Annotated in this window: 46 protein-coding genes and 2 tRNA genes (2 of these 48 only partly in view); 25 read left to right on the top strand and 23 right to left on the bottom strand. The window is 66.1% G+C overall.

Annotated features, from left to right (window positions below; all coding sequences use genetic code 11):
* Nucleotides 1–478: the end of a dihydroorotase gene (locus FCE95_RS01425; protein ID WP_137265217.1), read on the top strand. The gene continues 869 nt to the left of window position 1, outside the view; the window shows 478 of its 1347 coding nt (coding positions 870–1347); its start codon lies beyond the left edge, outside the window; it ends in the stop codon at nt 476–478.
* Complete coding sequence (locus tag FCE95_RS01420; RefSeq protein ID WP_137265216.1) at nt 475–1305, top strand: M23 family metallopeptidase; 831 nt, start codon at nt 475–477, stop codon at nt 1303–1305. The genes FCE95_RS01425 and FCE95_RS01420 overlap by 4 nt, the downstream gene beginning before the upstream one ends.
* A gap of 144 nt (nt 1306–1449) precedes the next feature.
* Here FCE95_RS01420 and folE2 read toward each other — a convergent pair whose 3' ends face one another.
* From folE2 to efp, 6 genes are all read right to left on the bottom strand, one after another.
* Nucleotides 1450–2373 carry a GTP cyclohydrolase FolE2 gene (folE2, locus tag FCE95_RS01415; RefSeq protein WP_223266734.1) on the bottom strand — a complete coding sequence of 308 codons (924 nt, stop codon included), beginning with the start codon at nt 2371–2373 and terminating at the stop codon, nt 1450–1452.
* Between the two features lie 75 nt (nt 2374–2448).
* Nucleotides 2449–3096, bottom strand: a complete 648-nt coding sequence (locus tag FCE95_RS01410) for an isoprenoid biosynthesis enzyme family protein (RefSeq protein WP_223266733.1) — start codon at nt 3094–3096, stop codon at nt 2449–2451.
* Nucleotides 3084–3755, bottom strand: a complete 672-nt coding sequence (locus tag FCE95_RS01405; RefSeq protein ID WP_137265215.1) for a phosphoglycolate phosphatase — start codon at nt 3753–3755, stop codon at nt 3084–3086. The genes FCE95_RS01410 and FCE95_RS01405 overlap by 13 nt, the downstream gene beginning before the upstream one ends.
* Nucleotides 3756–3795: 40 nt before the next feature.
* Entirely contained in the window at nt 3796–4518 is a 723-nt protein-coding gene (gene ubiG / locus FCE95_RS01400) for a bifunctional 2-polyprenyl-6-hydroxyphenol methylase/3-demethylubiquinol 3-O-methyltransferase UbiG (protein WP_137265214.1), read from the bottom strand.
* A 98-nt stretch (nt 4519–4616) separates the two neighbouring features.
* Nucleotides 4617–5957 carry a TRZ/ATZ family hydrolase gene (locus tag FCE95_RS01395; protein WP_137265213.1) on the bottom strand — a complete coding sequence of 447 codons (1341 nt, stop codon included), beginning with the start codon at nt 5955–5957 and terminating at the stop codon, nt 4617–4619.
* Between the two features lie 136 nt (nt 5958–6093).
* Nucleotides 6094–6660 carry an elongation factor P gene (gene efp, locus FCE95_RS01390; RefSeq protein WP_137265212.1) on the bottom strand — a complete coding sequence of 189 codons (567 nt, stop codon included), beginning with the start codon at nt 6658–6660 and terminating at the stop codon, nt 6094–6096.
* 125 nt (nt 6661–6785) lie between these two features.
* Between efp and epmB the strand changes: the two genes are divergently transcribed.
* Nucleotides 6786–7799 (top strand): EF-P beta-lysylation protein EpmB, encoded by a 1014-nt coding sequence (epmB, locus tag FCE95_RS01385; protein WP_137265211.1) that lies wholly within the window; start codon nt 6786–6788, stop codon nt 7797–7799.
* 88 nt (nt 7800–7887) lie between these two features.
* A complete protein-coding gene (locus FCE95_RS01380) occupies nt 7888–9966 on the top strand; it encodes an EAL domain-containing response regulator (RefSeq protein WP_137265210.1) in 2079 nt (692 codons plus the stop codon).
* Nucleotides 9967–10011: 45 nt separating this feature from the next.
* Here the strand turns inward: FCE95_RS01380 and htpX are convergent, their stop codons facing one another.
* On the bottom strand, nt 10012–10908 hold the full coding sequence (htpX, locus tag FCE95_RS01375; RefSeq protein ID WP_137265209.1) for a protease HtpX: 897 nt from the start codon (nt 10906–10908) through the stop codon (nt 10012–10014).
* A 98-nt stretch (nt 10909–11006) separates the two neighbouring features.
* Here htpX and gluQRS point away from each other — a divergent pair, with 98 nt between their 5' ends.
* The 5 genes from gluQRS to phbB (FCE95_RS01350) all read left to right on the top strand — a co-directional run bounded on the left by gluQRS (nt 11007) and on the right by phbB (FCE95_RS01350) (nt 14893).
* Nucleotides 11007–11918, top strand: coding sequence for a tRNA glutamyl-Q(34) synthetase GluQRS (gluQRS, locus tag FCE95_RS01370; protein WP_137265208.1), 912 nt, complete (start codon nt 11007–11009; stop codon nt 11916–11918).
* Nucleotides 11919–11963: 45 nt separating this feature from the next.
* A complete protein-coding gene (gene phbB, locus FCE95_RS01365) occupies nt 11964–12704 on the top strand; it encodes a beta-ketoacyl-ACP reductase (RefSeq protein WP_137265207.1) in 741 nt (246 codons plus the stop codon).
* Nucleotides 12679–13383, top strand: a complete 705-nt coding sequence (locus FCE95_RS01360) for an SH3 domain-containing protein (protein ID WP_137265206.1) — start codon at nt 12679–12681, stop codon at nt 13381–13383. The genes phbB (FCE95_RS01365) and FCE95_RS01360 overlap by 26 nt, the downstream gene beginning before the upstream one ends.
* A gap of 127 nt (nt 13384–13510) precedes the next feature.
* Nucleotides 13511–13999: a polyhydroxyalkanoate synthesis repressor PhaR gene (gene phaR / locus FCE95_RS01355; protein WP_137265205.1), complete on the top strand. Its 489-nt coding sequence runs from the start codon at nt 13511–13513 to the stop codon at nt 13997–13999.
* A 153-nt stretch (nt 14000–14152) separates the two neighbouring features.
* Nucleotides 14153–14893, top strand: coding sequence for an acetoacetyl-CoA reductase (gene phbB / locus FCE95_RS01350; protein ID WP_137265204.1), 741 nt, complete (start codon nt 14153–14155; stop codon nt 14891–14893).
* A 232-nt stretch (nt 14894–15125) separates the two neighbouring features.
* On the opposite strand, the gene FCE95_RS01345 is transcribed toward phbB (FCE95_RS01350), so the two are convergent.
* From FCE95_RS01345 to FCE95_RS01335, 3 genes are read right to left on the bottom strand one after another with little or no spacing between them, the layout of a single operon-like run.
* Nucleotides 15126–15308 (bottom strand): hypothetical protein, encoded by a 183-nt coding sequence (locus FCE95_RS01345; protein WP_137265203.1) that lies wholly within the window; start codon nt 15306–15308, stop codon nt 15126–15128.
* Nucleotides 15305–16189, bottom strand: coding sequence for a M48 family metallopeptidase (locus tag FCE95_RS01340; protein ID WP_137265202.1), 885 nt, complete (start codon nt 16187–16189; stop codon nt 15305–15307). Before FCE95_RS01340 ends, FCE95_RS01345 begins: the two co-directional genes overlap by 4 nt.
* Before the next feature lie 20 nt (nt 16190–16209).
* Nucleotides 16210–18099: a formylglycine-generating enzyme family protein gene (locus tag FCE95_RS01335; protein ID WP_137265201.1), complete on the bottom strand. Its 1890-nt coding sequence runs from the start codon at nt 18097–18099 to the stop codon at nt 16210–16212.
* A gap of 115 nt (nt 18100–18214) precedes the next feature.
* Between FCE95_RS01335 and rnd the strand changes: the two genes are divergently transcribed.
* Nucleotides 18215–19294, top strand: a complete 1080-nt coding sequence (gene rnd / locus FCE95_RS01330) for a ribonuclease D (RefSeq protein ID WP_137265200.1) — start codon at nt 18215–18217, stop codon at nt 19292–19294.
* Between the two features lie 47 nt (nt 19295–19341).
* Here the strand turns inward: rnd and FCE95_RS01325 are convergent, their stop codons facing one another.
* The 4 genes from FCE95_RS01325 to FCE95_RS01310 all read right to left on the bottom strand — a co-directional run bounded on the left by FCE95_RS01325 (nt 19342) and on the right by FCE95_RS01310 (nt 26264).
* On the bottom strand, nt 19342–20079 hold the full coding sequence (locus FCE95_RS01325) for a M15 family metallopeptidase (RefSeq protein WP_137265199.1): 738 nt from the start codon (nt 20077–20079) through the stop codon (nt 19342–19344).
* A complete protein-coding gene (locus FCE95_RS01320) occupies nt 20039–21610 on the bottom strand; it encodes a serine hydrolase domain-containing protein (protein ID WP_137265198.1) in 1572 nt (523 codons plus the stop codon). Before FCE95_RS01320 ends, FCE95_RS01325 begins: the two co-directional genes overlap by 41 nt.
* Before the next feature lie 131 nt (nt 21611–21741).
* The gene (locus tag FCE95_RS01315; protein ID WP_425481274.1) at nt 21742–24627 is read right to left on the bottom strand and encodes a TonB-dependent receptor; all 2886 of its coding nucleotides are present in this window, start codon (nt 24625–24627) and stop codon (nt 21742–21744) included.
* A 149-nt stretch (nt 24628–24776) separates the two neighbouring features.
* Nucleotides 24777–26264, bottom strand: a complete 1488-nt coding sequence (locus FCE95_RS01310) for a transglutaminase-like domain-containing protein (RefSeq protein ID WP_137265196.1) — start codon at nt 26262–26264, stop codon at nt 24777–24779.
* 250 nt (nt 26265–26514) lie between these two features.
* Between FCE95_RS01310 and FCE95_RS01305 the strand changes: the two genes are divergently transcribed.
* From FCE95_RS01305 to FCE95_RS01285, 5 genes are all read left to right on the top strand, one after another.
* Entirely contained in the window at nt 26515–27921 is a 1407-nt protein-coding gene (locus FCE95_RS01305) for a C40 family peptidase (RefSeq protein ID WP_137265195.1), read from the top strand.
* Between the two features lie 16 nt (nt 27922–27937).
* Nucleotides 27938–29035 carry a dipeptide epimerase gene (locus FCE95_RS01300; RefSeq protein WP_137265194.1) on the top strand — a complete coding sequence of 366 codons (1098 nt, stop codon included), beginning with the start codon at nt 27938–27940 and terminating at the stop codon, nt 29033–29035.
* 10 nt (nt 29036–29045) lie between these two features.
* Nucleotides 29046–29891 carry a MurR/RpiR family transcriptional regulator gene (locus tag FCE95_RS01295; protein WP_137265193.1) on the top strand — a complete coding sequence of 282 codons (846 nt, stop codon included), beginning with the start codon at nt 29046–29048 and terminating at the stop codon, nt 29889–29891.
* 272 nt (nt 29892–30163) lie between these two features.
* Complete coding sequence (locus tag FCE95_RS01290; RefSeq protein WP_223266732.1) at nt 30164–30856, top strand: L,D-transpeptidase family protein; 693 nt, start codon at nt 30164–30166, stop codon at nt 30854–30856.
* 42 nt (nt 30857–30898) lie between these two features.
* Entirely contained in the window at nt 30899–32146 is a 1248-nt protein-coding gene (locus FCE95_RS01285; RefSeq protein WP_137265191.1) for a dicarboxylate/amino acid:cation symporter, read from the top strand.
* Between the two features lie 266 nt (nt 32147–32412).
* Here the strand turns inward: FCE95_RS01285 and FCE95_RS01280 are convergent, their stop codons facing one another.
* Nucleotides 32413–33321 (bottom strand): hypothetical protein, encoded by a 909-nt coding sequence (locus FCE95_RS01280; protein WP_137265190.1) that lies wholly within the window; start codon nt 33319–33321, stop codon nt 32413–32415.
* Nucleotides 33318–33662, bottom strand: coding sequence for a PadR family transcriptional regulator (locus FCE95_RS01275; protein ID WP_223266731.1), 345 nt, complete (start codon nt 33660–33662; stop codon nt 33318–33320). The genes FCE95_RS01280 and FCE95_RS01275 overlap by 4 nt, the downstream gene beginning before the upstream one ends.
* Before the next feature lie 361 nt (nt 33663–34023).
* Here FCE95_RS01275 and FCE95_RS01270 point away from each other — a divergent pair.
* Nucleotides 34024–34099: transfer RNA gene (locus FCE95_RS01270), tRNA-Ala, on the top strand.
* Between the two features lie 250 nt (nt 34100–34349).
* On the opposite strand, the gene FCE95_RS01265 is transcribed toward FCE95_RS01270, so the two are convergent.
* The 3 genes from FCE95_RS01265 to FCE95_RS01255 all read right to left on the bottom strand — a co-directional run bounded on the left by FCE95_RS01265 (nt 34350) and on the right by FCE95_RS01255 (nt 38940).
* Nucleotides 34350–34988: a response regulator gene (locus FCE95_RS01265; protein ID WP_137265188.1), complete on the bottom strand. Its 639-nt coding sequence runs from the start codon at nt 34986–34988 to the stop codon at nt 34350–34352.
* Nucleotides 34989–34998: 10 nt separating this feature from the next.
* On the bottom strand, nt 34999–36684 hold the full coding sequence (locus tag FCE95_RS01260) for a GAF domain-containing protein (protein WP_137265187.1): 1686 nt from the start codon (nt 36682–36684) through the stop codon (nt 34999–35001).
* Between the two features lie 132 nt (nt 36685–36816).
* Complete coding sequence (locus FCE95_RS01255) at nt 36817–38940, bottom strand: TonB-dependent receptor family protein (protein WP_137265186.1); 2124 nt, start codon at nt 38938–38940, stop codon at nt 36817–36819.
* 53 nt (nt 38941–38993) lie between these two features.
* Between FCE95_RS01255 and FCE95_RS01250 the strand changes: the two genes are divergently transcribed.
* The 7 genes from FCE95_RS01250 to FCE95_RS01220 all read left to right on the top strand — a co-directional run bounded on the left by FCE95_RS01250 (nt 38994) and on the right by FCE95_RS01220 (nt 44921).
* Nucleotides 38994–39067: transfer RNA gene (locus tag FCE95_RS01250), tRNA-Arg, on the top strand.
* Between the two features lie 106 nt (nt 39068–39173).
* Nucleotides 39174–40709 (top strand): L-piperidine-6-carboxylate dehydrogenase, encoded by a 1536-nt coding sequence (gene amaB, locus FCE95_RS01245; protein WP_137265185.1) that lies wholly within the window; start codon nt 39174–39176, stop codon nt 40707–40709.
* A 45-nt stretch (nt 40710–40754) separates the two neighbouring features.
* Entirely contained in the window at nt 40755–41036 is a 282-nt protein-coding gene (locus FCE95_RS01240; RefSeq protein ID WP_137265184.1) for a DUF4190 domain-containing protein, read from the top strand.
* Between the two features lies 1 nt (nt 41037).
* A complete protein-coding gene (locus FCE95_RS01235; RefSeq protein ID WP_137265183.1) occupies nt 41038–42093 on the top strand; it encodes a quinone-dependent dihydroorotate dehydrogenase in 1056 nt (351 codons plus the stop codon).
* The gene (gene murB / locus FCE95_RS01230; RefSeq protein ID WP_137265182.1) at nt 42090–43124 is read left to right on the top strand and encodes a UDP-N-acetylmuramate dehydrogenase; all 1035 of its coding nucleotides are present in this window, start codon (nt 42090–42092) and stop codon (nt 43122–43124) included. The genes FCE95_RS01235 and murB overlap by 4 nt, the downstream gene beginning before the upstream one ends.
* A 190-nt stretch (nt 43125–43314) precedes the next feature.
* Nucleotides 43315–44229, top strand: coding sequence for a DMT family transporter (locus FCE95_RS01225; RefSeq protein ID WP_223266730.1), 915 nt, complete (start codon nt 43315–43317; stop codon nt 44227–44229).
* Between the two features lie 134 nt (nt 44230–44363).
* Nucleotides 44364–44921, top strand: a complete 558-nt coding sequence (locus FCE95_RS01220) for a hypothetical protein (RefSeq protein ID WP_137265181.1) — start codon at nt 44364–44366, stop codon at nt 44919–44921.
* Nucleotides 44922–45003: 82 nt separating this feature from the next.
* On the opposite strand, the gene FCE95_RS01215 is transcribed toward FCE95_RS01220, so the two are convergent.
* Both FCE95_RS01215 and ispG read right to left on the bottom strand, forming a co-directional pair.
* The gene (locus FCE95_RS01215; RefSeq protein ID WP_137265180.1) at nt 45004–45681 is read right to left on the bottom strand and encodes a phosphatase PAP2 family protein; all 678 of its coding nucleotides are present in this window, start codon (nt 45679–45681) and stop codon (nt 45004–45006) included.
* A gap of 10 nt (nt 45682–45691) precedes the next feature.
* Nucleotides 45692–46951 (bottom strand): flavodoxin-dependent (E)-4-hydroxy-3-methylbut-2-enyl-diphosphate synthase, encoded by a 1260-nt coding sequence (gene ispG / locus FCE95_RS01210; protein ID WP_137266399.1) that lies wholly within the window; start codon nt 46949–46951, stop codon nt 45692–45694.
* Between the two features lie 192 nt (nt 46952–47143).
* Here ispG and xseA point away from each other — a divergent pair, with 192 nt between their 5' ends.
* Both xseA and FCE95_RS01200 read left to right on the top strand, forming a co-directional pair.
* The gene (gene xseA, locus FCE95_RS01205) at nt 47144–48493 is read left to right on the top strand and encodes an exodeoxyribonuclease VII large subunit (protein WP_137265179.1); all 1350 of its coding nucleotides are present in this window, start codon (nt 47144–47146) and stop codon (nt 48491–48493) included.
* Nucleotides 48494–48613: 120 nt separating this feature from the next.
* Nucleotides 48614–50041, top strand: coding sequence for an aldehyde dehydrogenase family protein (locus FCE95_RS01200; protein WP_137265178.1), 1428 nt, complete (start codon nt 48614–48616; stop codon nt 50039–50041).
* A 118-nt stretch (nt 50042–50159) separates the two neighbouring features.
* Here the strand turns inward: FCE95_RS01200 and FCE95_RS01195 are convergent, their stop codons facing one another.
* Entirely contained in the window at nt 50160–50720 is a 561-nt protein-coding gene (locus tag FCE95_RS01195; protein WP_137265177.1) for a toxin-activating lysine-acyltransferase, read from the bottom strand.
* Nucleotides 50717–57671, bottom strand: the 3' portion of a protein-coding gene (locus FCE95_RS01190; protein WP_137265176.1) for a cadherin domain-containing protein. It continues 6383 nt past the right edge of the window; 6955 of the gene's 13338 nt are visible here — the last part of the coding sequence; the start codon falls outside the window, past its right edge; it ends in the stop codon at nt 50717–50719. Before FCE95_RS01190 ends, FCE95_RS01195 begins: the two co-directional genes overlap by 4 nt.

Raw genomic sequence — 57671 nt, 5'->3', positions numbered from 1 at the left:
CAAGGACGCCAGCGACCGCGAAGCGCTGCTGCGCGCGCTGGCAGACGACACCATCGACGTACTGGCCACCGACCACGCGCCGCACACGCTGGAAGAGAAAGCCCGCCCCTACACGTCCGCGCCGAGCGGCCTGCCGCTGGTGCAGTACGCGCTGAACGCCGCGCTGGAATGCGTGCGCGAAGGTTCGCTGACGACCGCGCAGATGGTGCGCAAATTCGCGCACGCGCCGGCGCAGCTATTCGACGTGAAGGAACGCGGGTTCCTGCGCGAAGGCTATTGGGCCGACCTGGTGATGGTCGCCGACGAGCCTTTCACGGTGCGCCGCGAAGACGTGCTGTCCAAATGCGGCTGGTCGCCGTTCGAAGGCGCCACTTTCCACACCCGCATCGCTTCGACCTGGGTCAACGGTCAACTGGCGTGGGACGGACGCATGCTGGTCGGCACGCCGAACGGCAAGCGCTTGGAATTCGATCGGTGAGGCCTTCCATCGCGGGCTGCGCCCTGCTCGCGCTCGCGGCGTGCGCGGGCTCGGCTTCGCAGGCTTCCGACCGCATCACCGACCTGCCCGCCGCCGCCAGCCAAGGCGCGTTGGTCGTCGGCCGCACCGAGCCCGGAAACACCGTCACGATAGCCGGACGGCGATTGCGGTTGTCCGCCGACGGCCTGTTCGTTTTGGGGATCGGTCGCGACCAGACCGGCGTGGCGCGCGTGGACATCGTCTGGCCCGACGGCGCGCGCGAATCCGGCAACATCAAGATCGTGCCGCGCGACTGGCCGATCGAAAACATCGTCGGCGTGCCGCCGAAGACCGTCAACCCGCCGCCCGACATCGCGGCGCGGATCGAGCGCGAACAAGCCCTGGTGGTCGCGGCACGGCGACGCGACGACGACCGCGCCGATTTCGCGCAAGCCTTCGCGTGGCCGGTGCAGGGGCGGATCAGCGGCCGCTTCGGCAACCAGCGGGTCTACAACGGCACGCCCAAAACGCCGCATTCGGGCATGGACATCGCCGCGCCGACCGGCACGCCGGTGAAGGCGCCGGCAGGCGGCATCGTCACCTTCGCCGCACCCGATCTGTACTTGACCGGCGGCACGCTGCTGATCGACCACGGCCACGGCGTGAGTTCGAATTTCCTGCACTTGTCGCGGATCGAAGTGAAGGTCGGCGACCGCGTCGAACAAGGCCAGGTCGTGGCCGCGGTCGGCGCCACCGGGCGCGTCACCGGACCGCACCTGCATTGGGGCATGAATTGGTTCGAGGTGCGGATCGATCCGCTGCTGGTGCTGGAACGGAGCGGGAAGTAACTTTCCGTCCGTGCGGCCTGCTTTTCGTAGAGTCGAGCTTGCTCGACTGCTCTTTGGGACTTAGCGGCGATCCGACCGAAAAGCAGTCGAGCAAGCTCGACTCTACAAGAGCGGTTGGCGTCGCAACGACGAGCGCATCGCTTATTACGAACGCGAACCCGACACCCGCGCCACCGCATCGTGCGCGTGCAAGCTCTCGAAGTGCGACACGGTCACGTCGTAACGCTCGACCCGCGCATCGCCGGCCAGCGCGGCGGCGACGCGGCGCGCGGCGTCTTCGCAGAACATCAGGTTCTCGGCGTTGAGTTTGGCGAAAGCCTGTTCGTCCTCGCGCTTGACCGCGGTCTGCACCGGCGTGCCCAGCGCCGCTTCCACCGCATCGATCAGCGCCGCGAACGGCAGCTCGTCGAACGAAGCACGCAATTCCACGACGGCGTCGGCGCGGCTGCGCTGCGCATGCGGCGTCGCCGCCAGGCCGCGCTCGGACGCCAGCCACTCTCCGACCACCCCGGGCGACAGCGGCCGCGCATCGGCGAAATCCGTGGCGAAACGCTCGGCGTTGAGCTGCCGCGACAGCGCCGCGGAAGCCGGACAAGTGCTGGAATATTCGGCGGAGAACGCGAGCGCCAACTTCAGATGGCCGTCGCGCAAAGAAGCTTCGATGCGCACCGGATAGTTCTTCCAACCGGCATGATCGCTGGCCAAAGCCTGGCGCTTGAGCAGATGGTCGTAGCGGATCGTCAGGCGCGCGGCGCCGGACAAGCCGCGTTGCGATTCGACCATGTCCTGCAGCACCCGGCGCAGCCCGGCCGGCGTGAGCGCTTCGCCCGCGAAAGCTTCCTGCAAACGCAGATACAGGCGCGACATATGGATGCCGCGCGCGCCGGCCCGCTGCAGGTCCACGGCGGCGTCGACCGACGCGGCGACCTGCACGACTTCGCCGTCCGTGCCGTGCACGCGCAGCGGCAGCGCGATGCGGTCCATGCCGACCCAGTCCAGCGGGCGGGCCAGTGCGGCGGCATCGTCGGCGACATCGGGCAGTCGCGAGGGATTCACGGAGGAAGACACGGCGGATTCCAGCGGGGGCGGAGCTACGTCAATGCGGGCATTGTACCGGCCCGCAAGGGCACGCTCGCGCAACGCTCAGTGCCGGGCGGCGCGCCAGGCCAGCCACAACGCGCGCCAGAGCGGCAAGGGCGCGCCCTTGCGCAACCTCGCGCGGGCCAGCGCGGCGGCGATCCGGCGCGGCCGCGAGCCCTGTACGGGCGGCCAACGCGCGATCAAATCCTCGCGATGGCCCGTTTCGGCGGGCCAATGCGGATGGCCGGCCAGCAAGCAGGCGGCGATCGCGTCGGCGCCGTCCGAAGAAGAGAACAGCGATTGCTCCACCGCTCCCGCGGCGGCGGCGAAGGCGCGCAACCCCGCCAACGCCGATTTCGCGTCCGCCGGCGGGGCGCGGCTGGTGCGCAGCGCCGGCAGCGCCGCTTCTAGCGTCGGCCAGGGCGCGGCTTGGCGTTGCAACGCGATGCCCAGGGGATGACGGCGCAAGCCGCGCGACCATCCGCGCAGTTCTTCCTGCCACCAGGCGAGTTTGGCGATGCCTGGCGTCGGGTCTTCGCCGCCCCAGGCCGCATCGGTCAGCTCTTGCAGCAGCGCGAACCAGGCCGCGGCGATCTCGCGCTGCGACACGGACACGAACGTTTCCGCCACCGTCCATTCCGGCCAGCGCGCGCGCCATTTGGCGATGAAGCTGTCGAGGGCGGCGGGATCGGTCATCGTTACGCGGGCCATGCCGCCGGGTCGAGCAGATCGCGCGGCGATCCGACCATGACATCGCCGCCCCAGCGTTCCGGCGCGTCTTCCGGCAAGCGATAGCCCCACAGCGCGACCACCGAAGGCATGCCGGCGGCGCGCGCGGCGAGGATGTCGCGCTCGTCGTCGCCGACGTAGACGCAATCTTCCGGCGCCACGTACAGCGATTGCGCGGCGTGCAGCAGCGGCAGAGGATGCGGCTTGCGTTGCGGCAGGCTGTCGCCGCCGATCAGCACCGCGCAACGCGTCTGCCAGCCGAGCAGCGGCAGCAGCAACCTGGCCAGGTATTCGGGTTTGTTGGTGACGATGCCCCAACGCCCGCCGTCGGCTTCGATCGCGCCCAGTAAGGCCTCGACGCCATCGAAAGGCGGGCCGTGCTTGGCCAACTCGTTTTCGTAGCGCGACAGGAAAATCGGCACCATTTCTTCGCGCTGCGCCTGATCGAGCTGCGGGAACGCGGCGGCGATCATCGCGCGCGAGCCTTTCGACACGTGCGGACGCAGCTCGTCCAGGCGCATGTCCGGCTCGCCGCGTTCGGCGCGCAGCGTGTTGACGGTCGCCAGCATGTCCGGAGCGCTGTCGAGCAGCGTGCCGTCCAGGTCGAAAAGCACCAGTTGCGGGAATTTCGCGAGGCTCATCGGCGGTTTTTCCCCCTTTGAAAAAGAGGGGCAGGGGCGCTCATTCGCGCTTCTCCGGCTTGCGCGCGCAAGCCAGGTAGTTGACGTCCGTGCGCCGGATCACCCGCGCGGCGTTGCGCCAAGGCTCGTACATCAGGCCGCTGACGTCCTCCAAATCCAGGCCTGCCTCGCGCAGCCAGGACGCCAGTTCGGAAGGCTTGATGAAATCGCGGTACTGGTGCGTCCCTTTCGGCAATACGCGGGCCACGTATTCGGCGCCGACGATCGCCAAAGCGAACGCGGCCGGGGTGCGGTTGAGCGTGGAGACGAACAGGCGGCCGCCCGGCTTCAGCAACGCGGCGCAAGCCGACAGCACCGAGGCCGGATCGGGCACATGCTCGAGCATCTCCATGCAGGTGATCGCGTCGAAACTCCCCGGCTGCTCGTCGGCGAGCGCTTCGACCGCGCTCAACCGGTAATCGACTTCGACTCCGGATTCCAGGCGGTGCAGTTTGGCGATCTTGATCAGTTCCGGCGCCAGATCGATCGCCGTCACGCGCGCGCCCTCCCCCGCCAACGCCTCGCTCAGCAGGCCGCCGCCGCAGCCGACGTCGAGCACCGCGGCGCCGCGCAGCGGCGTGCGCTCGGCGACGTAGCCCAGACGCGCCGGATTCAAGGCATGCAGCGCTTTCTGCGGGCCTTGCGGATCCCACCAGCGATTGGCCAGCGCGCCGAATTTGTCGAGTTCGGCTTGGCTGAAGTTTTCTTTGGCTGCGTTGCTCATCGACTCGTCTCTGTGGGAGCGGCTTCAGCCGCGAGCTCTTTTCTTCGGACCGCAGCGACCTGCAGGGAAAAGCTCTCGGCTGAAGCCGCTCCCACAAGTCACCGCCCGACGGCCGCGATCCGATCCCGCCACTGCCTCGCGTTGGCGACGATGCCGGCGACATCCATGCCGACCAGCTCGCGACCGCGCAATTTGGGCTTGCCGGCGATCCACACATCGCTCACCTGATGCCGGCCGGTCGCGTAAATCAATTGCGACACCGCATGATGCAGCGGCTGGGTTTCCAACGCCGACAAATCCACGCAAACCAGATCGGCTTGCTTGCCGTCTTCGATCGATCCGATCAAATGATCGAACCCCATCGCTTTGGCGCCGCCCAGCGTCGCGGCGCGCAAGGCGCTGAACGCATCGAAACCGGCCGCATCGTCGGCCACCGCCTTGGCCAGGATCGCCGCGGTGCGGGTTTCCCCGAACATGTCCAGGTCGTTGTTGCTGGCCGCGCCGTCGGTGCCGATCGCCAGATTCACGCCGGCGCGCTGCAAGGCGCAGGCCGGGCAGAAACCGGACGCGAGCTTGAGGTTGGACTCCGGGCAATGCACCACCGACACGCCGCGTTCGGCGCACAGCGCGATTTCGGCCGGCGTCAGCTGGGTCATGTGCACGGCAATTAAGCGGTCGTTGACCAAACCCAGCCGGTCCATCCGCGCGAACGGGCGCTGACCGTGCTTTTCCTGCGACTGCGCGACTTCCTGCGCGGTTTCGTGCAAATGCAGATGCACGGGCACGTCGAGCTGGTCGGCGAGCATGCGGACCCGTTCGAAATTCTCGTCGGACACGGTGTACGGCGCGTGCGGCGCGAACGCGGTGGCGATCAGCGCATCGTGGCGCCATTGGTCGTGCACTTCGCCGGCGCGGTCGAAGTATTCGTCGTCGGACTTGGCCCAGGCGGTGGGGAAATCGATCACCGGCAGGCCGACCCGGGCGCGAAAGCCGTGTTTCTTGTACGTGGCGGCCTGCACGTCGGGGAAGAAGTAGTTCTCGTTGACGCAGGTGGTGCCGCCGCGCAGCATCTCGGCGATCGCCAGGGTCACGCCGTCGGCGACGAAATCCGGCCCGATCACCGCGCCTTCCACCGGCCAGATATGTTCCTGCAGCCACACTTTCAGCGGCAGGTCGTCGGCGACGCCGCGCAGCAAGGTCATCGGGTTATGGGCATGGGCGTTGACCAGGCCCGGGATCAGCGCCGCTTCCGGACGCGACACCGTTTCTTTCGCTTCGAAACGAGCGCGGGCTTCGTTCGTCGGCAGGATCGCGACGATGACCCCGTCCTTCACGGCGACCGCATGGTTTTCCAGGACGACCGCATGCGGTTCGACCGGAACGACGTAGCCGGCTTCGATCAACAGGTCGCAGGATTGGCGCGCTTGGGTTTCGGTCATGCGTTTTCTTTTGGCCGTCATTCCCGCGAAGGCGGAAATCCAGTGACTTTCGCACCAGAAAGTGACGACGCGACCATGCGAATCCGCGCGCCCTCACCCAACCCTCTCCCGCTTCGCAGGAGAGGGCTAAAGCAGATCACTTCACGCGCGAAACATACTCGCCGCTGCGCGTGTCGACCTTGATGATTTCGTCCTGGCCGACGAACAGGGGCACGCGCACCACGGCGCCAGTCTCCAGCGTCGCCGGCTTGCCGCCGCCGCCGGAAGTGTCGCCGCGCACGCCCGGATCGGTTTCGGTGATCTTCAGCTCGACGAAGTTCGGCGGCTGCACCGCGATCGGCACGCCGTTCCACAGCGTCACCACGCAATCCTCTTCGCCCTTCAGCCACTTGGAAGCGTCGCCGATGCCGGCCTTGTCGGCCTGCACCTGCTCGAAGGTCTCGTGGTTCATGAAATGCCAGTACTCGCCGTCGGCGTACAGGAACTGCATGTCGGTATCGACCACATCGGCGGCTTCCAGCGAATCGGTGGCCTTCATGGTCAGTTCGACCACGCGGCCGGACTTGATGTTGCGGTACTTCACCCGGGTGAAGGCCTGGCCCTTGCCCGGCTTGACGTATTCGGTGTCGGTGATGATGCACGGCTCGTTGTTGACCAGGATCTTCATCCCGTTCTTGACGTCGTTCATGCCGTAAGTGGCCATCTGGAACTCCTGCGGAAAATATTGCGGATAAGCCGGGGAATCCGCCGCAGCCGGGGCGCGGCGGATAGAATGGAGGCTGGCCCGAGCCGCCGCTGGCGGCCTGTGGCGATGAATCCAAGACGCGAATGATACCCGCAGCCCCCCTTTCCTTGCAGCGCGAGGCCGCCCCGCGCTGGCAGCAACTCTGGCGCGACGCCGTGCGCGACCCGCGCGAATTGCTGTCCCTGCTGGATTTGCGCGCCTCGGACCTGGCGCTTGCGGACGCCGCCGCGGCGCAATTCCCGCTGCGCGTGCCGCGCGGGTTCGTGGCCCGGATGCGGCGCGGCGATCCGCACGATCCGTTGCTGCGCCAGGTATTGCCGATCGGGGACGAAGATTTGCGGGTGCCCGGCTTCGCCTTGGATGCGGTGGGCGATGCCGCCGCTCGCGCCGGCGAAGGCGTGATCCGCAAATACCGCGGCCGCGCCCTGCTGATCGCCACCGGCAGCTGCGCCGTGCATTGCCGCTACTGCTTCCGCCGCCATTTCCCGTACGCCGAGGAAACCGCGGCGCGCGACGGCTGGGGGGCGGCCGTGGACGCGATCGCGGCCGACCCCGGCATCGACGAGGTCATCCTGTCCGGCGGCGACCCGCTGTCCCTGGCCACGTCCAAGCTGGAAGAACTGACCCGGGCCTTGGCCGCCATCCCGCATCTGCGCCGATTGCGCATCCACACCCGCCTGCCGATCGTGCTGCCCGAGCGCGTCGACCCGGGCCTGCTCGCCTGGCTGCGCGGCCTGCCCTGGCCAGTGGCCGTGGTCGTCCACGCCAACCACGCCAACGAATTCGATGCCGCCGTCGATGCCGCGATGGCCGACCTGCGCGCCGCCGGCGCCGCCCTGCTCAACCAGGCCGTGCTGCTGCGCGGCGTGAACGACAGCGTCGAAGCCCTCGCCGCCTTGAGCGAACGAGGCTATGCGGCCGGCGTCCTGCCTTACTACTTGCACCAGCTGGACCGGGTGCAAGGCGCGGCCCATTTCGAGGTGCCGGACGAACGCGCCCGCGCCCTGCACGCGGCCTTGGTAGCGGCTCTGCCAGGCTATCTGGTCCCGAAACTGGTGCGGGAAGTGGCCGGCGACACCGCCAAACGTGCGCTGTGACCGGTTATTTTCCCCACCGCATCAATGTATTGCAGAGAGGGTTTGATGTATTTTGACTTCTGGCGAGACCGGCAGGGGGACTAGGCGGATGCAGATCGGCAGGGAAACGACCGTGCGTTTGCTGGTGGTGGACGACAGCGTCGAAGACGCCGAAGCCATCGTCAGCGGCTTACGCAACGGCGGCCTGGCGGTACGTCCGTCGCGACCCGAAAACGCCCAGCAGCTCGCCGCGATGGTCGGTTCGCAGCCGCTGGATCTGGTCCTGGCCGCCAAGTCGGCCCGCCAGGTCAGCGCCACCGAAGCCATGGCCATCATCGACGCCAGCGGCAAGGACCTGCCGATGATCCTGGTGCTGGACCAGGTCGACGAGAAGACTGTGCTGGAAGCGATCGCGCTGGGCGCGCGCAAGATCGCGCTGCGCGGGCAGATCGACCAGATCCGCCACGTGGTGCAAAGCGAATACATCGACCTGGAAGCCCGCCGCGGCCTGCGCCGCCTCGAAGCCCAGGTACGCGAGACCGAACGCCGTTGCGATGCGCTGATCGCCTCCTCGCGCGACCCGATCGCCTACGTGCACGAAGGCATGCATATCCGCGCGAACGACGCCTACCTGGAGATGTTCGGCTTCGAATCCTTCGAGGACATTGAAGGCATGTCGCTGCTCGACCTCGTCGCGCCGGCCCACGTCGAGAAGTTCAAGCAATTGTTGAAAGGTTTGAGCAAGGGCGAAGCGCCGCCGCCGCGCTACGAACTGGAAGCGCGCGGCATCGACGGTAATGTTTTCCCGGCAGTGATGGAATTCACCGCGGCCACCTACGAGGACGAACCCTGCCAGCAGATCGTCTTCCGCCGCCAGGAAGCCGACCCGGCCTTGGCGCGCGAAGTGGAAGAACTGCGCCGCCGGGACCAGGTCACCGGTCTGCTCAATCGCCAGACCTTCCTGCTGTCGCTGGAATCGGCGGTGGCCGAGGCCGCGCAGAGCGGCGCCAACCATGGCCTGCTGCTGGTCGAACCCGATCACCATCAGCAGTTGCTGCAGGAACTCGGTCTGGATGCCGGCGACGCCTTGATCGCGGGAATCGCGGAGCGGCTGCGTCCGCTGCTCGGCCCCAACGACGAGGCCGCGCGCTTCGGCGAACACAATTTCGCCGTGCTCTCGCGCGGCAGCGACCATGCCCACACCGCGCGCCTGGCGGAAACGATCCGCGCCGGCTTGGCCGACGCCGTGGTCGATATCGGCGCGCGTTCGCTGAGCGTAACCGCGAGCATCGGCGGCGTGCAGATCAGCGAACGCATCGCCAGCCTGCCGCAGGTGCTGGCGCGCGCGAATCAAGGCCTGCAATCCTCGGTCGGGGTCGGCGGCAACCGCGCCGAAATCTTCGATCCGGGCGCGCTCGACCGTGCCGAAGAGGAACGCATCGAAGCCTGGCTGGCGCGCATCCGCGCGGCGCTGGCGAACGACAGCTTCATCCTGCACTACCAGCCGGTGATCAGCCTGCAGGGCGAACCGGGCGCCATGTACGAAGCCTATCTGCGCTTGGACGGCGGCGACGGCGAGCTGGTGTTCCCGCAGACCTTCCTGCCCATCGCCGAAGAGAACGGGCTGATCGGCGAGATCGACCGCTGGGTGGTCAAACATGCCATCCGCACCATCGGCGAACGCGCCCGCAGCGGCAAGCCCGTGCAACTGCTGGTCAAGATCACCCAGGCTTCGCTGGACGGCGACGGCATGCTGAAGCTGATTGCGGACGAGCTGGCCGCGCAGAAGGTCGACGGCGCCCAGCTGATCCTGCAATTGCCCGAGTCGAAAGTGTTCACCCACTTGAAGCCCGCTCAGGATTTCCTGGAAGGCGCGAAGCGGCTCGGTGTGCGGGTGGGCTTGGAGCAGTTCGGCTCCGGATTGAATTCGATGCAGCTGCTGTCCCACTTCAGCCCTGCTTTCGTCAAGATCGACCGCGCTTTCATGCTCGACCTGTCCAAGAGCCCCGAACAGCAGAGCCGCATCCGCGAGATCGCCGACACCGCCCGCGACCGCGACATCAAGACCGTCGCCGAATTCGTGCAGGACGCGGCCAGCATGACCTTCCTGTTCTCCGGCGGCGTGGATTACGTGCAGGGCCATTTCCTGGCGATGGCCGGGCCCGAGATGAATTACGAGTTCGAGTAACCAAGCCTGTGTAAAAAAAGCCCGCCTTTCGGCGGGCTTTTTCGATCAGGCCGCCAATCCGGCCCTGAGCGATTCTTCCGGCGCGCTGCGCAACGCCGCGATGCGTTCCTCCAGCGGCGGGTGGCTCAGCAGCAGCTTGCGCAAGCCGTGGCCGATGGCGCCGCTGATGCCGAACGCCGCTACCTGTTTGGGCAACGTGTTCTCGCCGTGGTTCAGCGACAGCTTTTCCAGCGCGGCGATCATCTTGCCGCGGCCGGCCAGCGCGGCGCCGCCGGCGTCGGCGCGGAATTCGCGGCGGCGCGAGAACCACATCGCGATCATGCTCGCGAACAGGCCGAACACCATGTCCAGCACGAACACCGTGACGAAATAGCCGATGCCGCCGCCGCTGCTGCGGCCGCCGCTCAGGTAGCCGTCGATGATGCGGCCGACGACGCGGGCCAGCACGATCACGAAAGTGTTCAGCACGCCCTGCAGCAAGGCCATCGTCACCATGTCGCCGTTGGCGACGTGGCTGACTTCGTGGCCGAGCACGGCTTCCGCTTCGTCGCGGTCCAGATTGCGCAGCAAGCCGGTCGACACCGCGACCAAAGCGTTGTTGCGGTTGGCGCCGGTGGCGAACGCGTTGATTTCAGGCGCGTCGTAGATGGCGACTTCCGGCATGCCGATGCCGGCCGCCGCGGCTTGGCGCTGCACGGTCTCGACCAGCCAGCGCTCGGCTTCGTTGCGCGGCTGCTCGATCACGTAGGCGCCGGTGGCGCGCTTGGCGACGAACTTGGACATCAGCAGCGAGATCAGCGAGCCGCCGAAGCCGAACACGGCGGCCATGATCAGCAGGCCCGCGCCGCTGCCGGCGTTGACGCCCAGGATCGACATCACGATGCTGAGCAGGGCCAGCACCGCTAGATTGGTGGCGAGGAACAAAGCGATACGTTTGAACATCGTCGGTATTTCCGTCATGCACGTCGGGGAAAACGCGCGCCAATCGAAATTGTGGCTGCGGCCGGTTAAATTCAAGTCTTCGCCCATCTGAAGCCGCCGTGCCGCAGAACTCGTCGACCTACCGGGGCCGCTTCGCGCCCTCGCCCACCGGACCGCTGCATTTCGGCTCGCTGCTCGCCGCATTGGGCAGCTGGCTGATGGCGCGGCAGGCCGGCGGCGTTTGGCTGGTGCGTGTGGAAGACCTGGATCCGCCGCGCGAAGTGCCCGGCGCGGCTGAACGGCAGCTGGCCGCGTTGCGCGCTTTCGGTTTGGAATCCGACGAGACGATCGTCCACCAGAGCGAACGCGGCGCGCTGTACCAAGCCGCGCTCGACCGTTTGCTGGCCAGCGGCGACGCCTTCGTCTGCCATTGCAGCCGCAACGATCTGGCCGACGACGGCGGCATCCATCGCACCTGCATCGCCGCGCGAACCCGGCCCGATCCCGCGATCCGTTTCCGAGTTCCCGACGGCACCGTCTTGGAATTCGACGACGCGATCCAAGGCCCGTTCGCGCAGAACGTCGCCGCCGACGTCGGCGATTTCGTCCTGCGCCGCGCCGACGGGTTATGGGCCTACCAACTGGCCGTGGTCGTCGACGATGCGGCGCAAGGCATCACCGACGTGGTGCGCGGCGCCGACCTGCTCGATTCCACCCCGCGCCAGATCCTGCTGCAACGCGCGCTCGGCTTGCCGATACCGCGCTACGCCCACCTGCCGCTGGTGCTGGGCGAGGACGGCCGCAAGCTGTCCAAATCGACGGCAGCGCTGCCGGTCGACCCGGCCGATCCCCTGCCCGCCCTGCATGCCGCCTGGCGGGCTCTGGGCCAAGAACCGTTGCCCTCGGACGCGGCGACGCCGGCCGCGCTGCTCGGCTCCATGCGCGAACGTTACGATCCTTCCCGTTTGCCGCGAACGCCGGCCCTCTCTCTCGCCGCGCTGCACAACGTCCGCGACACGAAGCGTGACTAGAATCGGGACGAATCCCCCATTCGCACGCACCTCACGGAGAACGGCATGACCCCTCGCATCGCACTCGTCACCGGCGGCACCGGCGGCATCGGCACGGCCATCGTCAAGCGCCTGGCCGACTTGGGGCATAAGGTGGCGACGAACTACCGCAACGAGGAAAAAGCCAAGGCCTGGCAGGAACAGATGAAGGCCGCCGGCTACGACGTGACCCTGGTGAAGGGCGACGTCGGTTCTCCCGAGGAAGCCGAAGCGCTGGTGCGCGAAGTCGAGGCCAAGCTCGGCCCGGTCGACATCCTGGTCAACAACGCCGGCATCACCCGCGACACCACTTTCCACAAGATGACCCCGCAGCAATGGAGCGAGGTGATCAACACCAACCTGAACTCGGTCTACAACATGACCCGCCCGGTGATCGAAGGCATGCGCGACCGCAAATGGGGCCGGGTCATCCAGATCAGTTCGATCAACGGCCAGAAAGGCCAGTACGGCCAAGCCAACTACGCCGCCGCCAAGGCCGGCATGCACGGTTTCACCATTTCCCTGGCGCAGGAAAACGCCCGCTTCGGCATCACCGTCAACACCGTGTCGCCCGGTTACATCGGCACCGATATGGTGATGGCCGTGCCCGAGGACGTGCGCGCCAAGATCGTCGCCCAGATTCCCACCGGCCGTCTCGGCAGCCCCGAGGAAATCGCCTACGCCGTGGCCTTCTTCATCCCGGACGAGGCCAGTTGGATCACCGGCGCGAACTTGTCGGCCAATGGCGGTCAATACATGGGCTGGTGACCCGAAGACCACGACGGCGATGCCGGAACGCGTAACGAAAACGCTGGCGGTGGGCTGTCTATGGCTCTGCGCGACTTTTGCGCAGGCCGCGACGGCGACGCTATCGCCTCCCGATCTCGCCGATCTGGATCCGCAGGTCCGGCATGCGGTCGCCGAGTTCGAACGGATCGTCACCGATCGGGATTTAGACGCATTCGAACGCCATATCGCAGCCGACGCCAAGATGAGTTTCGGTGGCGATGGACCGGGCGCCGCCGGCTTACGCGAGGTTTGGAACCCGCAACGTCCGGACACGGAACTTTGGCGCGAACTGGATCGGATCGTAGCCCTGGGAGGGGTACAAAGCTCGGAAAACGGCAAGCTAGTTTGGTCCGCGCCCTACCCCGCATTCGCCGGTCCGGACGATCTTTATGAAGACCCGTTTTCGACGTTCATCGTCACCGGCACTCGAGTCGCGCTGCGGAGTGCGCCCGACGCGGGCGCGGACGTTCTGGCGCGCGTCGACTACGCCGTGCTGAACAGCGACTGCGAAGGGACCGAACACTGGATTTGCGTCCGTTGGGACGGCAGGCCGGCCTACGTGCATGAATCCGTAGTGCGCTCTCCGGTAGACCATCGTCTATCCATGGAAATCGCCGACGGCGATTGGAAGATCGCCTACTTCGTAGCCGGAGATTGACCCCGTACCCGCCGAACAGGCGAGTTTCCATACCGGTCAGTACAGTCTGGCCCGCCCTATGGCCGCAATGTTGCAAGGCCTGCTGCACTGCGCCATGCTCGGCCCCCAGCTCAGGGCGGATCCACGCATGGCAGCCAACCGCATCATCAAGAAATACCCGAACCGCCGTCTTTACGACACCGAGATCTCCAGCTACATCACGATCGAAGACGTGCGCCAGCTGATCGTCGACGGCGAAGAATTCGAAGTCCGCGACGCCAAGACCGGCGAAGACCTGACCCGCCAAGTCCTGTTGCAGATCATCGCCGAGCACGAACAGGACGGCGAGCCGATGCTGTCCACCCAATTGTTGAGCCAGCTCATCCGTTTCTACGGCGATTCGCTGCAGGGCTTCATGGGCAGCTATCTGGAACGTTCGATGCAGATGTTCCTGGAACAGCAGAACCAGTTCCGCCAGCAGATGGGCAGCATGCTCGGCCAGACGCCGTGGGCGATGATGAACCAGCTCACCGAGCGCAATCTCGAGTTGTGGAAGCAATTCCAGCAGAACCTGGTCGGCGGCGCGGGCCGCGCGTCCGACGCGGCCAAAGACGCCGGCAAGCCGCGGGCGAAGTGATGCCCGCTCCGCGCCGCGCATCGCGCGGCTTTTCGCTTTCGCTTTGTAGAGCGGAGCTTGCTCCGCTGCTTTTCGCTGTCCGGCCGAGGACAGCGGAGCAAGCTCCGCTCTACAAAGCATAAGCACAGCACGACATCGACAGGGGACGAACTTATGAGCAAACGCGTGGCCGTGGTGAGCGGCGGCATCGGCGGGTTAGGCACGGAAATCTGCAAGACGCTGGCCGATGCGGGACGCACCGTGATCGCCGCGGACTTGGCCTCCCGGCCCGAACGCGTCGAAGCCTTCAAGCGCGAAATCGACGGCCGAGACGTGCATTTCGAAGCCCTGGACGTGGCCGATTTCGAAGCTTGCGGCGCGCTGGTCGAAAAAGTGAGGGCTGCGCACGGCTCGCTCGACATCCTGATCAACGCCGCCGGCATCACCCGCGACACCACCTTGCGCAAGATGGACCGCGTGCAATGGGACACGGTGCTCAACATCAACCTGGACGGCGTGTTCAACCTGTGCCGGCATGCGGTCGACGGCATGGCCGAACGCGGCTTCGGGCGCGTGGTGAACATCAGCTCGGTCAACGGCCAAACCGGCCAGTTCGGCCAGACCAACTATTCCGCGGCGAAGGCCGGCATGCACGGCTTCACCATGGCTCTCGCCCGCGAAGTCGCGCGCAAGGGCGTGACCGTGAATTCGGTGTCGCCGGGCTATTGCGAAACGGCGCTGGTGATGGCGATGCCGGAAGAGATCCGCAACGGCATCGTCGAGAAGGTCCCGGTCGGCCGCCTGGGCAGGCCCGACGAGATCGCGCGCACCGTCGCCTTCTTGACCGACGACGGCGCGGGCTTCATCACCGGCGCGAACATCCCCGTCAACGGCGGGCTGTTCATGAGCTTCTGACGCTTTGTCTTTTGTAGAGCGGAGCCTGCTCCGCTGCTCTTGCCTTTAGCCGTCATTCCCGCAAGGCGGGACCGTGAAGGCAGGATGCCGTAACGAACACTTGCGTAAATGGCCGAAGGGCGTACCGCACGAGCGGCATGTAATCCAGCGACTTTTGCTTCTCTAGACCGTCCCGAAGCGATCCGTCACCCCGCGCGCCCTCACCCAACCCTCTCCCGCAAGCGGGAGAGGGCTAAACCAGTTCTTCGGTGTAGCAATCCGGGGCCTTGCGTGCATCGCCTTCGTTCCAGCCGGCCGCGACGGTCTTCATCAGCGCTTCGAATTGCGCCTGCGTCGCCTGTCCGGCCTGCGCGGGCAGCGCGCACGCCGCCGCCCAACACGCCGCGAACAACAGGCGCGCCGCGATCGGCTTCATTGCTTGCAGTACTTCGCCCTGTACTCCATCGCCTTGGGCATCAACGCCTGCAGGTTCTTGATCCGTGTACCGGGATTTGGATGGGTGGAGGCGAACTCCGGCGGCGCTTGTCCGCCGCTATTGGCGCTCATCCGCTCCCACAACGGAATCGCTTCCTGCGGGTTGAAGCAGGCGGCGGCCGCCAGCATCAGGCCGACTTCGTCCGCTTGGGTCTCGTGGCCGCGCGCGTACGGCAGCATCATCCCGTAACCGTAAGCCGACATCACCATCTGCTGGGTCTGCGCGTCCATGCCGCTCATCGCGCCGGCCACCTGGCCCAATTGCGCCAACCGCTGCTGCGCCATGCGCTGCGCGCCGTGGCGCAACAGCGCGTGCGAGATCTCGTGGCCCATGACGATCGCCATCGCGTCCGCGTTCTGCGCCACCGGCACCAGGCCGGTGTAGACCGCCATCTTGCCGCCGGGCAGACAGAACGCGTTGGCCTGGTCGGATTGGATGACGTTCACTTCCCATTCGAAGCTACGCGAGAAATGCTGCGGCGGCTGGCCGTGTTCGGCGGCCAACGCGGTTTCGACGATGTCGACCTTGGCCACCAGGCGCTGCGCGATGTCGCGGATCTGCTTGGCGATCGCCGAATTCGGATCGACCGGCCGCTCCTGCTGCAGGATTTCCTGATAGGCCTGCAGGCCCAGCGCTTTCTCGTCCTCGGCCGACAGGCTGCGGTCGATGACCACTTTTTCGCCGGTCATCGGATCGGTGGTGCGGTTGGAGAACCAGTAATACGCCGCGTAACCGGCGAACAGCAGCAATACCCACCAACGGATGCCGCCGCTGCGGCGCATCCCGCCCTGTGCGCTGTTGCCGTATGGATCCATTCGCATGTCGCCCTCCCCGTTTAAAGCTACAGATCCCGCACCACCCGGAATCCCAATCTTGCGTTGGTGATGTCGCGCGACGCCGACATCCGCCAAGCCGAGCGCGTCTGCGCCGGCGAGCTGGCCCAGGAGCCGCCGCGGATCACGCGCGTCCGGCAACCGGGGTTGATCCATGCTCGCCCATCCGAAGGCGCGCGTCGATAGCCTTCGTGCCAGCAATCGGCGGTCCACTCGCTGACGTTGCCCGCCAGATCGTAAAGCCCGTACACGTTCGGCCTGCCGCCGGCCGGCGCCGGCCCCCAATGCCCGTCGCCGTAGCCGGCGAAGGCGTTGCTCCAATTGCGGCCCGACGGCGAGCGGTCGAGGCTGCCGGTCAGATTGCCCGAACCGGCCGGCGGACGGCCTTCGCCCCATGGCCAAGCGCCGTCGTTGCCGGCGCGCACCGCGTATTCGAATTCGGCCTCGCTCGGCAACCGGTAGCGGTGGCCGCTCTGGCGGGTGAGCCATTCGGTATAGGCCTCGGCATCGCCATGGCTGACGTGCAGCACGGGCGCATCGTCCGCCGCAGGATTGCCGACGTAGTCGCTTTGCCAATCCACCCCGCTGCGCCGCACGAAATTGCCGCTGCGCTCGTCGTAGACGATCGAATGGCCGCGCCGCTCGGCGCGCGCGCGATGCACGCCCGTTTGCATGAAGCGGCGGAATTCGGCCACCGTCACCTCGCTGCGCGACATCGCGAAGCCGCGCTCGAAGCGCACGTAATGCGACGGTTTTTCGGCCTTGGTCGAACCCGGCTCGTTGTCCTTGGCGCCCATCCGGAAACCGCCGTGCGGCACGACCACCATTTGCGGGCCGCGGCCGCCGTCGCGCAAGGCGTCGGTGAAGGCCTGACCGGGGCGGAAGAGTCCGTAATGAGCGGCCAACTCGATCCGCTCGCGCAAATCGGCCGCGGCGGCGTCGCCCGGTTCGGCGATGCGCAGCACGTCCGCCAGCTTGCGCCTGGCCAAAGCCAAGCCGTCGAAAGGTTTGGCCAAGGCGGCGATGCCTTCGTCGTGCCAGCGCGCCACCAGCATGGCGCGAGTGGCTTGCACCCGGGCCTGCGCATCGGCGATGGTGGCGCTGCCCGGACGCACCGCCGCAGCCAGCTTCAGCCAATAGCGCGCCGCGCCGAATTCGCCGCGCTCGGCGGCGCCTTCGGCACGGCGGATTAGTGCGCTTTCGACCGCGGCCATGCCCTGCATTGCGCGCGGTTGTTGCGGACGCAGCGCCAGCACCGCGCGGAACTTGCGCAGCGCGCCGTCGGTCGCTTCGCCGAGACGGCTGGCTTGCAGATCGCTTTCGCCCTGTTGATTCAATTGCAGCAGGCGGTCGGCCAGATCGACCTGGGTGAGATAGAGGATGGTTTCCGGCGCGGCGGGATCGACCGTGCGCGCGACCGCCGCGATCTCGTGCGCCTGCGCCAGCGCCTGCTCGTCTTCGTCGGTGCGCGCCAGTATCGCCTGGCCGGATTTCAGCAGGCCGGCCAGCGACCGCTTCAGCCCGTCGCGCGCCGCGGCATCGTCCGGAGCGATTTTGAGGACGGCCAAGTACAAGGGAATGGCCGATTGCGCGTCGGCGTACCAGCGCTGTTCCTTCGCGGCCTTGGCGGCTTCGCGCTTGGCCGCGTCCAGCTTGTCCGGCTGCAGATCCACGACCGGCGGCGTCCAATTCAGCAGGCCCGCGGCGCGATCGTCGCCGCTGATCGTCACGCTCGGCGCCGGCGCTTTCGCGGCCGGACGCGCGCCGCTCGTTTGCGGCTTCGGAGCCGGCTGTTCGCGGCCGCAGCCGGCGAAGCACAACGCGGACAGCGCCGCGAACGCTAGCGCGTGCCGGATACGGCGTTTCTCGCTGGCAACCGGAAGATCGGCGCGGACCATGGGCGCAGTTTACTGGGCGCGCCCCTTCCCGCCACCCGGCCGCATCGAGGGCCGCGATTGACAAGCACACGCCCCCCGCGGTTAGTCTCCGCCTCTTTCCCGCAAGAAGTTCCCTTTGTCGATCTGGATTTCCGACCCCGGCACGCTCGCCGACCGTATCGCCGCGCCGCCGGCGCGGATCGGACTGGACACCGAATTCATCCGCGAACGCACCTATTGGCCGCAACTGGCGCTGGTGCAGATCGCGATCGGCGGCGAGCTGCTGCTGGTCGACCCGCTGGTGCCGGGCATGGCCGCCACGCTGAAGCCGTTGCTGGAAAACTCCGCCGTGCTGAAGATCATGCACAGCGCCAGCGAAGACCTGGTGGCGCTGCAGCGCGGTTGCGATGCGATTCCGCAGCCGCTGTTCGACACCCAGATCGCCGCGGCGCTGGCCGGCATTGGCGCGGGCCTCGGCTACCAGCGCCTGGTGCAGGACCTGCTCGGGGTCGCGTTGCCCAAAGGCGAGACCCGTTCGGATTGGCTGCGCCGGCCGCTGTCGCCCGCGCAGTTGGAATACGCCGCCGACGACGTGCGCCATCTGTTCGCCCTGCACGATCGGCTCGAAAGCCGCTTGGGCGAACTCGGCCGCAGCGCCTGGTCGGCCGAAGACGCCGCCCGCCTGGTTGCCTCCGCCGCCAGCGACGGCGCCGACCGCTGGCCGCACCTGTCCATGCGCAGCGCGCAATTCCTGGACGCCGACTCGCAACGCCGATTGCTGCGTCTGCTGCGCTGGCGCGACCGGCAAGCGCGCGACAGCGACCGTCCGCGCAGTTGGATCCTGGACAACGAACTCGCCGCCCTGCTCGCGCGAACGCCGCCCGCGGACGCCGAAGCGCTGCAAGCGCAATTGGATGCGCATCCGAAAGCGCCGCGCAAACTCGGCCCGGCGATCTGGCGCGCCTTGACCACTCCGCTCGCGGAAGAGGCCGCGATGCCGCTCGCGAGCGCTTCCGAGCGCGACAAAGCACGCCTGAAGCGCATGCAGGATGCCGTGTCCGCCCGCAGCGCCGAATTGGGCTTGCCGGATGGCGTACTCGCCTCGCGGCGGTATCTGGAAGCGATGCTGGAAAGCGGGGCTTGGCCCGAGGCGTTGTCGGGTTGGCGTAAATCGCAGCTGGAAGGCGCGCTTGGGCCTTTGATCGCGAACGCGTAATGCCGTGCTCTTCCCTTCTCCCATCAGGAGAAGGAATTCAAAGCCCTCTACTTCACCGGAAAATCGAAAGCCATCCCCGGCGTCGGCTCCGGCTTGAACGTGAAGTGCCACCACTCCATCGGATAGTTCTCGAACCCTTGCTTGCCCATCGCATCGCGCAAACGGTGACGGTTCGCGATCTGCGCTGGGGTCGCTAGCGGCGAATCGGTATTGGCGATCGGGCCGAAGAAATCGAAGCCGGTGCCCATGTCGAGCGGTTCGCATCGGTTCGACGCATCGCAACTCAGCAGGGTCAGGTCGAGCGTCGCGCCGCGGCTGTGGCCGGAGGTCGGCGAAATGTAGCCGCCGACCAAGGCGCGCTTGTCCAGATCGGGGTAGTACTTCGGCTTCGTGCGCTGATCCTGTTCGTCCTGCACCCAGCGCATAAAATCCAGCACGGCGCGGCGCGGGCGGTAGCAGTCGAAGATCTTCAAGCGCAGGTTCTGCGCGCGCAAATCGGTTTCGACGCGCCGCAAACCCTCGGCGACCGGCCTATGCAGGAAACACTTGGGAGCGTCGTAGCCATCGACCGGACGCCCGACGAAATTGTCGGAACCGGCATAGCGGATTTCGAGCGCGATGTCCGGAACCAGCGATTGGATGTCGACCATGCCCGCCTCGGCCGCGACGGTGGCCGGGGATACTTTCACCGCAGGCGCCGACGCGCAGGCCGCCGCGGTCAGCGCCAGGGTGAAGACGGCGGGCTTAACGGCAATCGCCGATGCGTTCGAAATGCAGGTCTTCATAGTCGGAACTGAAATCCGCGTCCGGATCGGTCTTGGCCATCGTAAGCCGAATGGGCTTCGCTTTCGTATCGAAGTCGAGCCAAGCCTCGGTATCCATCCGGTCGCTGTCCCAATCCACCAGCAGGCGCTCGCCGACGCGCATCACCGCGCCCGTCATCGTCGGCGACTTGGCGGAAGCGAAAGTCACCGCCCCGGCTGGATTCGCGCAAATCGCCACCTCGCCGAACCAAGGGTCGCGATACACGCCCAAACGGCCCTTCGTTTCGCCCGCAGCAACAGGCTTGCGCGAAGAGGTATCTCGCAGCTTGCTCGCCGCCGTCGCCGCATGTTCCTCGCGGGCGATGGCTTCGGCGTAGTGAGCCACGCCGCGCTTCTCCGTCGGAGCGGTGAAATGCTTCACCAGCGCCTGAGTCAGCACGGTCCGCGCCTCTTCGGCATCGGCATTGATCAAAACGACGATGCCGATCTTCTTCTGCGGCAGCAGCGTCAACGCCGAATACATGCCGGACAGCGTGCCGGTGTGCGAGACCTTCCCAGTGCCGTCTACGTCGGTGAGCCGCCAGCCGTAGCCGTAGGCCGAAAAATGGCTGTTGTCCCATTCGCGCATGCGCTTGGACAGCGGCATCAAGGTGTGCGCGGTCCAGACCGCATCGCGCTGCGCCTGCGACAGCCAGGGCTTGCCGCCGATCAGGCCGCGCTGATCCGGCTGTAGCCACATTTGCGCCCAAGTCAGCATGTCGTTGAGACTGCAGCGGATGCCGCCGGCGGCGGCCATCGGGATGGCTTGGATCGTTTCCGGATCTGCATTCACCACCACGGCGCGATCATCGCGCCAGCCGTGCGGCTGGGCGACGTTGCCTACCTCCTTCCTATTCCACTCCCCTACCCGGCAGCGCTTCAGACCCAGCGGCTGGAACAATTCGCGGCGCACGAGTTCTTCGTAAGGCGCGCCGCCGGCCTTGGCGGCGACTTCGCCGGCGACGATGTAGAGCGTGTTGTCGTAGGCGTAGCGCGAGCGGAAGCTGTAAGTGGGCTTCAGATAGCCCAAACCCTTCAGCACGTCCGCGCGCTCGAAACGGTTGGGTTCGGGCCACAGCATCAGATCGCCGGCGCCCGCGCCCAAGCCGCTGTTGTGGATCAGCAGATCTCGTACCTGCAGCTGTTGCGTGACCCAAGGGTCGAACATGCGGAAATCCGGCAGGTATTTCACCACCGGGTCGTCCCACTTCAGCTTGCCCGCGTCGACTAGGCGCGCGAGTACCGCCGCAGTCATCGCTTTGCTGTTGGAGGCGATCTTGAAGATCGTATCGGCGTCGATTTTTTCGCCGGTGCCGACTTCCCGTTCTCCGGAAGTGCGGCGATAGACGATTTCGCCGTCGCGGACGATGCCGACGGCCAGGCCCGGCAGCTTGTAGCGGGCGACGGCGTCGTTGAAGACGGCGTCGAGCGCCGGATCGGCTGGCGCAGCGGCGAAAACCGTCGCTGAAAGCGCCGACAGAAACACGAGCGCAGCCGTCGCGAATGTCTTCATATGCCGTTGACCTCAAGAAGATCCCGGCATCGTGCCGCGGATCGCAGGCGAAAAAAAGCGGCCCGCGAGGGCGGGCCGCTAAGCCGGGGGGCTAATCGGAATTCGAGCCGTACGGATCGCGCCGCATGCGCTCAGTAGCTGTACGACACGACCAGTTGCATGTAGCGCGGCGACTGCCACACCGTGCCTTCTCCGAAATAAGGCATCTTGACGCCAGGAGTGCTCTCGTAGCGCGAGTGCACATTGACGACCGTCTGGTCGTTGAGCACGTTGTATATGGAGAAGCGCGCCTTCAGGTCGATGTCGCGGAACGGCGTGAAGGTCACATTGAGGCCCAGGTCCTTGACCCAAGGCATGCGGCCGAACGCGCCACGCTCCGAATAGACCAGTTGCCGCGTCGTATAGTTGGAACAGCCGGACACGCACAGCCAACCCGACCCGCCGCCGCTGAATTCGCCGGGACCGCCGGCGCTACGGTTGTCGTTGGGCCAACGCACGCCGAACGCAGTGATGGGACCGCCCGAAATCGCCGAGAACGTAGCGCCGAAGCTGAACATCTCGTTGAGCTTATAGCTGCCGCGGAACTTGAACTGGTGGCGATGGTCGTTGAACAAAACGCCGTAGCGCTCGTTGACGGCCGGGTGATCGTAGAACTGCACCAGGTTGGTGTCCGCGTAGCCCGCGTCAGAGTTCACCGGGCCTTCGATGTTGCCTTCGGACTTGGACCAGATGTAGCTGGCATTGAACGCCCACTTGTCGTCCCAGGCGCGATCGATCTGGAATTCGACCGCCTTGTAAGTGCGCTTGGGCTTCTTGTAGCCCAGGATCGCGCCGCTGCCCGTCGCTTGATAACCGTCGCGGGAACTGTCGAAAGTCACCCACTGGCCCGTGTCCTCGCACCACAGGGTCGCTTTTTCGCCAGGGTTGATGATCGGGAAGCTCGAATATCCGGGGCACCCGGGCAGATGGTTGATGCGCGTGTCTTCCACGGCGCGCGGAGTCTCGCGGTAGGTGGCGTTGACGCCGTACGACCAGGCCGTATTGATCATCTGCTGGAATCCCAGGATGAACTCGTCCTGGTAGACCATCTCCAGATCTCGCGAGACTTCGGTGCGCAGATCGTCCGGCGCCGGAACGTTCCCTTCGGTATTGACCGGACCGATTTGCGGACCCAGGTTAGGCATCAGATAGGTGCCGCCGGTGACCGGGTCGATCTGTTGGGTGAACCCGTTGAGCACGTAGTAGGTGTGCTCGTCGGTAGTGCCGCCGCCGAAATAGTCGGCGAGCTTGTTGGTCAGCGGCAGGTAGTAGCGGCCCGCGTTGCCGAACAGCTTGGTCGTGCCGTCGCCCTTCATGTCCCAGCTGAAACCCAGACGCGGTGAAATCATGTCGCTGAAGTCGGCTTGCGCGAAGGTCGAACCCGAAGCCAGCTTGTTGTGGAACTTGTCGAATCGCACGCCGATATTCAGCAGCAGGTCGGGCGTAACGCTCCAGTTGTCCTCTACGTAAAACGCCTGCGCCTTCGTTTCCACCGGCGAACCCGTGATATAGCGGCGCGCATCGATGATGCGGGTGACGCCGGCGGGAACGGTGGCGTCGTTCGGAAGCGGCGCGCCGGGCACGACGGTTTGGGCCTGGTAGCTGACGCCGTCGCCCGGATACACCACCGTGCTGTCGGACTCCATCACTTCCTGGTCCGCGCCGAAACGCAGCAGGTGGTTGCCCAGCGTCCACTCGAAATCCAGGCGCGCCGCCTCGCGCTTGTCGTCGCGGCTGTTCCTACTGGTATTGGTCGGATGGCAGCCCCGCTTGGCCTCCCTGCCGAACTCGTCGTTGTAGTTGCTGGCGATGGTGACGATGCTGCAATCGCCGTCCCGCGGGCTGCCGCCGAAGTTCGTCCGCTTGTTCACGCCATACATCGCCTTGGCGACGAAATTGTCGGTGATGTAGCCGGTATAGGTGAGCGACCAGTTGTCGCCGCCGGATCTGGAAAGGGTTTCGCCGTTGAACTTGCCCAGCGTATCGGTATCGAACGCGTAATCGTAGTTGGAAGTGGTGGACTCGGCCTCGTCGGAGAAGGCCAACACTTCCAGCAGATGGTTGTCGGTAATCTGCCAATCGAGCTTGGCGCCCCAGAAATCGTTCGGACTATCGGTGTAGAAGGCCTCTTCCGTATCGATGTCCTTCGAGTCGGCATCGCGGTTTTCGTACATCGCGAAGAGGAACAGCTTGTCCTTCACGATGGGGCCGGACGCCCATAGGTTGGTCTTGAACAAGGAACTTTCGTCGCGGCTCGTGCGGTCGCGCTCGTCGACGGTGCCGTCCCTATGGAAGTGATCTTCCTTCGAAGAAGCCCAGTCCGACGGTTCGAACGTCAGTTCCACGCCGCCGTGGAAATCGTTTCCGCCCGAGCGTGTCACCGCATTGATGACGCCGCCGGTGCTGCGGCCAAATTCGGCGGAATAGCCGCCGGTCTTGATCTGGAATTCCTTGTAGAAGGCGAAAGGCACCGAGGAGAAGCCCTGGCGGCGGTAGGGATCGGTCACGTTCAGGCCGTTGATGTAAACGACGTTTTCCGCCACCGACGAACCGCCGAAGGTGAGACCGCCGAAGGTGGCGCCCGAATTGACCACTCCGGGCGCCAGCAGCGCCACGGACGTCAGGCTTTGGTCCACCGGCATCCGCGCCAATTCCTCGCGATTGATGTTGACCGCCGACTCGGTGGAATGGACGTCGACGCGGTTGATGACGCGGGATCCGACCACGGTCACCGTATCCAGGTTGCCGATGCCGCCTAGATTCACCGTGGTCGTGCCGCCCAACGAAACATTCGCGGCGACGGGGCTGCCCACGGCTTGCCCGTCGCGGCTGACCTGCACGCTATACGAGCCGACGGGCAACTGACTGAGGCGGTAGCTGCCATCGGCATCCGCTGTGACGGTGCGGGTCAGGCCCGTCGCGGTGTTGGTCACCGTGATCTGCGCGCCGGCGTCGGCGCGCCCCGCCACCGCGCCCATGGCGCTCTGCGCAAACGCAAGAGGCGACAGGGTCGCCAGGCACGCCCCCAAGGCGATACAAATTGCGGACCTCTTCAGTGCCATGCTTTTCATGCCCCCTCCAGGGTGTTGCAGTCGGATGTCATTGGTAGTGTTTGCACGTGTTCGCGCTACTGCGTGTCCTTCGCCGCCCCGCGCGGGAGCATCGTCCAGTCGAAGTCGTAATCCCACTGGTCGAAATAAAGATTGCCGCCCTTCCACTCCACCTCGCCGCGCTGCAGATCGACGGTCTCGGACCGGAAGAACTCCTTCTTCGGCGCGAAATCGCGGCCGTAGTCGTCGTTGAAGGCGATGCGATAGGCGTCGAAGCCGCCCAAGTAGAAGTCGCGGATGGCCGGGTCGCCGTCGGCGAAGCGGCCGAAGGTGACGTCCATCGGCACCCAGCCGTACGGGGCCAGGTACAGCCAGCCCCAGTCGTGCATGTTGTTGTATTCGGTGTCGGAGAAGATCCAGCCCGACTGCCAGCGCGCCGGAATGCCGTTCAAGCGCAGCAAAGTCATCAACAGCAAGGTCTGCTGGCCGCAATCGGCATGGCCGGCGTGCAGCGCGTAGTCGCTGATGTTGGTGAGGGTGGAATACTCGCGCGCGCCGGCCCACGGAATCTTGTCCACCGCCGCGTAAAGCTTCTGCGCGATGCGGTAAGGATTCTTTTCGTCGCCGACGGCCTCGCGCGAGAACTTGCGCAGGTCGTCGGTGTAGGCGATGTGCGGCGGGCGTTCGCCCATGTAGGGCGCCAGTTCCGGCGTTTCCGTGACCGGCACCACTTTGGCGGGATCGATCGCCTTGTACTGTCCGTAGATGGTCAGCTCGTAGGTGACCGAAAACTCGGTCTTCTTGCCGGCGACGGCCGGCTTTTCCACGTACACGGTGCGCTGCATCGTCGATTCCGGCGCGATCTCGTGCTTGGACGGCTCGCTGGCGACGAAGCGGATGTCTTCCTGCTGTCCCGGAATGGCGCGCGGATACGGCAGCCAGGCGCGCAGCGTTTCGCCTGCGGGCACCGCATCGGCGTTCACCGCGATCGATTGGGTGATGCGCACCCGCCGCGGCGCGACGCTGGATTTCCCGCTGGCCAGCGCGGCATCGCGCACTTCTTTATGGTGCGGACTCGATTTCTCGAGCGGACTGTCGTTGAACGGCGTCTGCTTCGCGCGGCGCGCGCGCGCTTCGGCGCTGAGGCGGAACAGGTTGGACGGCGCGCGGCTGAAATAGAGCTTGCGGCCGTCGATGGTCTGATGCTCGAGCAGGCCGGCCGCATCCCATTTCGCGAATTCCCCGTCCTTCAGGTCGGGAATCTGCTTGCGCACCCGCGCCTTGGCTTCTTCCTCGTTCAAAGTGAAGTCGAGCAGGATGCGGCGCATGCGTTCGCGCTGGAATTCCAGCGCCGTTCGCGATGGCGCATCGAGCGAAGGCTCGGCTAGCGCCGCGGCGATGCGCGATTCGGCTTCGCGGAAATGGCCGGCGTCGATCAAGGCGATCGTCTCGGCTTCGGCCTCGCCGCCTTTCGGCGCGGCTTGGGCGACCGAGCCCCCGCCGAGCAGCAAGGCGGCCGCCAGCGCCAAGGCCGTCAGGCCCCGCCGATGTCCGACTGGTCGCATGCTGTCCAACGCGGCTCCCCGTATTAGCCCACGGTAACGGCTGTGTAACATGCGTCCAAGCCAGCGTCAATAATTTATTCTTTTGGACTATGCTATAAGAAATACGTATTCCGCGGCGCACAAAAATAGTGCCGCGGATCGGGGCCTTTCGGGGAGGATTCGAGATGAAGCGAGCATCCAGACGGGTGCTGCCATGCTGGGGCCTGGCCCCGGCTTCCTCGGTTTCGGGCCGCTCCGCGGAGACGTCGTTATGAAATTCAAACCCCTACTCCTGACTGCGGCGCTGCTGATCGCCGCTTGCGCCAGCGCACCGGCGCCGCACGCGGATGCGCGCGCCGCAGCTGCGCAAGCGACCGGCGTTCCGGGCGTCAGCAGCGCGCAACTCGACCCGGACTATTGGATCCGGCGACAAGCCGCCGCCGATCGCGTGGTGCTGGATCGCGCCGCGATCGCCGCGCAGAACGAAAAGCTCGAGGAAGTCGACGACTCGGTGTACGACATCGAAGCCCTGCCCGCTTCGCTCGGGCGCGACCAAGTGAAAGCCTGGATCGAAGGCTTGTCGAAGCGCCCGACCAAGCCGGTCTACGACGAACGCGGCCGCGAAGTGCCGGCCAAGGCGCTGGACGCGCTGGTCGCCGATCTGCGTCTGGACGCGGTGCCGGCGACCCAAACCACCCGCTACGGCCTGGTCACCCGTCGCGCCGACCTGCGCGCCTTCCCGACCGGGTTGCGCGTGTTCTCGCGCCAAGGCGACACCGATATCGACCGCTTCCAGGAAAGCGCATTGTTTCCGGGCACGCCGGTGGCCATCGTCCACGAAAGCCGCGACCGCAAATGGTGGTTCGTAGTCAGTCCGCTGTACGCGGCCTGGATCGAGAAAGAGAAAGTCGCCGCAGGCGACAAGGACGCCGTGTTCGCTTACACGCGCAAAACGCCTTATTTGATCGTCACCGGCGCGACGGTGCGCACGGTTTATACGCCCGACCAGCCGCAAGTGTCGGATTTGCAGCTCGACATGGGCATTCGTCTGCCTGCGATCGTCGATTGGCCCGCCGACAAGCCGGTGAACGGACAGAATCCGTACTCGTCGCACATCGTCGAATTGCCGATCCGCGGTGAAGACGGCCGGCTCGCGTTTTCGCCGGCGCTGATTTCGCGCAACGCCGACGTGCGCGCCGACTACTTGCCGATGAACCGCGCCAACATCCTGCGCCAGGGCTTCAAATTCCTGGGCGAGCGCTACGGTTGGGGCCACAGCTACAACGCCCGCGACTGCAGCGGTTTCGTTTCGGAGATCTACCGCAGCTTCGGCATTATCTTGCCGCGCAATACCAGCGACCAAAGCGTCAGCCCGGCGTTGAACCGCATCCATTTCGAACCGGGCGACGGCCGCGACAAGCGCGACCCGGTGGTGCGCGACCTGCAGGTCGGCGACTTGGTCTACATCCCCGGCCACGTGATGATGGTGATCGGCCACGACAACGGCATGCCCTACGTGATCCACGACACCAACGGCGGTTCTTGGCTCGGCCCCGACGGCAAAGTGGTCGGCGGTAAGCTCAACGGCGTCTCGGTCACGCCGCTGTCGACCCTGATGTTCGACGAACAGAAGAGTTACGTGGACCGCATCACCAACATCCAGCGCATCCGCCCCTGAGGGACCAGACGACAAGATGAAGATCACGCAGATCAAGTTCGGCATGTTGCGGGTGCCGCTGAAGACGCCGTTCAAAACCGCGCTGCGCACGGTGGAGACGGTCGAGGACATCGTCGTCCAGATCCACACCGACACCGGCAACATCGGCTACGGCGAAGCGCCGGCCACGGCGGTGATCACCGGCGACACCCACGGTTCCATCGTCGAGGCGATCGACAAGTTCATCGCCCCGCGCCTGATCGGCCAGGAGATCGCCAATCTCAACCGCATTACCCAATTGATCCAGACCGCGCTGGAGAAGAACACCAGCGCCAAGGCCGCGGTCGAGATCGCGGTCTACGACTTGTTCGGCCAGCTGTACGGCGCGCCGCTGTACAAGATGCTCGGCGGCGGCGACCCGGTGATCACCACCGACATCACCATCAGCGTCGACTACATCGACAAGATGGTCGCCGATTCCATCGCCGCGGTGGACCGCGGCTTCGAATCGCTGAAGATCAAAGTCGGCAAGGACATCGGCCTGGACATCGAACGGGTCAAGGCGATCTACGCCGCGGTCGAGGGCCGCGCCCTGCTCCGCCTGGACGCGAACCAAGGCTGGACCGCCAAGCAGGCGGTCTACGCGATGCATACGCTGGAAGACGCCGGCGTGCTGCTGGAACTGCTGGAGCAGCCGGTGAAGGCGCAGGACATCGACGGCCTGAAATACGTCACCGACCGCGTCCACACGCCTGTGATGGCCGACGAAAGCGTATTCGGGCCGATGGAAGTGGTCGAACTGATCAAACTGCGCGCCGCCGACATCATCAACATCAAATTAATGAAGACCGGCGGCATCTCCAACGCGATCCGGATCGCCGACATCGCCGCGCTGTACGGCGTGGAATGCATGATCGGATGCATGCTGGAAACCAGCATCAGCGTCGCCGCGGCGGTGCACGTGGCGGTGGCCAAGGCCAACGTGATCACCAAGGTCGACCTGGACGGGCCTTCGCTGAGCAAGTTCAACCCGGTCGACGGCGGCGTGATCTTCAACGAGTCCGAGATCTCGGTGACCGATGCGCCCGGCCTGGGCATCCGCGAGATCCGCGGGCTGGAACCGATCGAAGTCTGAGCCCGACGCCATGTCGCCGCTGCTGAAGATCCGATCCGAGCGCGACCAGATGTCGGCGATCGAGCGCCGCATCGCCGACTACATCCTGGAGAACGCGCATCTGCTGCGCGACTATTCGTCGCAGCAATTGGCCAGCGCGCTCGGGATCAGCCAGTCGAGCGTGGTCAAGTTCAGCCAGAAGCTGGGATTCAAGGGCTATCCGGACCTGAAGTACTCGGTCGGCGAAGCGATCGCGCGCAGCAACGGCAACGAAGAGCAGCACGGCGCGCCGTCGGCGGCGGACGATCCGCACGGCGCGCTGGCCGAAAGCCTGTGGCGGCAGAAAGCGCGCGCCGAAGAGGAAACTCGGCTGATCAACCCGCCCGACCGGATCGATGCGATCGCCGATGCCGTCGCCGGCGCGGGTCGCGTGTTCGTGATCGGGTTGGACGAGGACGGCGTCGCCGCGCGCGCCTTCGCGCTGAAGCTGTCGCTGCTGGGGATTCTGACCGTGCACCATTTCGATCCGGTGCTGATGGCCACCAGCGTTTCCGCCGCCAATCCCGGGGACGTGCTGCTGGCCTTTTCCGAGCACGGCAACCAGGTCGCGCTGAGCCAGATCGCGCGCCAATTCCATGAGCGCAAGGGCAAGGTCGTGTCGGTCACCCGCCACACCGCCAATCCGCTGCGCGCGCACGCCGAACTGTCGCTGCTGGTCTCCGCCCACGACGAGCGCGCCCATATCGAGCCGCTGCTGTACCAGACCGCTTTGCAGCACCTGTTGGATCTGATCTTCGTGCTGTTGTGCGAGGACGGCGACCGGATGGCGCGGCTGGACGCCAATCGGGAGCGGATCCAGCTTATGCTCGAGCCATGACAACGTCGCACCAAGCCCCATCGCACCCGCTGTTTCCCCCTTTGAAAAAGCGGGATCAAGGGGGATTTGCTTTTGCTCTTCGCGGACCGAAGAGCAAATCCTCCCCGACCTGCCCGGCCCGCAGGCACAGCCTGCGGGCGTTCATCAGCGCGCGAACCTTTGGTTCGCAAACGCGCTGCTTCACCCTTTTTCAAAGGAGGGAGATCCTCCGGATCGTTGTGTCGTGTCTGATCCTATTCGCTGCGTTGGTCGCAGGGGGCTGTAGTCGGCACTTGAATCGGAAAGAGGCACCGGCCGCATGGTCCAACGCCCAACAACTGGTCCTGGTCACCACGCCCGACTGGAACGCCACCGTCGGCGAACTGCGCACCTATGAGCGCGACGGATCGAGCTGGCGCGAGATCGGCCAAGCGACGCGCATCACCGTCGGCCGCGCCGGCTCCGCCTGGGGTCTGGGCCTGCATCCCGAACAAAACAACGGCCCGATCAAGCGCGAAGGCGACGGCCGCGCGCCCGCGGGCGTGTTCGCCATCGGCACCGCATTCGGTTACTCGCCTTCCGCCGACACCGCCCTGCCCTACGCCGCGATGTCCGCCAGCAGCTATTGCATGGACGTGCCGGCATCGCCGCTCTACAACAAGATCGTCGATGCGCGCGAGGTCGGCGAAGCGGCCGTGGCCGGATCGAGCGAGCCGATGCGCTTGGACCTGCGCAAACCCGGCGACCAGCGCTACAAGCTCGGCTTCGTCATCGAACACAACCCGCGGGCGAAACCGAACGCCGGCAGTTGCATCTTCGCCCATTTGTGGAAGGCGCCCGGCGAGACGACGGCCGGCTGCACGGCGATGGCCGAACCGGCGATGGAACGCCTTTACGCTTGGCTGAGGCCGGAATCGCATCCGGTGTTCGTCCTGCTGCCGCGGGCCGAGCACGCGCGCCTTAAAACTTCCTGGCATCTGCCCTAGCGCAGGACGCCGACCACCACCACGCCGACGACAGGAAACCGCATGTCCCTGACCACCCGCGTTCTGCTGGCCTTGATCGTGGCCGCCGTCTCCGGCCTGCTGCTGGCGTTGTGGGATCCCGCCTTCGCGACCCGCGCCGCGGACGTGGTGCAACCGATCGGACGCTTGTGGCTGAGCGCGCTGCAGATGACGGTAGTGCCGCTGGTGGCGGCGCTGGTGGTGATCGGCGTGAACACCGCCAGCAACGCGGCCGCTTCCGGGCGCACCGCGCGCAAGGCGATGCTCGTGTTCGTCGTGCTGCTCGCCGCCGCGGCCGCCTTCACCGCGGTCGCATCGACCTTTCTGCTGTCGCTGGTGCCGCGCGACCCGCTGCTCGCCGAACGCCTGCACGCCACCGGCACGGCGGTCGCAGCGGCGGCGCCGACGTCCTTGTCGGATTGGATCGCTTCCATCGTGCCCAGCAACGCCATCGCCGCCGCCGCGCAGAGCGCGATGCTGCCGCTGGTGGTGTTCGCCCTGTTCTTCGGCTTCGCCCTCACCCGCGTCGACGGCGAGCGCCGCGCGCGGATGATCGACCTGCTGCAGACGGTGAGCGACGCGATGATTGTGATCGTGCGCTGGGTGCTTTGGGCGGCGCCGCTGGGCGTGTTCGCGCTGGTGTTCGCGGTCTGCGCGCGGGTCGGACTGAGCATGATCAGCGCGCTGGGCTATTACATCGCTCTGCAATGCATCATCTATTTCTCGGTGACCTTGCTGATGTATCCGGTCGCCGTGTTCTTCGGCGGCGCGCACCTGCGGCGCTTCGCCGCGGCGATCCTGCCGGCGCAGGTCGTGGCCACGAGCACGCAATCCTCGCTGGCTTCGTTGCCGGCGATGATCGAAAGCGCGCGCGCCCGGCTCGGCTACCCGTTGCCGGTGACTTCGCTGGTGCTGCCGATGGCGGTGTCGCTGTTCCGGATCAACAGTCCGGTGCAGTACATCAGCGTGGTCGCCTTCATCGCCTGGGTGTTCGGCACCGATTTGAGCATCGCGCAATGGACGGTGGGCATCGCATTGTCGGTGGTGATCAGCATGGGTTCGGTCGGCCTGCCCGGGCAGGCCAGTTTCATGGCGACCAATATGCCGGTAACGCAGGCGATGGGTTTGCCGGTGGAACCGCTGGGCATCCTGTTGGCGGTGGACACCATCCCCGACGTGTTCGCCACGCTCGGCAACGTCACCGCCGATCTGGCCGCGACCAGCGTCGTGGCCAAGGACGCGCCGCCGGACACCGCGTCGGAATCGGTCTGAAGCTGTAGCGCTCCCTCTCCCGCTTGCGGGAGAGGGCTGGGGTGAGGGCGCGCGTGATAGCCGACGCGTCAAACCCTTCTGGAGCGGGAACCCGAGAGCATCGGATACCGATTGCCTGTCGCGGTCTTCGCGTCCGCGCGCCCTCGCCCAACCCTCTCCCGCAAGCGGGAGAGGGCTTCAAAATCTCGCAAGGCGAGCGAAACCAGATATGCGCGAAGCACGGCGAAGACTCATTCGAAATGGAGATTCGGGAATGCGGCTGCGTGTCAGCCGGCGATCTTCGGGGCGCGTATCTGCGGACGCCCGCGGAACGCTTCGTAGAGCAGGCTCACGACGATTAAGGCGACGACCAAAACCAGCGCCGCCTTCGCGCCGTCGTCGGTCGGCTTGGCCTGGAAGATGTCGCCCGCGGCGATCCACCAGACCAGCAGCGCGGCGAACGCCAGGCTCAAGCCGGTTTCCAATCGCCGCATCAACGACGACCAGCGTCCTTTCGAAAGCACCGCGAGCCTCACCGCGAAGTAGCCGGCCCACAACAACAAGGCGAACGGGGCGCGTGTGCGCAGGAAGGCGGCATCGAAAGCGAAGATTTGCGGAAACGGACCGGGCATCGCATTCGCTATCCAAGGCAAGCAGACCATGAACGCCACGGCGACCGCGATGCAGACCAGGCCGAAGATCGAAGGCAGACGTTCGATCCGGTCCGGATCGACGACGCGCGGCCGCCAGGTCGGCTTAAACAACCCGGTCTTCCGCACGGCCGCGGCGACGATCGCCATCGTCACCATGAAGCCGGGCCACCAGAACGATCCCAGGCCCCAGGTGAACCACCAGGCAACGAGCGGCTGGCCTTCGAACACGCGGGGCAGCGTCAAAGCCCATTGCAAACCGAGGCCGCCTAGCGCCGTCAGCGCGAAAGTCTTGGTCTGATCGGCCGGAATGATGGTCGTGCCCGGCGGACGGTAGCGCGCGCCGACTTCCGCCGGCGTTCCGAATTCGCGCAGCATGGCCAGCACCATGGCGTCGTCGGCAGCCTTGCCTTCCGATTGCGCGCGATCGGCGAGCATCTCGGCCAGCAGGCCGCGCAGCTCGAAACCGATCTCGCCGCGTTCCTTGCGCGGCACGCGGCGGATGACGTCCACCACATAGGCCTCGATCACGTCGTTCGTACTCATTTCCCATCCCCTTCCAGTAAACCGGCCATCGTCGCCGCGAGGGCGTTCCAGGACACCGTCAGTTCAGCGAGCAGCGCCTCGCCCGCGTCGTTCAAGCGGTAGTAGCGTCGCGGCGGGCCTTCCTCGATCCGCCATTCCGAAGCCAGGACGCCCTGGCCTTCCAGCCGGCGGAGCAAGGGGTAAAGCGTCCCCTCCTCGATCGACATGCCACGCTGCGCCAAGGCCTGGCGCAGCGAATAGCCGTATTGCGCCTGCCGGAGCTGGGAAAGCACCGCCAGCACCAGCGCTCCGCGTCGTAGTTCGAGCTCCAGCTTCGGAGTCGGGTTTTCGCGAGTATCCACAGTGCTTCGCCCTGTAACGTGTAATGAACAGTACATTGCATCGCACAGTATGTCAATGCCTCCTAAGCGGCCTCCAAAGACTGAATAGGCTCATTGACCTCAGCTTCTGCCGGGCGTCGCTCCAGCGGGATTCTTCCAACCGTCACCCCGGCGGAAGCCGGATCCAGCTAGTCGCAGCGAGAGTTCCGTCGTCCTGGATCCCGGCTTTCGCCGGGATGACGGCGATGAAGGCAAACGTCGCAAGACTCGAACATCGCGCGGCAGACCGCCGACGCGACTACTGTCGGCACGCGCCACGACGCGACGCCGAAACGCACGTCTAGCGCCCTCGCTCGCAGGCCGCTAGAATTGCGCGCTTCGTGGGGCGGTAGCTCAGCTGGGAGAGCGTCGCGTTCGCAATGCGAAGGTCGGGAGTTCGATCCTCCTCCGCTCCACCACGCTTACGAAAGGCCGGACCGCGTCGCGGTTCGGCCTTTTCGTTTGTCCGCACCCACCAAAGTCATGGCCGAGCACTCACGCATCGGCCTACTCGCCGCGCTGCCCGCGGCGCAATCTGACCGAGCGTTGCGGCCGACAAGAATCGCCGCCGCGACGTACGGCATTCCGGTTATCTCCCGGCGGCCCGGCCTTCGGCAGACACCCTCGACGGCAGCCCCGGGAGAGTTTTTTCCTCTCGTGTCCCCGGCTTCAGTGGGCCATGCCTTCCTTGTGCGCGAGCAGCGCCGCTTGCGTGCGGTCGGCCACGCCGAGCTTGTCCAGCACCTGACTGACGTAGCCCTTGACCGTGCCTTCGGTCAGATCCAGCTGGCGCGCGATCTGCTTGTTGCTCATGCCTTCGGCCAGCAGCGCCAGCACCGAACGTTCGCGCGCGGTCAACCGGTCGATCGGCGACGGCGCGCGCCGCATCCAGTCCAGCATTTGCCGCTGCGCTTGCGGATGCAGCCATGCGCGGCCGGCGGCGACTTCGCGCACCGCGCGCACCAGATCGTCGCGCAACGCGTCCTTGAGCAGATAGCCGGTGGCGCCGGCAGCCAAGGCGTCGCGCACTTGCGAGTCTTCGGCGTAGCTGGTGAACACCAGGATGTTGACGGCCGGACGCGCGCGTTTGATCGCGGCGATGTTCTCCACCGCCGGCGGGCCCGGCATCTTCATGTCCAAGACCACCACGTCGGGGGCATCCGCGGACAAGCGCTCGAGCACGGCGATGCCGTTCTCGGCCTCCCCGATCACTTGCATGTCGGCCTGTTGTTCCAGCAGGCCGCGCAGCCCTTCCCTGACCACGGCGTGGTCGTCGGCCAACAGGATGCGTATGGGTTGCTCGTTCATTGGGATTTCCTCAATTCAATTCGCGATCGGCGCGCGGAAGAAAAGCATCGATGCGCGTACCGTGCGGCGTGCCGGTGGTGATCAGCAGCTCGCCGCCCAATTCGTAAAGCCGTTCGCGCATGTTCGCCAAGCCCATGCCGGGCTCAGCGAGGTCGGAAATGCCGCGGCCGTCGTCGCAAACGCGCAAGCGCAGCGCTTTGGCGTCGACCGACAGCACGATGCCGATCCGCTTCGGTTCGGCGTGGCGCACCGCGTTGGACGCCGCTTCCTGGCAGACGCGCAGCATCGCGTGCTCGTGCGCCTGCAGCTGCGGCCGGTAGCCTTCGGCATTGAGATTCAAGCGGATATGCGCGGGCACCATGGCCTTGAGCAAGCGCCGCATCGCATCGGGCAATTCGTGCGGGGTCGCCGCGCCCGCCGACGCCCGGTCCGCGGACGCGCCGGGCGATAGTTCGCGCAATAAGCCGCGCAGTTCCGCGAACGCCAATTGCGCCAGTTCGCTCAGCCGCACCGCGCGGCGTTCGCCTTCGGCCGGATCGCGATGCCAGGCCTCGGCCAGCGACTGGGTGATCAGGCTCATCGAAGCGAGGATCTGAGTGACGTTGTCGTGCAGGTCGCGGGCCAGGCGCTGGCGTTCTTCGAGCAAGGCCGCCTGGGTCGAACGCTCGAACAGCCGCGCGTTAACGATCGCCACGCCCAGGTGCTCCGCCACGATCTCCAAGCTGATCCGGTCCAATTCGTCGAACGTGCGGTCGGCTTCGACGTTGAGCACACCCAGCACGCGCCCGCCGTACAGGATCGGGATGGCCAGCTCGGCCCGCGGCGGACGCACGCCGGGCGGCGTGATATAGCGCGGATCCCGCGCGACGTCGTTGACCAGTTGCACGCGGCGTTCGCGCACGGCGGCGCCCATGATGCCGGTGCCGATCGGCAACCGGTCTTCGTGCCGGATCAGCTTTTTATAGTCGCCGCCGCGCACCCGGATGACCAGCGTGTCCGGCCGCTCGGGATCTATCAGCGGAATGTCCACGTTCGGATATTCGAGGGTTTCGTGGATCGCGTCGGCCGCGTGCTGCAGCAGCGTGTCCAAATCCGGGCCGGTGGCCCCGATCGCGGCCACCCGTGCGATCAGCGCGAACCGCGACGCCCGGCGCTGCTCTTCGGCGTAGCGCTGCGCGTTCTCGATGGCGATCGCGGCGTGGCGCGCGAACAGGTCCAGCAGATCCTGCGCATCCGGCGCGAACTCGCGCGGCGGCCATACGCCGATGCCGAACACGCCGATCAATTTGCCGTGGGCGCGGATCGGCATGCCGATCATGTCCATATCCAATGCGGCGGTGCGGCTGGGATGCGGCAAATCGCCGTAGCGGCAGCGCAGCGGCGCATCCAGCTCCAGCACGCGCCCGGTGAGCCCGTGTCCGCGCGCCAGCACGGCGCGCAATTGTTCTTGCGGAATGTTGTAGCTGGCCGCGGTGCGGATCGAATCGGTTTCGCGCACGTACAGGCCGATCACGCCGTCGTCCGCGCCGATCAGCTTGCAGGCGCGCTCGACGATGCGGCCGAGCAATGGATCCAACGCCAACTCGCCCGCGATGTCCTCGATCATCTGCGAGAGCAGCTCGAGCTGGTTGCGCACCCCTTCGCGAACGGCAGGCGGCATGACGGTATCGCTAGGCGCGCGGGAACGGCGGTTCATGCGGCATCGTACGCAACCGGCGCCGGGCTTCGCGCTTGGCCCGGGTGGGCGACGGACACCGACTTTAGTCAGTGCCGCGCGGAATCGCAAAGGGCCGCGACCGGCTCGCCGAAGGCTGTTTGTGGGAGCCGGTTACGGCCGCGCGGGCTTCAAATCGACGCCGACCAGCCAGCCCCGCCCCGGCGCGGGTTCGAAATAGCGCCCGTTGCTCTCGTTGACGATTACCGAGCCCACATAGCGGCGATCGAACAGGTTTTGGATGCGGACGAAACCGATCGCCTCGATACCGCCGATCCGCCAACGTCGCTGCGCGCTGGCATCGAAAATCGCATAACCGGGCGCCGCGGCGGTATTCGCATCGTCCGCGAACACGCGGCCGACGCCTTGCGCTTCGAGGGCGAAATCGATGCGCTCGTCGGGAAGCCAGCGCAACTCGGCCCACAACTGCGTTCGCGGCAGGCCCGGAATGCGGTTGCCGGCGGCGACGGTCTGATTCGGCCGCGCGCAAGGCGCCGCGCCGCAAACGACGAAGGCCTCGCGGTAGCGCGCATCGAGATAGGTGTAGGCCAGCGCATAACGCCAATGCGTCGACCAGGCGCCCGACCACGACCATTCGGCGCCGCGCCGCAGCGAAGAAGCGGCATTGGCGAAGGTGCTGCGCCCGCCCTGGTTGGCCGCGACCACGATCTCGTCGTCGGTGGCGCTGCGGAACAACGCGAATCCCATGCGCTCTTCGCCGCGGCGCATGCGCAGCCCTGCTTCGACGTTGTCGCTGCTAGCGGCGCGCAATGCGGTATTCAAACCGCTGCGGCCGTCGCTACGGTAAGACAATTCGTTGAAGGTCGGCGTTTCGAAACCCTTGCCGGCGTTCGCGTACAGGCTGACGCTATCCGCAGCGCGGAACAGCAGCCCCGCGACGGGCGTCGTCTCGGCGTACTCCAAACGGCCGCTGTCGTCGGGATTGGCTGCGGTAACGAACGCATCGCGCGAACGGAAAGCGATGCGGCTGCGGCGCAGGCCCGCGTCGATCCGCCAGCGCGGGGCGAATTCCCAATCGGCTTGCAGATATCGATCGCTGCCGGCGAGGCGGTCGCGTTCGTCGCGACGCAAGGCGCCGCGCACGCCCAGCCGCGCCCCGGCGAAGTTTTCGTAACCGCGGCGGCGTTCGCTGGAACGCTGGTATTCGGCGCCGACGGCGATGCCGGCCGGCCGCGAAGCCCATTCGCCGCGCCACTGCCAGCGCAAATCCGCGCCGCCGTAGCCGCGATCCAGATCGACCACGCCGCCGCTGCTGAGCGGATTGGCCTGCGCGGCGACCGGGATGGACAAATATTGCACGGTCTCGCGGCCGCCGCCGTGGACGACGGCCTCGAGCCTGCCCACACCGATGCCGTGCGCAAGTTTCAAACCCAACTGCCGCTGGCGCACGGTCTTGCGCGTGTCGAACTGGAATGCGCCGGCGCTGGCGGCGCGGCGGTCGCCCGTCAACTCCGCGCGCGTCAGGCCTTGCGGATCGTCGGCTTCCAGATCGAGCGCATTGGCTACGGCGCGGAATTCGCCGTCGGCGCCGAACGCGCCCTGCAACGCCAGTTGCGCCGAATCGCGGCGCGCGCGACTGTGGTCGCGATAACCGTCGTCGGCCAAGGTACCGGCATCGATGCGATAACCGCCCGGGCCCGAAGGCCAAGGGCCGCGCCAGGACAAACTGCCGCGCCGGAAGCCGTCGGCGCCCGCAGCGAACGCGCCGGCGATTTCGCTCCGGTCCGGCGGCGGCGCGCTGAAGATCTGGATCACGCCGCCCGACGAATTGCCGTACAGCGCGGAGAACGGCCCGCGCAGCACCTCGATCCGGTCCGCGGCTTCCAGCGCGAAATGCGACACCTGCCCTTGCCCGTCGGGCATCGTCGCCGGGATGCCGTCGCTGTACAGCCGCACCCCTCGCACGCCGAAGCTGGCGCGGGTGCCGAAGCCGCGCACCGAGATCTGCAGGTCCTGCGCCCGGTTCTGGCGATCGCGCGCCAGCACGCCGGGCACCCGCGGCAGCGATTCGGACAAATCGGCCCGCGGCTGCGCGCGGCCGATCGCGTCGGCATCGATCCGATCGATCGCCGCCGGCACCTGCAGGGGATCCTGTTCGCTGCGCGTGGCGGTGACCACGACCGCATCCAAGGCCCTCGCCGGCGCCTGCCCGGGGTCCTGAGCGAGCGCGCCCGGCGCAGCCAAGCTCGCGAAAACAAAAGGGAAAATCGGTCTCATGGAACAAGCATAGCTGCGTCGGGAGGGGGTATCTGGAATAATTCGAGGCTTAAGGCCCCGTAGCTCAGCTGGATAGAGCGTCCCCCTCCTAAGGGGAAGGTCGTACGTTCGAATCGTATCGGGGCCGCTTAAAGCCAGGAACGCAGTGAAGAGGAACCAGAAACGAGTGCTCGCGCTCGCCGGGCCTCACTCGTTCCTAGTTCCTCTTCACTAGTTTCTCGTTCGGAGCTCCCATGACTCACCCCGTCCTCACCGCCCTCGGCTTGTCCGACAACGAATCCGGCACCTACCTTGGCAGCGGGGAATGGGCCAAGACCGCGGACGCGGGCGTGCTGGAGCCGGTCAACCCGACCGACGGCAGCGTCCTGGCGAAGGTGCAGGCTTCGTCGCAGGCGGATTACGAGTTGATCGTCGAACGCGCCCAGGCCGCTTTCAAAGTCTGGCGCAGCACGCCGGCGCCGCGCCGCGGCGAGGCGATCCGTCTATGCGCCGAAGCCTTGCGCGCCAACAAGGACAAGCTCGGCTCGCTGGTCGCGCTGGAAATGGGCAAGAGCAAGCCCGAGGGCGACGGCGAAGTGCAGGAGATGATCGACATCGGCGAATTCGCCGTGGGCCTTTCGCGCCAGCTGTACGGCCTGACCATGCACAGCGAGCGCCCCGGCCACCGCATGTACGAGCAGTGGCATCCGATCGGCTTGGTCGGAATCATCTCGGCGTTCAACTTTCCGGTCGCGGTGTGGGCCTGGAACAGTTTCGTCGCGGCGGTGTGCGGCGACATCTCCATTTGGAAGCCCTCGCCGAAGACGCCGCTGTCGGCGATCGCCTCGATGAAGATCTGCAACGCGGCGCTGAAGAAAGGCGGCTTCCCCGACCTGTTCTTCCTGTTCAACGACGCCGGCACCGAGCTGGCGACCAATTTCGTCGACGACAAGCGCATCCCGCTGATCAGCTTCACCGGCTCGACCAAGATCGGCCGCAACGTCGGCGAGCGCGTCGCCCAGCGCATGGGCCGCAGCCTGCTGGAACTGGGCGGCAACAACGCGATCATCGTCGACGAGACCGCGGACCTGAAGCTGGCCATCCCGGCGATCGTGTTCGGCGCGGTCGGCACCGCCGGCCAGCGCTGCACCACCACGCGCCGCCTGTTCGTGCAGGAAACCATCTACGACGACGTGCTGGCCAAGCTGAAGACGGCCTACGCGCAGGTCGAAAAGAAGATCGGCGATCCGACCGATCCGGCCAATCTGATGGGCCCGCTCAACAGCCAGGACGCGGTGAAGGGCTATCTGGCCGCGATCGAAAAGGCGAAGGCTTCCGGCGGCAACATCGAAAGCGGCGGCAAGGCGCTGACCGACCGCAAGGGCAATTTCGTGCTGCCGACCATCGTCACCGGATTGAAGAACGAAGCCGAAGTCGTGCAGACCGAGACCTTCGCGCCGATCCTGTACGTGATGAAGTATTCCAAGCTGGACGAAGCGCTGGAACTGCAGAACGCCGTGCCGCAGGGCCTGTCCTCGTCGATCTTCACCACCAACCTGAAAGCGGCGGAAGCCTTCTTGTCCGCGTCCGGTTCGGACTGCGGCATCGCCAACGTCAACATCGGCACCAGCGGCGCGGAGATCGGCGGCGCGTTCGGCGGCGAGAAGGAAACCGGCGGCGGCCGCGAATCCGGCTCCGACGCGTGGCGGGCCTATATGCGCCGGCAAACCAACACCATCAATTATTCCGACGCATTGCCGCTGGCGCAGGGCATCAAGTTCGATCTTTGACATACTGACGGCGGGCGCCCGCCCGCCGACTGCAGGGGGAAATCCATGAACGCCACGATCCGTCAAACCAGTGCCTTCGCCATCGTCAGCGTGGTTTCTGGCGTGCTGGGCTGGACCTTGATGCCGCTGCTGGGCTGCATCGTCGCGGTCATCACCGGCCACCTGGGCCGAGCCGAAATCCGGCGCCAGCCCGAGCTGTACCAAGGCGACGGCCTGGCGGTGATCGGCCTGGTGCTGGGCTATATCGGCATCGCGCTGGCGGTGCTGGCGGTGGCGGCCTTCGTGCTGTTCTTCGGCGGCCTGGCCTGGCTGGGCTCGCAGCACTGAGATGTATTCCCTCGCCCGACCTTTCCTCTTCGGCCTCGATCCCGAGCAAGCGCACGAGATCGGCCTGCGGGCGATCGAAGCGGCCTACCGCACCGGCTTGAATCCGCTGCTGGGCCGCAAACCCAAGCCTTTCCCCACCAAGGCTTTCGGACTCACCTTCCCCAACCCGGTCGGGCTGGCGGCGGGCTTGGACAAGAACGGCGCTCACATCGACGCGCTGCTCGCCTTGGGCTTCGGCTTCGTCGAAGTCGGCACGGTCACGCCGCGGCCGCAGTCCGGCAATCCGCGGCCGCGCATGTTCCGCCTGCCCGAGCACCAGGCCATCATCAACCGGCTCGGCTTCAACAACGACGGCGTCGACGCGCTGGTGCGCAACGTCGAGAAATCGCGGCGCAAGGGCGGCGTGCTCGGCATCAACATCGGCAAGAACAAGGACACGCCGAACGATTCGGCCGAACGCGATTACCTGGTCTGCCTGGAACGCGTGTATCCGCTGGCCGACTACATCACCGTCAACATCTCCTCGCCCAACACCGCCGGCTTGCGCGAATTGCAGGAAGAGCAATCGCTGCGGCGCTTGATCGGCACTCTGCGCGAAGCGCAGGAAAGCCTGGCCGGCGTGCACGGCAAGCGCGTGCCTTTGCTGGTGAAGGTTTCGCCTGACCTGTCCGACGAGGACATCGACGCGGCCAGCCGCACGCTGGCCGATCTGCAGGTGGACGGCGTCATCGCCACCAACACCACGGTGTCGCGCTTCCCGGTGCAGGGCCATCGCCACGCACACGAAACCGGTGGCCTGTCCGGCGCGCCGCTGATGGGCAAATCGACCTCGGCGCTGCGCCGCATGCGCACGCGCCTGCCCGAATCGATCCCGCTGATCGGCGTGGGCGGCATCCTCTCCGCGGCCGACGCCGTCACCAAAACGGCCGCCGGCGCGAGCCTGGTGCAGATCTATACCGGCCTGGTCTATCGCGGGCCGGCGCTGATCGGCGAATGCGTCGATGCGATCCGCCGCCGCAAGGAAGCGCCGAGCACCGGCGGCGTCGAGCGGCTATGAGCGCGCCCTGTCGGATACTGCACGACGCCTCGCTGCGCGAACGCAACACCTTCCGGATCCAAGCCCATGCGAAGCGGCTGATCGAAGTCGCCGACGCCGCCGCATTGCCGGAAGCCTTGGCCGGCGAATCCGCGCGGCCGATGGTCTTGGGCGGCGGCAGCAACCTATTGTTCGCAGGCGATCCTGATGGCGCGCTGGTTGCGCTCACCGGCGTCCGCAGCAAGATCGTTTCCGACGACGGCGATGCGGTCGTCGTGCGCAGCGATGCCGGCCTGGAATGGCATGCGCTGGTCATGAGCATGCTCGCGCGCGGCTTGAATGGGCTCGAAAACCTGGCGTTGATCCCGGGCACGGTCGGCGCGGCGCCGATCCAGAACATCGGCGCCTATGGCGTGGAAGTGCGCGATCGGATCCATGCGGTGGAAGCCTTCGAACCGGCGACCGGCCGCAGCCTGCGTTTCGCGCCGGCCGAATGCGAATTCGCGTACCGCGACAGCCTGTTCAAGCGCGAACCGGACCGATTCGTGGTCACCGCCGTCGAATTCGCGCTTTCGCGCGATCCGGCGGTGCAGGTCGAATACGCCGGCATCCGCGACGAACTCGCTGCGATGGGCGTCGACGGCACGCCCACGCCCGCGCAAGTGGCCGACGCCGTGATCCGGTTGCGCCGACGCAAATTGCCGGACCCCGCCGTCATCGGCAATGCCGGCAGCTTCTTCAAGAATCCGATCGTTCCGTCCGATCAAGCCGCAGCGTTGCAAGACGAAAACGCCGCGCTGCCGATCTTCCGCGGCGACGCCGAAACCACGCGAAAACTCTCGGCGGCTTGGCTGATCGACGCCTGCGGCTGGAAAGGCCATCGCGACGGCGATGCCGGCGTGTCGGAGAAGCATGCTTTGGTGCTGGTGAACCACGGCGCCGCCACCGGAATGCAGTTGCTGGACTTGGCGCGGCGGATCGCCGATTCGGTGCGGAAGAAGTTCGGTGTGGATCTGGAACCGGAACCGAGGATCGTCGGCGCGAAATGGTAGGGAACGGCTGGCTTTTGCTTCCGATGCCGTCATCCCGGCGAAAGCCGGGATCCAGTGTCGAAGCGATGACGCCGCAAACGGGGCTGTACCGTCGGAAGCCCTGGATCCCGGCTTTCGCCGGGACGACGGCAAACAATGTCGCTAGGCCCCGCTTTCGCGGCGGCTGCGATCCCAGATAGAAACAAGCGCAATGCCTACCGTTCCCCGCACCGCCCACACCCGCGCCGCGCTGCTGATGCTCGGCAGCACCGTGTTCTTCGCGCTGATGGCGCTGACCATCCGCCTGGCCTCGAAAACGCTGCATACCTACGAAATCGCCTTCTTCCGCAATTTCTTCGGCCTGCTGGCCTTGCTGCCGCTGCTTCATCGCAGCGGGATGGCCGTCTTGCGCACGAAGCAACTGCCGCGTTATCTGCTGCGCAGCGCGATCGGCGTGGTGTCGATGCTGTGCGGCTTCTGGGCGATCGGCCATCTGCCGCTGGCGCAGGCGATCTCGTTGTCGTATTCCACGCCGCTGTTCGTGACCATCGCCGCGGCGATCTTCTTGCACGAACAAGTGCGGCTGCGGCGCTGGACCGCGGTGATCGTCGGCTTCATCGGCGTGCTGGTGATCGTCCGGCCCGGCAGCGCCAGCTTCACCCTGGGCAGCCTGGTGGCGCTGTCGGCGGCGGTGCTGAGCGGCATCGTCGCGATCCAGATCAAGCAACTGTCGCGGGTCGATTCCGCCGACACCATCGTGCTGTACACCTATCTGTTCTGGGTGCCGATTTCGCTGGTGCCGGCCTTGTTCGTCTGGCAATGGCCGCAGGGCATGGCTTGGCTGTGGGCCGTCGGCGCCGGCATCCTGGGCACCGGCGGCCAATTGCTGTGGACGCGGGCGCTGAAGCTGGGCGACGTGTCGGCGCTGACGCCGATCAGCTTCATGCAACTGCCCATCGTCGCCACCGCCGGCTGGCTGTTGTTCGGCGAAGAAATCTCGCATTGGACGCTGATCGGCGCCGGCATCATCTTCGCCGCCAACGCCTACATCGCCCATCGCGAAGCGCAGTTGGCGCGCCGAGCGGCGACGACGGCGCCGGTGGAAGCGGCCAAGCCGGGCGAATAGCGGAAAAGGTGCCTTTGCTTTTGCTTCTCCTTCTCCCATCGGGAGAAGGACATCGCGCTTCCGGCACTTTGCGCTAAGCCGCAATGGATGCTACCCATTACGCATCGATCGGCCGATCGTTCCGGGGAACCGTCATGCGTCCATATCCGCTGCTATTGGTTTTGCTTGCTTTCGCCGCACCTGCCCTGGCGGAACAAACGCCTCCGCCGACGGACAAGTCGCCGGTCCTGTACACCGTTCCGGCCGCCGCGGCCAAGGATGTGGACAGCATCGACGCGATCGTCGCCGCGCTGTACGACGTGATCTCCGGCCCCGCCGGCAAGGCGCGCGATTGGAACCGGATGCGCTCGTTATTCGTTCCCGGCGCGAAACTGATCCCGACCGGCGCGCGGTCGAACGGCGAAGTCGCCATGCGCTTGTTGGACGTCAACGACTTCATCGCCACGTCCGGCCCGCTGATGCTCGAAAAAGGCTTCACCGAACGCGAACTGGCGAAACGCGTCGAAAAATTCGGGCACATCGCCCACGTCTTCAGCACCTACGAAGGCGTGATGGAAAAGGACGACAAAGTGCACCTGCGCGGCATCAACAGCATCCAGCTGATGAACGACGGCAAGCGCTGGTGGATCCTGTCGGTGTTCTGGGAGGCCGAAACTCCGAACATGCCGCTGCCGAAGGAATATCTGCCGTAGGGCGGAACCGGCGAAGGCGATTCCGCCAACCCATCTGCCATCGCCCGAAAATGACGGCGGAATCCGCTACGCGGGTTCCGCCCTACGCAGGCCGCTTCCACGGCCGCAGATGGCCGTTGAACACGACCGCATAGCAGCCGACCGCCCACGCGGTCGCCGCAGCCCATCCGGCCAGGATGTCGGAGGGGTAATGCACGCCGAGATAGACGCGCGACAGGCCGACCATCGCCACGAAAACCAGCATCGCGGCCGCCACCGGCCAACGCCAGCGCGTGCGCCAGGCCAGCAGGATCAGCACGCAAGCCAACGTCGCCGAACCCATCGCGTGGCCGCTGGGAAAGCTGAAACTGTGCTCAGGCGCGATCGATTCCCACAGCGTCGGCCGCTCGCGGGCGAAGAACTGCTTGGTCGCCAGGTTCAACAGCGCCGAACCGCCGAGCGCGACCCCGGCGAACAGGCCTTCGCGGTAACGGCCCGCGAACGCCAAACCGATCACGAACAGAATATCGAACGGCACTACGCCGTATTGATAGCCGATCGCCGAAAAAAACAGGAACACGCGATCGAACCCGGCCCGCGCCATGCCGTGCGCGAACATCAGGATCGGTTCGTCGAAACCGAAGGCTTCGGCTTCGTGCACTTCGTCGGCGAGTTCGATGAAGGCCCACAACGGCAACAGCAGGCAAGCGAACAGCAGCAACAGCCGCCAGCCGTGAACGCGCAGGAAGGCTGCGCCGAAGCGCGCTTCCTGCTTCAGCACATCGCGGGCATCAGACGGCCGCGGAGCCACGGCCGTAACGGCGCTCGACGTAGCCGTCGATCAACGCGACGAATTCCTGGGCGATATGCTCGCCGCGCAACGTGACCGCCTTCTCGCCGTCGATGAACACCGGCGCGGCCGGCGCTTCGCCGGTGCCGGGAAGGGAAATGCCGATGTCGGCATGGCGCGATTCGCCCGGTCCGTTGACCACGCAGCCCATCACCGCCAGCGTCAGGTTCTCCGCGCCCGGATGGCTGATCTTCCATTCCGGCATCTTGGCGCGCACGTGCTCCTGCACTACCTTCGCCAGTTCCTGGAAGAATTCGGACGTGGTGCGGCCGCAACCGGGGCAAGCGGTGACCATCGGCGTGAACGCGCGCAGGCCCATCGTCTGCAGCAATTCCTGGGCGACGATCACTTCCTGCGTGCGCGACGCGCCGGGCTCGGGCGTCAACGAAATGCGAATGGTGTCGCCGATGCCCTCCTGCAGCAGCACCGATAACGCCGCGCTGGATGCGACGATGCCCTTGCTGCCGATGCCGGCTTCGGTCAAGCCCAAATGCAAGGCGAAATCCGAACGCCGGGCCAAGTCGCGGTACACCGCGATCAATTCCTGCACGCCGCTGACCTTGGCGCTGAGCACGATGCGCTCGGCCGGCAAGCCCAGATCGACCGCACGGTGCGCCGAATCCAGCGCCGAACGGATCAGAGCCTCGCGCATCACCCGCGCCGCGTCCCAAGGCTCGGCGCGCTCGTGGTTTTCGTCCATCAGCTGCGCGGCCAAAGCCTGGTCCAGCGAACCCCAGTTGGCGCCGATCCGCACCGGTTTGCCGTAGCGGATCGCGAATTCGATCAGTTGCGCGAACTGGGTGTCCCTCTTCTTGCCGAAACCGACGTTGCCCGGATTGATGCGGTATTTCGCCAAGGCTTCGGCGCAGGCCGGTTCGTTGGCCAGCAATTGATGGCCGTTGTAGTGGAAGTCGCCGATGATCGGCACTTCCACGCCCATCATCGCCAGCTTGTCGACGATCCGCGGCACGGCTGCGGCCGATTCGGGATTGTTGACCGTGACGCGCACCAGTTCGGAACCGGCGCGCCAGAGTTCGGCGACTTGCTTGGCGGTCGCCCCGACATCGGCGGTGTCGGTATTGGTCATCGACTGCACCACCACCGGCGCATCGCCGCCGACGGCCACCTGGCCGATCTTCACCTGGCGCGTGACGCGGCGCGGCGCCGGGCCGAAACTCCAGTCGGCCAAAGTGCCGGCCATCGTCGGGCCGTGTTCCGCGTTCAGGGGCATCGCGCTCATGGCCCTATTGTAAAGCCAGCACGGCGCGGGACCGCGAAGGCTTGTGGGAGCGGCTTCAGCCGCGAGCTTTTATCTTCAGGCCGAACGGCGCCCGGAAGAGCTTGCGGCGGAAGCCGCTCCCACAAAAGCGCGGGCGGCGTTAACCTGATGCGGATGAACGCCCCTGCCGCCGATCCCGGCGAAATCCTGACCCCCAGCCAACTCAATACGCTGGCCCGCGACCTGCTGGAAGGCGCTTTCCCGCTGATTTGGGTCGAAGGCGAGCTCGGCAACGTGTCGCGCCCGGCTTCGGGGCATCTGTATTTCAATCTGAAGGACGCGCGGGCGCAGGTGCGCTGCGCGATGTTCAAGCCCAAGAGCACCTGGCTGCCGTTCCAGCCGCGCGAAGGCCTGCGCGTGCTCGCGCGCGGCCGGCTGACGCTGTACGAGGCGCGCGGCGACTACCAGCTGATCCTCGACCATATGGAAGAGGCCGGCGAAGGCGCCCTGCGCCGCGCCTACGAAGAACTACGCGCGCGCTTGGCCGCCGAGGGCCTGTTCGACGAAAGCCGCAAGCGCGACCTGCCCGCTTACGTGCGCCGGCTGGGCGTGATCACCTCGCCGTCCGGCGCCGCGGTGCGCGACGTGCTCAGCGTGATCGGGCGGCGTTTTCCACTGGCCGAGGTCGATATCCTGCCGGTACCCGTGCAGGGCGCCGGCGCGGCGGCGCAAATTCTCGCGACGCTGAAACGCGCCGACGCCTCGCAACGCTACGACGCCTTGCTGCTGACCCGCGGCGGCGGTTCGTTGGAAGACCTGTGGGCGTTCAACGACGAGGCCTTGGCCCGCGCGATCGCCGCATCGGCGACGCCGATCGTCTCCGCCGTCGGCCACGAGACCGATTTCACCCTCGCCGATTTCGCCGCCGATTTGCGTGCGCCGACGCCGTCGGCCGCGGCCGAATTGCTGGTGCCGGACCAACGCGAAATTTGCGCGCGCTTGGCGGCGATCCAACGCCGGATCGGCCATCTGGCCCGCCATCGCCTGCGCCAGGACGCGCAACGCGCCGATCGCGCGGCGCTGCGCCTGAACGCGCTGCGCCCGCAGGCGCGCCTGCAGATGCTGCATCGGCGCGAGGCGGACGCGCGGCGCAGGCTCGACGCCATTTGGCGCGTGCAACTGGAGCAACGGCGCGCGCGCCTGCGCCGGATCGAAACCGTCCTCCGCGCCGCCGACCCGAAACGGCGCTTGGCGACGCTGCGCGCACGCCTGGCCGCGCTGGCCTTGCGGCCGCAAGCCGGTATCGCACGGCGTCTGCGGCAACAAGCGCTGCATCTGCGCGGCTTGGCGCGCTCGTTGGAAGCGGTCAGCCCGCTGGCCACCGTGGCGCGCGGCTACGCCATCCTGCAACGCGAAGACGGCCGCATCGTGCGCAGCGTCGGGGACGCTGTGATCGGCGACAAGCTCGACGCCCGCCTGTCCGACGGCCGTTTGCGCCTGCGCGTCGAAGGCGATGAGTCTTGATTCCGCTTTGTAGAGCGGAGCTTGCTCCGCTGCTCTTGCTTTTTGCAGGAGCGTCCAAGGCCGCTAGTCCTCCATGCGGAGTTAACCTGGATTGCGTGATGCTGGGCTAAAGGAGCACCCATGCTGAAGAAGTCCTACCCCTACTACCTCGCCAACCAGCCGGTCGCCGCCAACAAGGACCTCGATGTCCTGGACAAATACTCCGGCGAACGCGCCACCCGCGTCGCCTTCGCGGATGCGACCGCGGTGCGCAAGGCGATCGTCGCCGCGCACAAAGCGCGGCCGGCGATGGCGGCGTTCGCGCCGGACCGCCGCCGCGACGTGCTGGAGCATTGCGTGCGCCGCTTTACCGAACGCCAAGAGGAGCTGGCGCTGGCGCTGTGCATCGAAGCGGGCAAGCCGATTAAGGACTCACGCGGCGAAGTCGCCCGGCTGATCGACACCTTCCGCATCGCCGCCGGCGAAGCGACCCGGATCGGCGGACAGATCGTCGATTTGGAAATCGGCCCGCGCACCCGCGGCTACCGCGGCATGGTCAAGCGCGTGCCGGTCGGCGCTTGCGCCTTCATCACGCCGTTTAATTTCCCGCTCAACTTGGTCGCGCACAAAGTGGCGCCGGCGATCGCCGCCGGTTGTCCTTTCGTGCTCAAGCCGTCGCCGAAAACGCCGGTCGGCGCGCTGATCATCGGCGAGGTGCTGGCGGAAACCGATCTGCCCAAGGGCGCGTTCTCGGTCCTGCCCTGCTCCAACGAAGACGCCGGCCTGCTGGTCGAGGACGAACGCATCGCCCTGCTCAGCTTCACCGGCGGCCTGATCGGTTGGGATCTGAAAGCGCGCGCCGGACGCAAGAAAGTGACGCTGGAACTGGGCGGCAACGCCGCCTGCATCGTCGACGACGACCCCGGCGCCGATCTCGACGCGGTGGTCGAACGCCTGGTGTTCGGCGCCTATTACCAATCCGGCCAGAGCTGCATCAGCGTGCAGCGCATCTACGCCCACGCTGCGATTTACGAGCGCCTTAAGAAGAAACTCGCGGCCGCGGCGGCGAAGCTGAAGATGGGCGACCCGCGCGACGAGAAGGTGTTCGTCGGCCCGATGATCGACGAGGACGCGGCCAAGCGGGTCGAGAAATGGATCGCCGCCGCGGTGAAAGGCGGCGCGGCGCCGCTCGTATCCGGAAAGCGCAAGGGCAACATGCTGCCGGCCGCGTTGATCGAGAACGTACCGCGCGACAGCGACTTGTACCGCAAGGAAGCGTTCGGGCCGGTGGCCTGCATCGAGCCGTTCGACGATTTCGACGAAGCCCTCCGCCGCGTCAACGACAGCGATTTCGGCTTGCAGGCCGGCGTGTTCACCGGTCGCTTGGCGCATGCGATGCGCGCCTGGGACGCACTCGAGGTCGGCGGCGTGATCGTCGGCGACGTACCGAGCTTCCGGGTCGACAACATGCCTTACGGCGGCGTCAAGCAATCCGGTTCGGGCCGCGAAGGCGTGCGCTATGCGATCGAGGACATGACCGAGCCGCGCCTGCTCGTCATCAAGCAATAGATGGTCGCTTTTTTAGGAGCGGCTTCAACCGCGGGCTCCTCCCTTCAGATCGAAATCCTATGAGGAAAAAAGCTCGCGGCCGAAGCCGCTCCCACTAGAGCAAAAAACACGCAGCCGCTCAGCTAGCGGGCGTTTCGGCCGGAAGGCCGTTCATCTTGATCTTGTCGCGACGGCCGGTTTGCGGATCGGTGCGGTGCAAATGGAAGGTCTTGCCGCGGAACGGCCCGCCCATCAAGTCGAGCATCATCGCTTCGGCCAATTTATTGTCGGGCGCAGCGAACGGGGTGACGAATTCGACCAGCCATAAGCGGTCGCCCGAGCGCCAATCCGCGCCATCGAGAGGCTCGCCGTTCTCCAGTTTGGCTTCCGCCTCTTCGGAAAGGTGGGCCCAGATCGCGACGCCCAAGGGCAACTGTTCGAGGCTTTCCTGGGTGAAACCCGCCAACGGGAAATTCGCCGGTTCCGCGCCTTCGATCTTCGGCAGCGGGCCGAAGCGGAAGACGCGGAATTGCTCGTTGAGGATGGCCGGCATGAAGGACCGTTCCAAGTCCTTCAGCTTCAATTCGCGATGCAAGCGCGATTGCGTGAGCAGCCACACGACTTGGCCCAAGGCCTCGGCGACGGTCTTGGGAGCGCCGGCGGGCGCCGGCGCGGCTTGGTTTTCGGTTCGATCGGTCATGCGGTAATCCTAAAGTCCGGAAGCGAGGTCAACAACTCGACCGCCTTGGGGTCCTTGCCCGTGCCCAGGCCGAATTCGGCGTAAGGCTGGGCGGAGAAAGCGGAGATCGCCTCCACCATCTGGAAACGCTTCTTCTCGTTCAGCGCCAATTGGTCGTGCAGGGCCGAACGCGCGCTGTCCGTGCGCGGCCGGTAGGCCTCCGCCGCTTCGGCATGCGGCGCTTCGCGGCGCGGCGCGCGTTCCTCCGACGGCTGCGCTTGCGGCTCCGCTTCGCTGGGCGCATAGGACAGCGGTTGCGCGCCGCGATCGACGGTCCGCGGCGCGTGTCCTGCGCTGTCTTGCATCGCCATCGCCAGGATTTGCGCCGGGCTCAGCGACCGTTGCGCATCGCGACGCACCTTGCCGGAGCTCGCATCGCCCAAGCCGCGATCGCCGGGCACCTGGGGCTGCCGGCCCGAAGAACCGCGCCCGACCCATGCGTAGCCGTCGTCGAATTCGTGGCCTTTGATCACGCGTCCGCCCCGCACATCCGGAGTGGGCCCATGCCCGGCATCGACATTCGACGAGCCTCCCTGCACCAGGGTCGCCCCGCTCTTCGAATCCAGATAGGTCAGGAACACGTCGCCCACGCCGCCGACCGAACCGTCGATGCGACGGAAGCTGGAAGTGGCGTACACGGTGTTGTCGAACGCGCCTTGCGGATTCGACCCGGTTTTCTGTCCGGCCAGGTCGATCGAGGCGATGCTCAAATCGGCCAGCGACCAGAGTTCTTCGGCGGTGCTGATGCCGTCCTGGTTGCTGTCGCGCCACACTTTGAATTCGGCGTAGCGCTGGTCGCCGCTGTCGAGGCTGCCGTTCCGGTTGGTGTCGTAGGCGCTCAGGCCTTCCAAATCGCTCTTGGCGCCCGCGACATCGCCCATGAACGAGATCTCGGAACCGTTGTCGATCCTGCCGTTGCCATTGCGGTCCAGCGTGAGCAGACCGTCGTTCGGTCCGACCCAGCCGGTGAGGTCCTTCTTGCCGTCCGAATTCATGTCCACGGCGGCGGAGCTGTCCAGCACGCCGACCAGGTCTACGCCGTTGCCGTCCAGATCCAGTACTACCGGGCCCAGTTCCGACGTGTATTTACGAACGATCAGCTTGATCGGGTCGCTGGTGAGCCCGGTAGCGTCCACCGAGACTATCGTGATCTCGTAATAGGTTTCCTCCTGATATTCGATGAAATATCCAGCGCCGCTGCCGCGGGGGTCGTCCCAATTACCCTCGGTCCATTCCCGATAGCCGCCGCGCGGCACCACCTTGCTCAGGCCGCTGTACTGCGCCTGCAGGAATCCGGTCGTGGCGACGTTGGTGCGCGAATCCCATTCGGTTTCCTCGGTGCCCCCGTTGTAAGTGTCGTACCACCTGCGGAAGGTGTGGACCACCTGCACGGCGCTGGTCACCTGGAAGGAGACCGCCGAGCCTTCCGGATCCGCGCCCGACACGTAGTCGTGGGGATAAGGATTGTCGTTCACGAACTGGATGTTGGGCCGTTCGTTCACGTTCGCGACATTGATGGTCACCCACGCGGAGGTCGCCGCGCCGGTGCCGCCGCGGTCGCGCACCGTCACCTGCACGGCGTGGCTGGTGGCCGCTTCGTAGTTCAGGCTGCCCTGCAGATAGATCTGGCCCGTAGCCTGGTTGATGGAGAACCGCGAAGTATCGCCGCCGGTGAGCGAGAACACGTGGTTGCGGTTGTAGCCCTGCGTATCGTTGTCGCCGAACGCGAACTGGCCCACCAGCGTCTGCCCCGCTCCCGGCGCGCTTTCGGACACCGTGAAGCCCTGATCCCACGAATAAGGCGCTTCGTTGACGTCTTCGACGCTGAACCAGATCCAGGCGTGTTCGGGTGAGCCGAGGGCGCCGTCGGTGGCGGTCACCGCCATGGCGTAGTTGAACTCGTATTGGCCGTCGGCGTCCGCATCGGTAATGCTCCGCCACCAATCGGTACCCTGCTGGACCAGGCTGTCGAAATCGAGATTGAGCCCGGCACGCAAGCGCAGCTGATTGCCGGACATGTAGAACCAATCCCAGGGATCGGAGGCTTCGACCAAGCTCGGCGCCGTATTGTCCGGATCCGTGGAAGCCAAGGTGGCCACGTGCAGATCGCCGGACGTGCCCTCCTGCACCGCGCGCGTCCCCCAAGCGGTGACCACGGGCGTGGTCGGCGCTTCGTTGACGTTGCTGACGTTGACCGTGAAGTTCTTGTCCCAATAAGCGCCGGCGCTGTCGGTGACGCGCACGGTGATGGTGTGCGCGGTGTTCGCTTCGTAGTCCAGCAGCCCGCCATTGGCGACCGTCAAACGGCCGGCCGAAGTGAGCGTGAACCGTCCGCCGGCGTCGTTGAGCAGAGCGAACTGCAAACCGTCGCCCGCGTCCTGGTCGACGCCGGCGAAATTGCCCACGAACGTGCCGTTGCCGACATTCTCCGCCACCGTGAGCGTACGGTCCGCATTGATGTCGTTCGGCGCGTCGTTCGCGTCTTCGATACGAACGGTGATCGACCGGGTTCCGGAAGACTGCAGGCCGCCGTCGGTCGCCTTGACGTCGGCGGTGTAGACCACTTCCTGCCGGCCGTCGCCGTCGATGTCGCTGACGGTCAAGCCCGCGGCCTTCAAAGCTTCGAAATCGAAGCTCAAACCGGTCTTGAACTTGAGCTGGTTGCCGACGATGGTGAACCAACCGCGCGGATCGCTTGTGATCACGTAGCTCGGCGCCGTGCCGTCCGGATCGGTCGCGCTCAGGTTCGCGACCGTCTGGCCGGCGAGCGCGGAGTTCTCGGCGCCGATCGAAATCAGTACGGACGCATCGGGCGTGGTCGGCGCTTCGTTGACGTTGTTCACCGCGACGGTGAACTCTTCCTCGTAGCTCAAGCCGGACGGGTCGGTCACCTTGATCCGGATCACGTGCGAACCCGCCGTTTCGCGGTCGAGCAAGGCGCCGTTGGCGACGGTCAGCACACCGGAAGTGGAGATGGCGAAACGGCCGCCCGCGTTATCGACCAAGCCGAAGGTGAGCGCATCCTCATCCGCATCGGTGCCGGAGAAATTCGCCACCAGCGTGCCCGCGGGCACCGAGCCCGCCGCCGTCGATTCGTTGACGGCCAAGGCGCGATCGGGGGCGATGTCGTTCGGCGCGACGTTCATCGCGACGCTCAAGGCGCGCGTGGTCTGCGCGGTCTGGCCGGTCGCGGTTTCGCGGGAGATCGCGGTGACGGTCAAGGCCAAGTCCTGATTCCAGGAAACCGGGCCCAGCAGCGCCAATCCGGCGAGATCCGCTGGCGTCAGCGACCAGATGCCGCCGCCCAGGTTCGTTCCCTTGTTGAGCGAAACGCCGTCGGGAATGTTGGAAATGCGGATTTCCAAGGTTTCCGAACCGTCCTGGTCGACAAGCGCGGCCTGGATGTCCAACGCGATGGAACCGCTGCCGAAACCGTTGCCCTGCGCCAGCGCGCGGGTCACCACCGGCGCGTCCGCCTGCGGCGCGACGTCGACCGTGAAGCTCCGCTGGCTGACCAACCCGCCCGGATCGGTGGCGGTCAAAGTGACGACGACCTGGCCGCTGCGATTCGGTGCGCCATGCAGCGTCAGCGTGCGGTAACCGTCGGCGTCCGGCGCCCCGATCAGCGGAGCGTCGATGGCGATGCCGTCGATGCTGGCCTGCACCGACATGCCCGCGTACGGCGTGATGTCGTCCTGGACGCGGAATTGCAGGACGATCGTGCCGTCCTCGGCCAAGGCCTGGTCGCCGATCGCCGAAATCGTCGGCGCGCCGTTGGCGTCCCAATAATTCTTCCATCGGTTCTCGAACGCCAAGTTCTGGTGCAGCGCGTCGTATTCGGCCTGCGTGGCCGGTTTCGCGTAACCGGCCATCAGGCCCACCAGGCCCTCGGCATCGATCGTGTCGGAATAGTGCTGGCCGGCGATGATGAAATCGATCTTGTAGTTGGCCCGGTCCGTTCCGTCCGCCACCACGTACCAGTTCTTGATCGTGGTCTGCACGCCGGAGCCGATCACCGAAATCACCAGATCGTCGCCGCTGCGGGTGAACCAGAGGCGCGTGCGGTCGATGTCCTGGTAGCCGATCGCGTCGATATCGCCGCCGCTGGAATCGTAGTTGCGGATCTCGTCGGCGCCCGAATTGATGTCGATGACGTAGACGTCGCTGTCTTCGCCGCCGACCAGGATGTCGTTGCCCGCACCGCCGATGAGCCTGTCGTTGCCGGACTGGGCGTCGATGTAGTCGTTGCCCGCGCCGCCGATCAGTTCGTCGTCGCCGGCCCCACCGTACAAGGTGTCGTTGCCGTTGCCGCCTTCGATGAGGTCGTTGCCGGCGGTGCCGGTGATGGTGTCGGCCAGGTTCGAACCGATCACGCGTTCGAAGTGGTCCTCGATGACATCGCCCGCCGCATAACCGCCGTGCACCCCAGTGGTCAGATTGAGCACGATGCCGGACGAAGACGAGGCGTAGCTCAACGTATCCGAGCCTGCGCCGCCATTCATGCGGTCCGCGCCGGTGCCGCCGACCAGCACGTCGTCGCCGTCGCCACCGCGCAGCACATCGTCGCCGGCATTGCCGTACAGATAATCGTTGCCCGCGCCGCCGTCCAGCGTGTCGTTGTTCTGGCCGCCGTCCAGATCGTCGTCGCCGCCTTCGCCGAAGAGAAGATCGTTGCCGTTCATGCCCATCAGGAGATCGACGCCGTCGCCCCCGTGCAATTCGTCGACGCCGTTGCCGCCTTGGAGCTGATCGTCGCCCAATTCGCCCCACAAGCGGTCGTCGCCGCCGTCGCCCATGAGCACGTCGGCGCCGTCGCCGCCGTACAGATCGTCGTTGCCCTCGCCGCCCGCGAGGGTGTCGAAGCCGCCGTAGCCGTAGATCAAGTCGCGGTTGGCTTGTCCGGTCAGCGCATCCGCGTTCGCGGTGCCGTACAGATAATCGTCGGCATCAGCGATGCCGAAGACGAAATTCTGACTGTAGCCGAGGCCCAGGCCGCCGCGATCGGTGACCTGGATCGCGACGCTGACGCTGGCGCCGGCTTCGAAATCGAACGCCGCGCCGGCCCTCAGGCGAAGCTGATTGCCGTTCACGATCTCGAAGCGGGCATCGGCCACGCTGAACACCAGGTTCGAGAAATCGGTGCCTGCGTAAATGTCCGGATCGGTGGCGGACAAAGTGCCCAGCAGGATCGCCGGCGATTCACTGCCTTGCGCAGGACGGTCGCGCTCGACGATCGCGCCGACGCTGGGTACGAACGCGATGCCGGTAGGCGCTTCGTTCGCGTCTTCGATCAGGAGGACGAACGGCGTCGCCGCGCCGGAATCCAGCGCGCCGTCGGTGGCGCGCACCGATGCGTTCAGGCGGATTTCCTTGAGGCCGTCGCCGTCGGTGTCCTCGAGCGTAGCGCCCGCCGCGGCCAGAGCCTCGAAATCGATCTGTACGCCGGACTTCACCCGCACCGTGTTGCCCACGGTTTCCAACCAACCGTTCGGGTTGTCGACCAGCTGCAGGCTGGGCGTGGTGTTGTCGGGGTCGCCGATCACGAACGTCGCCACGGTGCCGCCCGTCGCGTTCTCGGAAACCACCGCGGGCACCGTGGTCGCCGGCGGCGTCACCACATACGGCGCTTCGTTGACGTTGCGCACCGTCACGGTGAATTGCTTGTCGAAGTAGGCGCCCGCCTGGTCCGTGACGCGCACCGTGATCGTGTGGCTGGTCTGCGCTTCGTAATCCAAGGCCGCGCCGTTAAGCACGGTCAACTTGCCGTCGGCGCCGATCGCGAAGCGGCCTCCGGCGTCGTCCACCAATTGATAACCGGCGATGTCCAGCGGCCCGTCGACGTCCTGGCCGACGAATGCCCCGAGCGACACGCCTTGCGCGGAACCTTCGTCGATCGCCAATTGCGCGGGCGCGAAAATGTCGCTGGGCGCATCGTTCACCGACAGCACGGTCACATCGACGGTTTGATGCGTCTTGTTGCCGTCGGCGTCGGTGACCGTGATCACGAACTTGTCGGTGCCGTGACGGTTCGCGCCCGGCGTATAGGTCCAGGCGCCCGTCTGCTCGTTCAAGACGACGGTTCCCAGCGCGGCGTTGCCGGTCAGGGTGTAGCCGACGATGTTGCCGTCCTGATCCGTCGCCGAGACCTGCCCGGAAAGCGGCGTGTCCTCGTTGGTGGCGAGCGTTTGGTTGACGACGACGGGAACCGCTTTGCCGCCACCGTGCCAATACCCGGCCAACAATTTGCGTACCGATTCGGGCATCGACGACGGCAGGTTCGCCGAAGCCTGCGCCATCGCCTGGATCAGCGGATTCGCGTAGCTCAGGAACAGCGAGCCGGCCGAAGTGGCAACCTCGTGGATGCGCGTGCCGCTCTGGTCGGCCTTGAAGAAGCCGCTGAGCACGACCACGGTATTGCCGCCAATCACCGATACGCGCAGATCGTCGCCTGCGCGGGCGAGCCAGATGCGGTCCGGACCCGCGCCCGCGATGTAGATCTTGTTCTTGTCCGAAGCGTTTCCGGCGTCGACGATCGTATCGATGCCCGAGGCGGCGTCGAAGAAATAAGTGTCGCCGCCCGCGCCGCCGCGCAAAACGTCGCTGCCCGCTTCGCCGGCCAGCTGGTCCGCGCCGCCGCCGCCCTCCAGGACATCGTTGCCGGCGCCGCCGGCGAGCTTGTCGTCGCCGTCTTCGCCGTACAGATTGTCGTCGCCGTCCCAGCCGCCGAGTTCGTCCTTGCCGGCGCCGCCGTACAAGAGATCGTTGCCGCCATCGCCGGTCAGGCGATCGTCGTCGTCCTGGCCGTACAATCGGTCGTCGCCGTCGCCGCCGCTCAGCAGATCCTTGCCTGCGCCGCCGTCGAGAAGATCGGCATCGGTATCGCCCGCCATGGCGTCGGCGCCGTCGCCGCCG

This window comes from Luteimonas gilva (assembly GCF_005239095.1).
GTDB classification, from domain to species: domain Bacteria; phylum Pseudomonadota; class Gammaproteobacteria; order Xanthomonadales; family Xanthomonadaceae; genus Luteimonas_C; species Luteimonas_C gilva.
The sequence above is the reverse complement of the archived record's forward strand: the minus strand, read 5'-3'. Positions and strand labels throughout refer to the sequence as shown.

Coding starts and splice junctions, on each gene's coding strand:
- FCE95_RS01410 (WP_223266733.1), bottom strand. CDS start 3,096: ATGGCCCGCGTAACGATGACCGATCCCGCCGCCCTCGACAGCTTCATC.
- FCE95_RS01405 (WP_137265215.1), bottom strand. CDS start 3,755: ATGAGCCTCGCGAAATTCCCGCAACTGGTGCTTTTCGACCTGGACGGC.
- ubiG (WP_137265214.1), bottom strand. CDS start 4,518: ATGAGCAACGCAGCCAAAGAAAACTTCAGCCAAGCCGAACTCGACAAA.
- FCE95_RS01395 (WP_137265213.1), bottom strand. CDS start 5,957: ATGACCGAAACCCAAGCGCGCCAATCCTGCGACCTGTTGATCGAAGCC.
- efp (WP_137265212.1), bottom strand. CDS start 6,660: ATGGCCACTTACGGCATGAACGACGTCAAGAACGGGATGAAGATCCTG.
- epmB (WP_137265211.1), top strand. CDS start 6,786: ATGATACCCGCAGCCCCCCTTTCCTTGCAGCGCGAGGCCGCCCCGCGC.
- FCE95_RS01380 (WP_137265210.1), top strand. CDS start 7,888: ATGCAGATCGGCAGGGAAACGACCGTGCGTTTGCTGGTGGTGGACGAC.
- htpX (WP_137265209.1), bottom strand. CDS start 10,908: ATGTTCAAACGTATCGCTTTGTTCCTCGCCACCAATCTAGCGGTGCTG.
- phbB (WP_137265207.1), top strand. CDS start 11,964: ATGACCCCTCGCATCGCACTCGTCACCGGCGGCACCGGCGGCATCGGC.
- FCE95_RS01360 (WP_137265206.1), top strand. CDS start 12,679: ATGGCGGTCAATACATGGGCTGGTGACCCGAAGACCACGACGGCGATG.
- phaR (WP_137265205.1), top strand. CDS start 13,511: ATGGCAGCCAACCGCATCATCAAGAAATACCCGAACCGCCGTCTTTAC.
- phbB (WP_137265204.1), top strand. CDS start 14,153: ATGAGCAAACGCGTGGCCGTGGTGAGCGGCGGCATCGGCGGGTTAGGC.
- FCE95_RS01345 (WP_137265203.1), bottom strand. CDS start 15,308: ATGAAGCCGATCGCGGCGCGCCTGTTGTTCGCGGCGTGTTGGGCGGCG.
- FCE95_RS01340 (WP_137265202.1), bottom strand. CDS start 16,189: ATGCGAATGGATCCATACGGCAACAGCGCACAGGGCGGGATGCGCCGC.
- FCE95_RS01335 (WP_137265201.1), bottom strand. CDS start 18,099: ATGGTCCGCGCCGATCTTCCGGTTGCCAGCGAGAAACGCCGTATCCGG.
- FCE95_RS01325 (WP_137265199.1), bottom strand. CDS start 20,079: ATGAAGACCTGCATTTCGAACGCATCGGCGATTGCCGTTAAGCCCGCC.
- FCE95_RS01320 (WP_137265198.1), bottom strand. CDS start 21,610: ATGAAGACATTCGCGACGGCTGCGCTCGTGTTTCTGTCGGCGCTTTCA.
- FCE95_RS01315 (WP_425481274.1), bottom strand. CDS start 24,627: ATGGGCGCGGTGGCGGGGCGCGCCGACGCCGGCGCGCAGATCACGGTG.
- FCE95_RS01310 (WP_137265196.1), bottom strand. CDS start 26,264: ATGCGACCAGTCGGACATCGGCGGGGCCTGACGGCCTTGGCGCTGGCG.
- FCE95_RS01305 (WP_137265195.1), top strand. CDS start 26,515: ATGAAATTCAAACCCCTACTCCTGACTGCGGCGCTGCTGATCGCCGCT.
- FCE95_RS01300 (WP_137265194.1), top strand. CDS start 27,938: ATGAAGATCACGCAGATCAAGTTCGGCATGTTGCGGGTGCCGCTGAAG.
- FCE95_RS01295 (WP_137265193.1), top strand. CDS start 29,046: ATGTCGCCGCTGCTGAAGATCCGATCCGAGCGCGACCAGATGTCGGCG.
- FCE95_RS01285 (WP_137265191.1), top strand. CDS start 30,899: ATGTCCCTGACCACCCGCGTTCTGCTGGCCTTGATCGTGGCCGCCGTC.
- FCE95_RS01280 (WP_137265190.1), bottom strand. CDS start 33,321: ATGAGTACGAACGACGTGATCGAGGCCTATGTGGTGGACGTCATCCGC.
- FCE95_RS01265 (WP_137265188.1), bottom strand. CDS start 34,988: ATGAACGAGCAACCCATACGCATCCTGTTGGCCGACGACCACGCCGTG.
- FCE95_RS01260 (WP_137265187.1), bottom strand. CDS start 36,684: ATGAACCGCCGTTCCCGCGCGCCTAGCGATACCGTCATGCCGCCTGCC.
- FCE95_RS01255 (WP_137265186.1), bottom strand. CDS start 38,940: ATGAGACCGATTTTCCCTTTTGTTTTCGCGAGCTTGGCTGCGCCGGGC.
- amaB (WP_137265185.1), top strand. CDS start 39,174: ATGACTCACCCCGTCCTCACCGCCCTCGGCTTGTCCGACAACGAATCC.
- FCE95_RS01240 (WP_137265184.1), top strand. CDS start 40,755: ATGAACGCCACGATCCGTCAAACCAGTGCCTTCGCCATCGTCAGCGTG.
- FCE95_RS01235 (WP_137265183.1), top strand. CDS start 41,038: ATGTATTCCCTCGCCCGACCTTTCCTCTTCGGCCTCGATCCCGAGCAA.
- murB (WP_137265182.1), top strand. CDS start 42,090: ATGAGCGCGCCCTGTCGGATACTGCACGACGCCTCGCTGCGCGAACGC.
- FCE95_RS01225 (WP_223266730.1), top strand. CDS start 43,315: ATGCCTACCGTTCCCCGCACCGCCCACACCCGCGCCGCGCTGCTGATG.
- FCE95_RS01220 (WP_137265181.1), top strand. CDS start 44,364: ATGCGTCCATATCCGCTGCTATTGGTTTTGCTTGCTTTCGCCGCACCT.
- ispG (WP_137266399.1), bottom strand. CDS start 46,951: ATGGCCGGCACTTTGGCCGACTGGAGTTTCGGCCCGGCGCCGCGCCGC.
- xseA (WP_137265179.1), top strand. CDS start 47,144: ATGAACGCCCCTGCCGCCGATCCCGGCGAAATCCTGACCCCCAGCCAA.
- FCE95_RS01200 (WP_137265178.1), top strand. CDS start 48,614: ATGCTGAAGAAGTCCTACCCCTACTACCTCGCCAACCAGCCGGTCGCC.
- FCE95_RS01195 (WP_137265177.1), bottom strand. CDS start 50,720: ATGACCGATCGAACCGAAAACCAAGCCGCGCCGGCGCCCGCCGGCGCT.